Genomic DNA, 52,833 nt, shown 5'->3' with positions numbered 1-52,833 from the left:
CGGCGCGGTCGACCGGGGTCGTCGGCGCGGCCATGTCAGCCCGCGAACGCCTTGTTCAGGGCGGCGTTCGCGTCGGAGGTCGCCGCGTCGATGTCCTTCGCGCCGGTCAGGTAGGCGGTCAGCATGTCCTTGAGCGGGTTCTGGCCCGCCTCGATGGCCGCCCAGCCCGGGGTGGCCGGGACGGACCGGCCGTTCTTGGACGCCTTGGCCATCGCCGCGTTCACCGGGTCGGCGTCGAGGGCGGAGGTGTCGGAGGAGGTGCCGGGGATCATGCCCGCCTTGGCGAAGTCGGCCTGGTACTTCGCGCTCGCCATGAGCTTGAGGTAGTCCTTGGCCAGGTCCTGGTTCGCGCTCTTGGCCGGGATCGCCAGGTTGGAGCCGCCCTGGAACACCGGGGCGGTCTTGCCCGCGTCCTTCGACGGGATGGGGAACGCCGAGGTCTTCGCGGTCAGGGTGGGGTCGGACTTGGCCGCGGTGGCCACCTCCCACGGCAGGCCGACGAACATGGCGACCTTGCCCCCGCCGTAGATGCCCGCCTGCTCCGGGGTCTGCTCGTCGGCGTCCTTCGGGGCCTTGGTGCCCGAAGCCTCGGTGAGCTGCTTGTAGAACTCCAGGCCCGCCTTGGCCTGCGGGGAGTCCAGGGAGGCGGTGAACTTCGTGCCGTCCTGCTTCGCGATGTCGCCGCCCTCGTCGTAGATGAACGACAGCAGGCTGTACCAGTTCTGGCCGGGCAGGTAGAGGGCCTGGAAGTCGGGGTCGGAGCCGAACGTGGCGCGCAGCTTGGCGATGGCGTCGAGCCACTCCTGCCGCGAGGTCGGGGCAGCGGTGATGCCCGCCTGCTCGAACATGTCCTTGCGGTAGAGCACCTCGCGGTTGGCCGCGTAGAACGGGATCGCGTACTGCTTGCCGTCCCAGGAGCCGGAGGCCTTGAGGCTGGCCAGCCACTGGTCACCGCTGAGCGCGCCCGCGTCGGCGGTCAGGTCGGTCAGCACCTCCGCGGCGGCGAACTTCGGCGCCTGGGTGTTGCCGATCTCGATCACGTCCGGCGCGTCGTTGCCCGACAGGGCGGTGGTCAGCTTGTCCTGGATGCCGTTCCACTGCTGGATCTCGTACTTGACGGTCACCTCGGGGTGCGCCGCCTCGAACTCCTTGTGCAGCGCGTCGGTCAGCGTGGTCGGCGCCGAGCCGTTCATCAGCCACACCGTCACCGTCCGGGGCCCGGACTGCGCGGCCTCCCCGCTCCCGCCGGAGGAACCGGCGCAGCCCGCCAGCGCCAGCGCCACCGTCGCCGCCAAGGCGACCCCACCCACCGCAGATCTCGACCGAACCCTCACGAGCGGCACCCTTCCCGAACAACCACCGAGTGGTTTAGACCATTGCGCCCCAGAGTGGTGGGTGGTTCTCGGGATTGTCAAGACACTTCCGGAAACGTGATGCCCTTGGGCCCCCGGTTCGCGTTCCGGGCGGCGCCTTCCCAGTTAAGGCCGCGATTCACGGTCCGGCGCCCTTGCCCGGCAAGGATTGACGGTCAGCCCAGGAAGGCGACCACCGACGCACCGCGCACGCGCGTCTCGCCCACCGGCTCCGACAGCAGCCCGGTCGCCGGGTCCCACGGCAGCCGGGTGACCGAGTGCGACCGCTGGTTGGCGACGTACAGGTGCGTTCCGTCCAGGGCGCAGTGGCGGGGCCAGTCGCCGCCCACGGGGACGGCCTGCACGACCTCCCGGTGCTCCAGGTCGACGACCGCGACGGTGTTGTCCCCGCGCAGCGTGGCGTAGGCGAAGCGGCCGTCGGGGGACAGGACGATCTCGGCGGGCTGGTTGCCCGCGGGCAGCGGCAGCGCCCAGGCGGGGGTGAAGGTGCCGGTGGCCGCGTCCCAGTCGGCGGCGACCAGCTCGGGGCGCAGCTCGCCGAGGATGTGGGCGCGGTCGCCGTGGAAGGCCAGGTGGCGGGGGCCGAGGCCGGGCGGCAGGTCCAAGCGGGCGTGCGCGGTGAGGGCGCCGTCGACGATCCGGTGGGTGTGCACCGCGTCCGAACCGAGGTCGACGGAGATCAGCCACCGGCCCGACGGGTCGGGCAGGACCTGGTGGGCGTGCGGCTCGGCGCCATCGTGGCGCAACCGGGTGCTGCTCTCGCCGGGGGTGCCGTCGGCGGCCAGCGGGTGCGCGCCGACCGTGCCGTCGAGGTAGTGGGCGACGACCAGGTGCCCGGCGTGGGTGGTGAGGTGGGTGGGCTGGGCACCGAGGGTGGGGCGGGTCCGGCGGACGGTGAGGTCGGTCGGGTCGAGGGCGGTCACGGTGCCCTCGGGCAGCTCGTTCACCGCGTACAGGGTGCCGCCCGCCAGGTGCAGGAAGGACGGCTCCCGGACCTCGGGCAGCGCGCGGGTGACGGCGAGCGCGCCGTCGTCCAGGACGTCGGCCACGACCAGGCCGTCGCCGTCGATCGTGCCGATCACAGCCGTGCGCATCCGGGCCTCCCGGGTCTGGTGGGGGTGCGCATGAGAACTACCACGCCCCCGCTGCCCGCGCTCACGGACGACCGAGGCGACCGCCCCCGGTGGGGACGGCCGCCTCGGTCGGGGTCCGGCGGGTCAGTCCGATCCGCGGGCCGGGGTGCTGGCGGTCAGCTCACCGGCGATCCCGGCCAGCTCCTCGCCCACGGTCTCGTGGTGCCCAGCGGGCTCGGCCCGCCGCTTCTCCACGGCGAACCACGAGGCCACCGCGCCGATCAGGCACGCGACGATGGCGAACACGAACGCCACGGTCAGGCCGTCGGAGAACGGGCCGCTGATCAGGTTCGGGAAGAAGCTGCGGCCGGTGAGGAACGCGCTCTGGTCCGCGGGCAGCGTCGACAGCGTCGGCCCGAGGAGTTGCTCGATCGGGTTGTAGCCCAGGAAGGCCGCGAACAGCACCGCCACCGCGGGCAGGGCCGCGACCTGGGCGGCCTGCTCGGCCGGGACGCCGTGCGCGGTGAGCCCGGTGGCCATGGCCGAGGGCAGGTTCGTCGACAGCCCGGCGATGATCAGCCCGAAGAACACCCCGATCGACAGGACCATCGCCGAGTTCTGGAACGTGGCCGTCATCCCGGCGCCCACCCCGCGCGCGTCCCCGGGCAGGCTGTTCATCACCGCGGCCCGGTTCGGCGAGGAGAACAGGCCCATGCCCAGGCCGTTCACCAGCAGCAGGGTGGCGAACACCGGGTAGGAGAAGTCGACCGGCAGCATCGTCAGCGCCAGGAACGTGCCCGCGGTGACCACCAGGCCGACCGTGGCGAACACCCGGGCGCCGTACCTGTCCGACAGCACCCCGGAGATCGGCGCCGAGACCAGGAAGCCGACGGTCATCGGCAGCATGTAGATGCCCGCCCACAGCGGCGTCGACTCGAAGCTGTACCCGTGCTGCGGCAACCAGATCCCCTGCAACCAGATGATCAGGATGAACTGGAGCCCGCCGCGGCCGAGCGAGGCCATCAGGTTGGCCAGGTTGCCGAAGGAGAACGCGCGGAGCTTGAACAGCGACAGGTCGAACAGCGGGTTGTCGATCCGCGTCTCGATCACCGCGAACGCCACCAGCACCAGCGCCCCGCCGATCAGGCCCGCCAGCACCCACGGGTTGCCCCAGCCCATGGCGCTGTCGCCGTGGGGCTGGATGCCGTAGGTGATGGCCACCAGCACCGCGATCAGCCCGACGGCGAAGGTGGTGTTGCCCCACCAGTCCATCCGCGCGTGCTTCGGTTCGCCGGTGTCGTGCAGCTTCAGGTACGCCCAGATCGTGCCCAGGACCCCGAACGGCACCGACACCAGGAACACCCAGTGCCAGTTGACCGGCGCCAGCACGCCGCCAATGACCAGGCCCAGGAACGACCCGGTGATCGCCGCGACCCCGTTGATGCCCAGCGCCATGCCGCGCTGGTGGGCGGGGAAGGCGTCGGTGAGGATGGCGCTGGAGTTGGCCATCAGGAAGGCCCCGCCGACGCCCTGCACGATCCGCCACGAGATCAGCCACCAGGCGGCGGCGTCGCCGTGCATCCAGGTCACGGCCAGCAGGATCGACGACAGGGTGAAGATGGCGAAGCCGGTGTTGTACATCCGCGCCCGGCCGTACATGTCGCCCAGCCTGCCGAAGCTCACCACCAGCACGGCGGTGACCACCAGGAACCCCATCATCAGCCACAGCAGGTACCCGGTGTTGCTCGGGTCCAGCGGGTTGATGCCGATCCCCTTGAAGATGTCGGGCAGCGCGATCAGCACGATCGAGGAGTTGATCGTGGCGATGAGCAGCCCGAGCGTCGTGTTCGACAGCGCGACCCACTTGTACCGAGGCCCCAGCTCGGCGAGTGTCCGCGTGCGTCCCTTGGGCACCCCTGTACCTCCAGCCTGAGGAAGACTTTTAGGTTAGCTACGCTAACGGATTTCGTTGCCCATGCCAACCATCCCCACCTTGTCGCCCGTCACACCCCACCGGGCGCGGAGTAGGTTGGGCCGGTGGCCCACAGCGACGAATTCCTCGCCTTCTGGGGTGAGCGGCACCTGTGCACGCTCACCACCCTCCGCCCCGACGGCACCCCGCACGTCGTCCCGGTCGGCGTCACCTACGACCCGGAGACGGCCACCGCCCGCGTCATCACCCACGGCGCCTCCCGCAAGGCCCGCAACCTCCGCGACGGCGGGGTGGCGGTGGTGTGCCAGGTGGACGGTGCCCGCTGGTCCACTTTGGAGGGAGTGGCGGCGGTCCGGGGGGACGCGACCGCGGTGGCCGACGCGGAGCGGCGGTACGCGCTGCGCTACCGCGAACCGCGGCCGAATCCCGAGCGCGTGGTCATCGAGATCCAGGTGACCCGGTTCCTGGGGACCTTGCGCTAGAGCACGCACTGTCGGGCGCCGGGCTTTGAGGGGGCGAGTGCGCTTCGTCGTGACCGCGCGACCAGGGCTCGGGATTTATCGGTGTTGCCCGTCTGGGGGAATCTGCTTGACCACCGGGGCGACCCCTACGGCGATCATGCGATCCAGAGTGTCAGGTGGGCTGAAAGATGCCCCACCGCCCAGGTGGGCCGCTACCAAGTGGGTCGCCAATCGCGCCGAGGATGCTGAATCCCGCGTCATGTTCGACGGGGGTCCGTTGGTGCGCCAGCACAGCGCTGCTCATTCAAACTGCGACAGCAGCGAAGCCGCTTCTTTCCACTGCACGCAGGTCGGGCGTTCCCCGGTCGTCAGGAACTCGGCCACAGCGGCATAGACGGTGTCGACCGGGACTTCGGCGTAGGGCGGGATGTTGGTCTCATCCATTCCGGCGAGGTAGTAGCCCGACCATTCGTCATTGGTGCCGATGGTGGGTACGTAAGCTGCGGCGCTCAGTCCCCATTCCAATACCCCGACCGTGTTGTTGACACCGAACGTCAACACCCCCTGTTCCCTGTTGCGGAGGTCGATCCGCTCACGCGACAGCGACCAGGCCCACGGAATCTCCACGCCGGCGTCGTTGAGTTCCCGGACTTGGGCGACCAGGTCGACGCCTGGCGGGATCATGGCGAAGAACAGGAACGGGTTGTGGGTCAGTGGTGTCGTCACAGCGGCGCTTTCCCCCGGTAGATTCGCTTGAATGGATTTCCTTGGGCGTCGGAACCCAGAACGGTCAACGTCCGACCTTCCGGCAGGAAGCTCTCCAGATAGTCGTGACACCCTTGCGAAGGGTCGCCCGATCCGCACGGAGCATGATTTATTATCACTTTTCCGTGGTGGGCGTGGTTGTTCACCATCACCATGACCACTTTCATCTCGACGTGGTTCGCAACGCGGACGGCCTGTCTCATGTCCAAGGTCTGCAAGCGTTGCCCCACTTCCTGAGTCCACCCATCCGACCGGTGCGCGGTGAGTGTGCCGAAGTCGCGTCCGTCGATCAACGCGTGCCCCACGATGACAACGTTGCCCGTGCCCCGGCGCACCCGTGGCGGGAGATCATCGCAGTAGGGCACCGCTTCTACCGGATAACGGTCGCCGTGCTTTTCTCCACCCCGGGTGAGGCGGGAGATGGAGCCAGTCGTGGCCGTGCCGGGGTTGGATTCGGCCCCACCTGCGACGGAACCTGTGGTGCACCTGATGACGGCGTACCGTTCCCGGGGTGTTCCGCTGAGGCGAGGTGGGCCTCGATGAGCTGTTCGGTCTCGGCGACGCTCCGCCATACCACGCGCAGCTCCTCCAGCACGGCCGCGCAGGAGGTCGGCATGTAGCCGATGATGCTCACGGCCTGCTCGATCACGGTCGCCGCGACGACGAGGCACTCCCGTACCGCCGTCAGCTTCGCCAGCACCGCGTGCAGCGCTACGGCTGGCTCCCCCGCCGACATCAGGCCATCCCGTGCCTCGGCGAGGAAGGTTGACGTTCCATATCACTTATTGTTGCTCAATATCGCTCTCGGTGACCACTTTGATGCCGGTGTCCTACGCCTGGGGTGCCCCCGTTGCCGCACTCGTACAGACCGCGGCGGCGCCCGCTGACGCAAGTTGCACAACGTGTGCACTTCGCTGTATTGCTCCGCTGCCCGACACATTCACCCACCCGGGCTTCTCCGTGGCCGGGTCGCCGGTGTGGTGGACGGTCGACTGGCTGCGCTTGTGGGTCCGAGGTCCGCTCAACCCCGGGCCGCCAGTGCGGCCAGGCCCGCGTAGTCGCCCGCGCCCAGGGTGCGGCGGCTGGTTTCGCACGGGGGTGAGGCGGGCGTCATGACCTGGTCGGGGTTCGCCGTCTGGTCCACGTGGGCCAGTCCCGCCGTGTGCAGGCGTTCGTGGGTCAGCGTGGTTTCCAGGTCGTAGGCGTTCGCGCAGTTCTGGGGGCGGGTGGTGAACCAGGTGTGGGCGCGGTTGTCGAGCAGGGTGTCGGAGGTGAGGACGATGCCCTGTTGGGTGGCGTAGGTGCAGGTGTAGGCCAGCACCCCCGGGGGCAGTGCGCCCCAACTGGTGACCGACTTGCCGTCGTTGCCGGTGCAGCGGCCGTTCGCGCTGATCTGCGCGGTGGCGCCGACTTCGCCGCCGTAGGCGTGGACCGTGGTGAAGGTGGCGGGTTCGCCGCAGCGGTTGATGCCCGTGGCGACGGTGTCGGAGGCGCTGGTGAGGGCGGGCAGCGCGGTGTCGGCGACGGCGGGGGCGGCGGCCGTGCCGTTGTAGTACCAGGTCAGGGTTCCGCTGATCCGCCACCTGTTGAGGGCGTAGGAGTGGTCGGTGCACGCGGTGTCGGTGGTCGGGCGCGGCGCGGCTGCCGGTCCGCCCGCCCGGATGGCGCTCGCGATGACGCGGGTGCCATCGGCGGTGACCGCGCCCCGCGCCGGGGCCCCGGGGGCCACGGTCGCACCCGGGGTGTCCAGCGTGGCCGCCACCGCCGCGGCGAGGACGAGGGCGGCGGCGGTGGTGGCGCCGTGGCTGCTGCTGCGCATGGTGTTCCTCCCCGGGGGCGTGGTCGCCTGCGACGACCCTGCCGGGGCTCGGGTGCGCGACGGTTGCCCGCTCGGTTGCGGGTCGGTTGCGCCCGCCGCCGGGGTGGCCACCCGGTCGGGTGACGTGTCCCGTGCGGACGGTCGGGTGCGGTCGTACTTTGGTCCGGCACGGGCCGGGCGGACGCGGGCCGCCGAGGGAATGGGGTGGCCGGGTGGCCCGGATACTGGCCGTCGACGGCGAGCCGGGTGTCGAGCGGGTGCTGCGGGGGTTGTTCGGCGGCAGCGGGCACGAGTTCGTGTCCACCTCGGACGGGCGGTCCGCGCTGCGGCTGCTCTACCGGGTGCGCCCCGACCTGGTCCTGCTGGGCGTGGAATTGCCCGGGGTGGACGGCTGGTCGGTGCTGGAGCGGGTGCGCGACCTCGCCGACCTGCCGGTGCTGCTGCTCGGCGCGCACGACACCGTCTCGGCCAAGGTGCGCGGCCTGCGCGCGGGCGCCGACGACTACCTGGCCAAGCCGTTCTCCTGCTCGGAGCTGCTGGCCAGGGTGGAGGCGCTGCTGCGCCGCTGCGCCGGTGCCGGGGCGGGCGGGGCCGCCGGGGTCTTCGACGACGGCCTGGTGCGCGTCGACCACCGGACCCGGGTGGTGACCGCCGCCGGGCGGGAGGTGGAGCTGACCGCCATCGAGTTCCGGCTGCTCACCACCCTGGTGCGGCACGCGGGGGCGGTCCTGTCGCTCGGCCAGCTCCTCGCGGCGGTCTGGGACGACCCGGCGGGGGTCGGGCCGGACCGGGTGAAGTTCGCGGTGCTGCGGCTGCGCCGCAAGCTCGGGTGGGGCGGGCGGGACTCGCCCATCCTCGCCGTGCGCGGCGTCGGGTACCGCTACCGGGCCGCCCCGGGCCGGGTGCGGGCCCACGGGGTTTCCGGAGTGGTTCCAGAAATGTCCTGAATAGATTCCCTGGGTACCCGACACGCCCGGGTGCGCGGCGCTCGTCGCCCAGGGTGTGCCGCGTTTCCGCCAGGCGGGTGAGCGGCCACCCGGGTGTCTCAGGGGTCGGACCGGGTGCTTTCACGGAAGAGTGAACCGGTAGGCTTTGTCCTCGCGCACCGCAGGTGAACACTGGCTCTGAGTAAGATGGATCATGGTTCAGTCCAGCGTTTCACTCGTGAGGGCGATTACCTCATTGGGGGGCGCGCGTACGAATACAGGTGAGAGTCGAGACGCACACCAGATGTGCCGATGCGAGGTGTTGTCCGTGCGACGCGTGCCGCTGACCAGCGTGCCGCCTGCGGGCGCGCGCCCTCGGCGCCACCGCGGCTCACCCCGCCACCGGGCGGACCCGGGCCCACAAGGCACACCGCGGTCCGCCCCACCCCCGTGGACCACCCCCACCCGTCCCCGCACGAACCCCTGATCGGGGCGCGGACACGCGCGCAGCCGCGTGCCGCGGCCAGGAACCGTGGAGAGCCGTGAAGCTGAAGAACGGTGCGCCCGCCAAGTCGCCGACGACGATCCGGTCCCGGCTGACCGGTGTCGTCGTCGTGCCCAGCGTCATCCTGCTGGTGATGTGGGCGGTCTTCTCGTCCTACACCGTCTTCGACGGCATCTACCTCAAGGCCGTGACCAGCGGCGTCAAGGACGCCTCGATCCCGGCGATCAACACCTTCGCCGCGCTGCAGCGCGAGCGGCAGTTGACCATGACCGCGCTGAGCGCCCCCGGCACCAACGACGGCCCCCTCGCCGCGCAGCAGCAGACCACCGACAAGGCGATCCAGGACCTGGACACCGCCCTCACCGCCCTCGCCACCAGCGCCCCCGCCGAGGTCAACGAGAAGGTCACCGCCCTCAACCAGGCACTCGACCCGCTGCAGCAGCGCCGCGCGCAGGTCGAGACGGGCCGGGCCACCCAGGTGGAGATCTACGACTACTACAACAGCGTCCTCGACGCGGGCGCCGACCTGTTCGACACCCAGGCGCGCATCGTCCCCGACGCCGTCGTCGTGCAGGCCGGTCTGACCGCGACCGACTTCTTCCGCTCCGCGGACCGCATGTCCCGGGCCTCCTCGCTGGCCTCCGCCGCCATCGCCGCCCGCGGCTTCACCGCCGACCGGCACGTCGACTTCGCCACCCTGGTCGGCTCCTACCGGGCCACCATGGCAACCGCGGCGACCAACGGGACCGACAGCGTCCGGGACGCCTACCGCAAGCTCACCGGCTCCGACGCCTGGACCCGGCTGACCGCGGCCGAAGACGCCATGATCGGCCTGGTCCCCACCGACCGGGTCTCCGGCCGCGACGCCGACGAGGCGGTGCCGCCGATCTCCGCCGGGGACTGGGAGGCGCTGAGCAACGACACCTCCGAGCAGATCCTCAACCTGGCCAGGCAGCAGGCCACCGGCGGCGTCGACCTGGGCCTGCAACGCGCCGACGACAAGTTCTTCGAGGTCATCGTCGGCTCGCTGATCGCCTTGCTCGCGGTGGTCACCGGCATCGTGCTCGCCGTCCGCATCTCCCGCCGACTGGTCAACAAGGCCCTGGTCACCCGGCTCGACGAACTCAAGAACGACTCCCTGAAGCTGGCCCACGAGCGGCTGCCCGGGATCGTCGACCGGCTGCGGCAGGGCGAGCGGGTCGACGTCGGCGCCGAGGTCCCCCCGCTCGACTACGGCACCGACGAGATCGGGCAGGTGGCCGACGCGTTCAACGCCGCGCAGTACACCGCCATCGCCGCCGCGGTGAAGGAGAGCCAGGCCCGCGAGGGCGTCAACCGCGTTTTCCTCGGCATCGCCCACCGCCACCAGGGCCTGGTCCACCGCCAGCTCAAGATCCTCGACAAGATGGAGCGCGAGGAGGAGAACCCCGAGCACCTCGACGCGCTGTTCCAGCTCGACCACCTCGCCACCCGCGCCCGCCGCAACGCCGAGAACCTGATCATCCTCGCCGGCGAGCAGCCCGGCCGCCAGTGGCGCAAGCCGGTGCGCCTGCTCGACATCCTGCGCGCCGCCGTCGCCGAGACCGAGCAGTACGTCCGCGTCCGCGTCCGCCAGGTGCCCGACGTCGCCCTGCAGGGCGTCGCCGTCGCCGACACCATCCACCTGGTCGCCGAGCTGGTCGACAACGCCGCGTCGTTCTCCCCGCCCCGCTCGCAGGTCGAGGTCTACACCTCCCAGGTCTCCGGCGGCGTCGTCGTCGAGATCGAGGACCACGGCCTCGGCATGACCGCCGAGGACCGCGAGCAGGCCAACCAGATGCTCGCCCACCCGCCCGAGTTCGACGCCATGGCGCTGCGCGGGGAATCCCGCCTGGGCCTGTTCGTCGTCGCCCGGCTGGCCGCGCGCCGGGCCATCCGCGTCGAGTTGCGCGAGTCGCCCTACGGCGGCACCGTCGCACTGGTGTTCATCCCGTCGGAGATCGTCGCCGAGAACGTCGATTTCGTGCCCGAATCCGACACCCCCAGCCCCCGGCCGCGCAAGCAGCTCGACCGCGCACCGGAGGAGGGCGGCGGCACCGCCGTCGCGCTGGACACCGCCGTGGAGACCGTGGACTCGCCCTACCGGGGCGGGATCGACAAGTTCTGGTCCGACGCCCTGGGCGAGGACGGGGGATCGATCACCACCGCGGACCCCGACGCCGCCCAGTGGCCCCTCACCGACGAGGAAGCGCCGGAGACCCCGCACGCGGACGCGCTCCCGGTCGAGAACGGAGTTGGGCAGTCGCACACGCAGAACGGGCACTCGCGGTCGGAGGGCGAACGCCCCCTGCTGCCGCGGCGCAAACGACAGCAGAACCTCGCCCCCCAGCTCCGCGACGAACCGCTGGTCCCGGACTGGGAGGCCGACCCGCTGCCGCAGGCCGGGGAGCACACCGCCGAACGGGTGCGCAACACGATGTCGGCCTTCCAGCGCGGAACCCGGGACGCCCGGCGCGCCGAGGACACCGACGAGGACCGGACCGGGCAGTGACGCACCGGTGCCGTGGGTGACCACGGGATAGTGATGATCATGTCGAAGTGTTGTGTGACAACGGGGAAGGACAGCACACGGTGAACGACAAGATCGGCCAGGACCAGCAGCTGAACTGGCTTTTGGACGACCTCGTCCGCAGGGTGGTGGGCATCCGCCACTCGGTCGTGCTCTCCGCGGACGGACTGCTGCTCGGGCGCTCCGCAGAGCTGTCCAAGGACGACTCGGAGCACCTCTCGGCCATGGCCTCGGCCTTCCAGAGCCTGGCCAGGGGCACCGGCAGGCAGTTCAACGGCGGCCAGGTGCGCCAGACCATCGTCGAGATGGACCACGCGTTCCTGTTCGTCACCGCCGCGGGCCGCGGCGCCTGCCTCGCCGTCCTCGGCGAGGAGGACGCCGACGTCGGCATGATCGCCTACGAGATGAACATGCTGGTCAAGCGGGTCGGCGCCCACCTGGCCTCGGCACCGCGCGGCGGGGCCGCCGCCCCGGTCGCGGTCCCCGGCAGGCGCCCGTCATGACGGCGGCCGCCCCGGCGGTGGCGCCGTGGTGACCGGGGACCAGGACTGGTGGTTCGACGAGGCGGCGGGCCCACTGGTGCGCCCGTACGCGATGACCAGGGGCCGCACCCGCCCCAACGCCCCGAACCTCAACCTGGTGACCCAGATCAGGGCCTCCCGCTCCCCGTCGGACACCTCCGCGCTGAGCCCGGAACACCTGCAGATCATCGAGGTCTGCACGGTGCCGCTGTCGGTGGCCGAGGTCGCCGCCTACCTCAACGTGCCGCTGGTGGTGGTGAAGGTCCTCATCAGCGACCTGATCGAACGCGGTGACGTCCTCGCGGGGGCGATGTTCCAGACCACGGAGATCACCGACACGAAGCTCCTGCAGGCGGTACTCGATGGCATTCGGAGGATCTGACAGGTGAGCGACACGCTGGTGATCCCCACCTCGGTCAAGATCGTGGTGGCGGGCGGCTTCGGCGTCGGCAAGACCACGATGGTGAACTCGGTGAGCGAGATCCCGCCCCTGCGGACCGAGGAGGTCCTGACCGAGGCCAGTGTCGGCGTCGACGACATGCGCCTCATCGAGGGCAAGGAGACCACCACGGTCGCCCTCGACTTCGGCCGCATCACCATCAACCCGCAGGTGGTCCTGTACCTCTTCGGCACCCCCGGGCAGAACCGCTTCTGGTTCATGTGGGACGAACTCGCCCACGGCGCCCTCGGCGCCATCGTCCTGGTCGACACCCGCAGGCTCGACTCGAGCTTCCCCTCGATCGACTTCTTCGAGCGCAGGCACATCCCCTTCATCGTCGCCGTCAACGGCTTCGAGGGCTCCTGGGACCACACGGTCGAAGAGGTCCGCCAGGCCCTCGACATCGACCCCTCGGTCCCGGTCGTCCGCTGCGACGCCCGCGAACGCGAGTCGAGCAAGGAGGTCCTGGTGCGGCTCGTGCAGTACACGATGGACCAGCTCGCACGCGCGTCGGCCTGACCCGGTCGGGGGTCCTCGGTATCCTGGGGTCGCGGAGGGGTTTCTGTCCCAGGTGCCCGGGATGGTGGCAGGCGCTCGCCGGTCCGATCTGAGTTGTCCACAGGCACTCGGTCGGAGGGCCTGGATTGTCGGTGGTCGCGGGTAAGCTTGAGTCGGAATGGCGCGCGGGGGCGAGGACGGTCACGGGGGTGGTGGTGATGGCGGCTCGCAGACGTTGCTGTGCACCACGCCCAGGCCGCCCTGCCCAGTCACGGCCACACCACCGAAGGCGAGCCGCCCACCGCTGACCCCCGCCGGGCCTCACTGCTGCGCCCGGCGGTGAACGCTGCGGTCCCGTGTTGCGGGTGCACCCACGCGGCCGTGCCTGGTGGCGAAAGCTGCGGTCCCGTGTTGCGGGCGCACCCGTGTTGCCGCGCCTGGCGGTGAAGGCTGCTGTCCCGCGCTGCGGGCCACACCCGGAGGGCACGCCTGGCATTGAGCGCCGTGTTCCCGCATTGCCGCCACGTCCGGCCGGGAGCGCTGCGATCGCACCTGGAGGTCACGGCTGGCGGTGAGCGCCGTGCGGTCCCGCTGTGGCCATGTCCGGAGTCGTGCCTGGCGTGGGCGCTGCGGCGATGTGCTGCGGTGTGGAAGCCGGGCGGTTGCAGCGCAGCCTCAGGGCACCACCGGCCGGGGGCGCTGGCAGGTGCTCTCGGCGCGCTCTCGGTGCGATCGGCCGGGTGGCGGGGCAGGTGCTCCTCGGCAAGCCGCTGGAGGCTGGGCAGCCGGGGTGATCTCGCCACCGAGCGCGCTTGGTGCTCACCTCTCCGTCCGGTGCGCGGCGGTGCTCCGGTGTGCGTACTGGAGGGGCGGGCTCTCGCCCGCCCCTCGGAGGCAGCCGCACGGGACCCAACTCACGTAGGTCAGCCGCATGGAACCCGCCCCTGGAGTCAGCCGCGCGGAACCCACCTCTCGGAGGTCAGCCCTACGGGACCCAAGCCGTTGGGGCCAGCCGCGCGGAACCCGCTCATAGGGTCAGCCGTACGGGGCCAATCCCTCGGAGGTCAGCCCTACGGGATCAGTCCCGTACCGGCTCGACCCGGCAGTTGAAGTGCCGCAGCAGCGGCGGGGACTCCACCACCCGGTAGCCCGGCACCGAGGTCGGGTCCTTGGCGATCTCGCCCAGGATTTCCGCCACGTACTCGAGGTGGCTCTGGGTGTAGACCCGGCGGGGGATGGCCAGGCGGACGAGTTCGTACGGGGCCGCCTTGACCAGGTTGCCTTCGGCGTCTTCCTCGCCGAGGTAGAGGGAGCCCAGTTCGGCGCAGCGGATGCCGCCCGCGAGGTAGAGTTCGGTGGCCAGGGCGTGGCCGGGGAAGCGGTGCGGGGGGAGGTGGGGCAGGAGCCGTCCGGCGTTGAGGTAGAGGGCGTGGATGCCCGCGGGTTCGACGATGGAGACGCCGACCGTGTTGATGAGTTCGCCGAGGTAGCGGGTGGCGTCTTCGCGGGAGCGCAGGTAGTCGGGGTCGACTACCTCCTCCATTCCCGTGGCCAGCATTTCCAGGTCCCGGCCTGCCAGGCCGCCGTAGGTGCGGAAGCCCTCGGTGGCGGTGAGGACCAGTTCGCACTGCTTGGCGAGGGCCTCGTCGCGGATGGCGAGGAAGGCGCCCATGTGGGCGATGGCGTCCTTCTTGAGGCTGGCGACCGCGCCGTCGGCCAGGTCGAACGCGGCTCGGGCGACCTCGTGCGGGGTCTTGTCGGACCAGCCTTCCTCGCGCTGGATGACCAGCCAGGCGTTCTCGGCGAAGCGGGCGGCGTCGAGGAAGCAGGGGACGCCGTGGGCGCGGCAGAGTTCGGTGGCGGCGGCGAGGTTGGCCATGGAGACCGGTTGGCCGCCGCCGCCGTTGTTGGTGACCGTCATGATGACCTGGCCGACCGGGTCGGGGCCTGCGAGCGCGGCTTCGAGGGCGGCGAGGTCGATGTTGCCCTTGAACGGGTCGCGGCTGTCGAGGTTCCCGGCCTCCGCGCACGGCAGGTCGACGGCGGTGCCGCCGGAGAGCTGGACGTTGGCCCGGGTGGTGTCGAAGTGGGTGTTGCTGATCGACAGGTCACCCGGCTTGAGGACGGCGCCGAAGAGGATGCGCTCCGCGGCCCGGCCCTGGTGCACCGGCATGATGTGCGGGTAGCCGGTCAGGTCCTCCACCACCTTGCGGAAGCGGAAGAACGACCGCGCCCCGGCGTAGGTCTCGTCGCCGAGCATCCCGGCTGCCTGCTGCGCCGAGGAAAGGGCGTTGGTGCCCGAGTCGCTGAGCAGGTCGATGGTGATTTCGTCGGCCCGCAGATTGAACGGGTTGTAGCCCGCCCGGGCCATTGCCGCCTCGCGCTCGGCCCGGGTGAGAATGGGGATGGGCTCGACGACCTTGATGCGGTACGGCTCCATCAGCGGCATCGGCGGTTACTTCCTTTTCGTTTGTCGCGTGGGTTCGTGACCCATTTCGGTGCGGTGTACGCAACCACACCGGAGTTATGCCGCGCCCGCCCTGGCCCGGGACGGGCGGTTCACCTCGTAGGCCTCGGCCGACAGGTACACCGTGACGCCCGGCCGCGGCGGGCCCATCCGCAGCGACACGTGCGCCAGCAGCCCGACGCCCTCGGCCAGCGGTCGGTCGGTGACCGCGCGCACCGCCCGCTCCAGCGCCGCGGTGTCCACCCCGAAGCTGCGCAGCGCCCGCCGCGTCCGGTCCAGCGCCACCGCGTCGTCGCGCACGTAGTCGCGCACCGGCACGTACAGCGAGTACCCCTTCGGTCGGGCGGAGTCGCTGGCCAGGAAGGTGTGGCTGGACACCAGCGGCCTGCGCAGGAACGGGCCCGGCCCGCCGACCAGCGCGGTGAACTCGGCGACCCGCGCGGTGTCGGCGGCGTCGGCGGCGCCCGCGGCCGACTGCGCCTCGGCGGCGGTCGCGGCGAAGTGCGACTGGTAGAGCTTCACCCTGGCCGAGGCGGTGTCCTCCAGGTCGAGGGCGAAGAACGAGAACCGGTCCAGGGTGGACCCCGGCCGGGGCTGGTGGGCGAGAATCCAGTCGAAGCTGCCGGTGAAGCCCAGCCTGCTCAGCGCGGTGCGGACCAGGCTGTCGGCCTTCGCCTGGCCGCGCACCTCCGGGTTGAGGTAGACCTTGACCATGGGCGGGCCCTCGGACCGGACCACGAAGGAGAACCACAGGGTGAACACGCCCTGCGGGTCCTCGGGCAGGAACAGGTCGCGCACCTCGTCGAACTTGTCCGTGGCCAGCGGGTAGCGCTCGGCCAGCCGGTCCAGCGCGGCCAGTGCGGCGGCCATGTTCTGCCGCGGCCCCGGCGCGGCCGCCACGCACTCGATGAGCATCCGCAGCGTGTGCGAGCCATCCTCCTCGAAGGCCACCGAGTACTCCACGGGGGAGTGGTCGTCGGCGACGTCGGAGCGCCACAGCGGCGGCTCGGCCAGACCCCGGGTGCCCGCCGGGCCCAGCAGGTCCGCCACCACCTCGACCACCTCGTCGGCGCGGTGCTCCAATCCGATGGCCAAGCACAACCGCCGCAATTGGGCGCCCGTGTATTCATTGACCGACACAGCCCGCATCACGACTCCGAGATTCTTCACCGGTGATATCGATGTCCGAGCAACGTACGGGTCCTGTGGAACCAGTTCGTACCGCCAAGCTGGTGATCCACATCCGTCGTGGCCTCACCGAGCGTAAATGAAGGTATTGCCGAAAAGTCGTGGTTGATCACACCGGGGCTTCGTGCTAAGGACGTCAATTCGACCACGGAGGGTGTCATACCACCGGCAAATAAAAGGTGTGAACAAATTCACTGTAATGCTTTCACTCGGATGGGTGACACGCCTTGACAACCCGGGTGATCAGCTCGGATGTCCGAACTCCGCCACCGCGCGGCGTCGGTCCAATCCGCTCCGGCGTCTGCACGTGCAGATCGGCTGATGTCACTCCCGGTAGCCGGGGTGCGGCTCGGCGCGATCTTCGTCACTCCTCCCGCGAGGTGGGCCGAACGGGTTCAACCCGGCGCGTCCCCGATGGTCACGATTTGGTCTGTACCGGTGGGTAACAAACCGTCCTCGATGGACGGTCAGGTACCCGCACGCCGTCCGACCAGCCCGGTTTGCCCGTGTTAGCGTGAGTGGCATGACTTCGCCAGATGGCTGCAGTACGCGGCCGGGCCCGGCCCGGCCGCTCCGTGAGTCCCAGGTGATCACCCCGTGCTGATGCTGCTCGGACTCGCTTCCGTCCTGCTCCTCACCGCCGCCACCGGCTACTTCGTCGCGCAGGAGTTCGCCTACGTCGCGGTCGACCGCAACCGCCTGCGCCAGCTCGCCGAAGAGGGCGACAAGGCCGCGGAACGCGCCTTCGCCGTCACCCAGAAGCTGTCGTTCATGCTGTCCGGCGCGCAGTTCGGCATCACCGTCACCGCGCTGCTCGTCGGCTACGTCTCCGAGCCCTACCTCGGCGGCGGCATCGCCGAACTGCTCGGCCTGACCGGCCTGCCCGCGGGCGCCACGACGGCGATCTCGGTCGTCTTCGCGCTGCTGTTCTCCACCGCGGTGCAGATGGTCTTCGGCGAACTCGCGCCGAAGAACCTGGCCATCGCCAAGCCGGAGGCGCTCGCCAAGGCGCTGAGCCGGTCCACTTTGATCTACCTGACCGTCGGCGGGCCGCTGATCCGGTTGTTCGACAACGCCTCCAACCGGTTGCTGCGAGCCCTGGGCATCGAACCCATCGAGGAGCTGCCGCAGGGCGCCACCGCGGAGGACCTGCGCGGCATCATCGACGAGTCGCGCGAGGAGGGTCAGCTCGACGCGGGCACCTCCCGGCTGCTGGAGGGCGGGCTCGACTTCCGCACCCTCACCGCGGGCCAGGTCATGACCCCGAGGGTGGACGTGCACACCCTGCGCGCCGAGGACCCCGCCTCCCGCCTGGTCGAACTGCTCGACACCGGCCGCTCCCGCTTCCCGGTCATCGGGTCCGACGTGGACGACGTCGTCGGCGTGGTGGGCATCGCCGAGCTGCTGACCGTGCCCGCCGCCGAGCGGGCCACCACGCCGATCGCCGAGGTCGCCACCGTCCCGCTGTTCCTCCCGGAGAGCCTGGCGCTGCCGGAGGTGCTGGAGCGGCTGCGGCTCGAGCACCGGCAGCTCGCCTGCGTGGTCGACGAGTTCGGCGGCTTCGCCGGGGTGGTGTCCTTCGAGGACGTCGCCGAGGAGGTCGTCGGGGAGATCCTGGACGAGGACGACCACATGGAGGAGCGCGCCGTGGCCAACGGCGACGGGTCCTGGTCGGTGCCCGCGCGCTGGCGGGTCGACGAGGTCGCCGAGGTGACCGGGATCGAGCTGCCCGCGGGCGCCGAGTACGACACGGTCAGCGGGCTGGTCCTGCAGCGGCTCGGCCGCGTGCCGCGCCCGGGGGACCGGGTCACCGTCGAGGTCGACGGGGGCGGGGCGGTGGTCGTGGAGGTCGCCGAGATCACCCGGCACGTCCCGAGCACCGTCACCGTCCGCCCGGCCGACGCGGAGGTGACGGCGTGAGCGTCGGACCCGCCCTGGGGATCTCACTGGTCCTGCTGGTGCTCAACGCGTTCTTCGTGGCCGCCGAGTTCGCGCTGGTGGCCTCCAAGCGGCATCGGCTGGAGGAGGCCGCCGCGCACGGCAGCCGCGCGGCGCGGGCGGCGATCGAGGGCTCCAAGGAGCTGTCGATGATGCTCGCGGGCGCCCAGCTCGGCATCACCCTGTGCACGCTGGGGCTCGGCGCGCTGGCCAAGCCCGCGGTGGCGGAGCTGCTGTCGCCGGTGTTCACGTTCCTCGGGCTGTCGCGGGCGTGGGCGTACCCGATCGCCTTCGTGCTGGCCGTGGTGCTGGTGGTGTTCCTGCACATGGTCGTCGGCGAGATGATGCCGAAGTCCTGGGCGATCTCGCACCCGGAGCGCTCCGCGCTGCTGCTGGCGCTGCCGTTCCGCGCGTTCACCCGCGCCACCCGCGCGGTGCTGCGCGCGCTCAACGGGGTGGCCAACGCGACCCTGCGCCTGGTCCGCGTCGACCCGCAGGACACCGTCGCCTCCGCGCACGGGCCCGACGACCTGCGGCTGCTGCTGCGCGAGTCCCGCGAGCACGGTCTGCTGCCCGAGTCGCAGCACCGGCTGCTCACCGGGGTCCTGTCGGTGCAGACCTCCACCGTCGCGCAGGTGATGGCCGCCAGGGACGAGATGGTCACCACCACCCCCACCTCGACGGCCGCCGAGGTCGAGGAGCGCAGCCGCGAGACCGGGCGCTCCCGGCTGGTGGTCGTGTCCCCGGGCGGGGACCCGGTCGGCATCGTGCACGTCCGCGAGGCCGTCCGCGCCACCATGGCGGGCCTGGACACCACGGTGGCGGAGCTGATGACCGACCCGCTGGTGCTGCCGAGGGACCTGCCCGCCGCCGAGGCGGTCACCCGGATGCGGGCCGAGCGCTCGCAGTTGGCCCTGGTCTCCGGCCCGGGGGGCGAGGTCGTCGGCCTGGCCGCCCTGGAGGACCTGCTGGAGGAGATCCTGGGCGAGTTCGACGACGAGACCGACACCGCCTGACCCGCGGCCCCGCCAAAGGAAGCGCCCGAGAAGCTGACAGCGACGCCCGTCGCTGTCAGCTTCTCAGCTTTTCATCATGTCCCGCGCCTAACCTCGCACCCGGACAAAGCGGACCCGCAGAGGAGAGCGCCCATGACGGTGGTCGACCACGACCCGGCCGAGGTGGCCACCGGGACGACGAGGGAGCGGGTCGCGGCCCTGGCGCCCCTGGCCGGGCTGCTGGCCATCGTCGCCGGGGTCGTCACGCTGCTGGTGCTGCACGTCGTGCCGCCGACGAACGCGCTCGACCCGGTGCGCCGCACGCTGAGCGAGTACGCCCTCGGCGAGGCCAAGTGGGCCTTCGACGGCTCGCTGGTGCTCATCGCGGCCGGCTCCGCGCTGGTGTTCGCCACCGCCGTGCGGCGCCGGGCGCCCACGGTGGCGCTGCTGTTCGGTGCGGTGTGGACGGTGAGCCTGCTGGTGATCGTGGCGTTCACCAAGACGAATTGGGCGGTGGGGCCGAGCATCGGCGGCACCATCCACCGCTACGCCAGCGTCGCCGCGTTCGTCTCGCTGCCGGTCGCCGTCCTGGTCGCGGTGCGGCGGGTCTTCCCCGACCGGCCCGGCTGGCGGTGGGCGGCGCGCGGCTGCGCGGTCGTGTCGCTGCTGTGGTTCGGCACCATCGTCGTCGGGGCGGTGAACATGGCCCTCGGCGGGCCGCCGTGGTGGCGGTTCGTGCCGCTGGGGCTGGTGGAGCGCATGGTCGCCTTCGCCGCCGTCGCCGGGCTGGCGGTGCTCGCCCTGGGGATGGTGCGTACTGGCGGTATGGGGCATACTCGCGGTACGGGCGAGGACGCCCGCGGGTAGAGGAGGCGCCGGATGCGTGGTCGGTATGCGAACCTGCGGCGGATCGAGTCGCTGGACCCGGTCGTCGACCACCACGAGATCTACCGCATCTCCTCGGGGCTGGAATTTCCCTGGGACTACCAGCGGTCGCTGGAGTTCGCCCTGTTCCGCACCTACTGCGTGCCCAGCATCTCGGCGCTGCTCGACGCCACCGGCGAGTTCGCCCGCCGCCCCCAGCGCCGCTACGACGACACCGCCCTGCTGATGGCGGAGCTGGCCGAGCACGGCTACGACTCCCCGCGCGGGCGGGCGTCGCTGCGGGTGGTCAACCGGATGCACGCGCGCTACCGCATCGACAACGCCGACATGCTCTACGTGCTGACCACCTTCATCTACGACCCGATCGACTGGATCACCGCGTACGGCTGGCGCCCGCTGTCGGACCACGAGCGGCTGGCGGCCTTCCACTTCTACCGCGCCGTCGGCACCCGCATGGGCATCACCGACATCCCCGAGGACTACGACGAGTTCCGCGCCTTCAAGGCGGACTACGAGCGCACGCACTTCGTCTACAGCGACACCAACCACCGCGTGGGCGTGCACACCAGGGAGCTGCTGTGCTCCTGGTACCCGCGCCCGTTCGCACCCCTGGTGCGCCTGGCCGTCCACGGCCTGATCACCCCGCAGATGCGCGCCGCGTTCGGCTTCCCCGCCGCCCCGGCGTGGCTGACCAGGCTGGAGCACGGCGCCCTGCGCGCCCGCTCGGCGGTGGTCCGGCTGCTGCCCCCGCGCCGGGTGTCGCGCCTGGCCAACGACGCGAAGAACCGCACCTACCCCGGCTACCCGGAGGGCTACGAGCCCGGCGACCTCGGCGCCCCGGAACCCCGGGACCTCGACCCGGGGTGGCTGCGCCCGTCGCGGTGATGCTCACCGGGCACCGTCTCCCCTGGCACCCGGCGACAAGTTCCCGCCCGGGGCGTGACGCGCCCTCGGGGCCTGTGCCACGGTGGCGCGGTCAGCGCCGACCGGCCGGGAAAGGGAGCACGATGCCCGACTTCACCACCGCCGCCCTCGGGGAGTGGACCGAGCCGGAGACCTTCGAGGTCACCGCCGAGCGGATCGCCGCCTACGCCGAGGCCACCAACGACCCGATCCCCGCGCACCGGGCCGGGGAGGTGGCGCCCCCGGTGTTCGGGATCGTGCCCGTGTTCCGGGCCCTCGGGCCCGCCGCGTTCGCCGTGGCGCCGCTGGAACTGGTGCCGTTCCTGGTGCACGGCGAGCACGACTTCACCTTCCACCGCCCCATCCGCCCCGGTGACGTGCTCACCAGCCGCGCCCGCCCGATCGGGGTGGTGTCCAGGGAGCGCGGCACCGCGGTCGTGGTCCACACCGAGACCCGCGCGGCCGACGGGGAACCGGTCAACGAGCAGTGGATGACGTCCTACTTCCGCGGCGTCGACGGCGGGGTCACCGAGGGGGAGCGCGCCCCCGGCCACGCCTTCGACGAGTCGCTGCGCGCTGCGGAGCCCACCGCCACCGTCGCCGCCCACCTCGACGACGACCAGACCCACCGCTACAGCCCCGCCGCGGGCGACCCCATGCCCATCCACCTCGACCCGGAGATGGCCAGGAGCGTCGGCCTGCCCGGCATCATCGTCCACGGCATGTGCACCATGGCCATGACCTCGTGGGCCGCGCTCACCGCCTTCGCCGACGGCGACACCGCGCGCCTGCGGCGACTCGCCGTCCGCTTCGCCAAGCCGGTCCTGCCCGGCCAGGACATCAGCACGGCCTTCCACGCCACCGGCACCGGCCACATCTTCGAGACCACCGTCGGCGACACGGTCGTGATCAAGGACGGCCTGGCGGTCCTCGGCTGAGTTGTTTGCCCGCGCCCTCCCCGGGAATGTCCCACCCGGACACGGGGAGGTGCGCGTGCGTCTGCGCCGCAGCAAGTGCGACGGTCCCGGCGTGCGGCGGGTCCGCCGCGGCCGGGGCTTCGCCTACGTCGACGAGTCCGGCGACCGGGTGGACGACCCCGCCGTCCTCGACCGCGTCCGCGAACTCGTCATCCCGCCCGCCTGGCAGGACGTGTGGATCTGCCCGCACCCCAACGGCCACATCCAGGCCGTGGGCACCGACGACGCGGGCAGGCGCCAGTACCTCTACCACGAGCGGTGGCGCTCGCAGCGCGACGAGCAGAAGCACGAGCGCGTCCTGGCCCTGGCCCGCAGGCTGCCGAAGATCCGCACCCGCATCCACGACGACCTGGTCCAGCCGGGCCTGAGCCGCGAACGGGTGATCGCGGGCGCCCTGCGCATCCTCGACCGCGGGGTGTTCCGGGTGGGCGGGGAGGAGTACGCCGAGGACTCGCGCGGGGTGGCGACCCTGCTGCGCTCGCACGTGCGGGTGCGCCGCGACGAACTGGCCTTCCACTTCCCGGCCAAGGGCGGGGTCGACCGGGAGGCGGTGATCCGCGACGCCGAACTGGCCGATCTCGTGCGGGCCCTGCGCCGGGGCAAGGCCGACGGGGACCGGCTCTTCGCCCACGGCGGGCACGTGATCCGGGCCGAGGAGGTGAACGAGCGGTTCAAGCGGTTCGCGGGGGAGCGGTTCACGGTGAAGGACATGCGCACCTGGACGGCCACGGTCCTGGCCGCGGCCGAGTACGCCGCGCGGGAGCAGCCGTCCTCGAAGACGGCGGCTCGGCGGTTGGACGCGGAGGTGATGCGGGCGGTGGCCGAGCAGTTGGGGAACACCCCGACCGTGGCCCGGCAGTCCTACGTGGACCCGAGGGTGGTCGAGGCGTTCCACTCCGGCCGGTCGATCGAGGCCACCCTGCGCCGCATCCGGGGCAAGCCGGAGGAGGAGATCCGCGAACCGCTGGAGCGGGCCGTGATCCGCCTGCTCAAATCCTCCTGACCGGCTGCCCTGATCCGCCCCGGTACGGGGAACGCTACGAGGATTCACCTGCGCGGCGGGCGCCTCGGCGGGGCTCGCGGCCGTGGGGCTGCTGCGGGGTGGGGTTGTCCGGGGCGGGTGGGATGCCCAGGGTGACGGGGGAGGGACCGATCTCGACCGGTTCGCCGTGGTGGGTGGTGGTGATCGGATCGCCGGAGACCAGGTGGTAGGTGGCGTTGTCGTGGGTGACCTCGACGCGCAGGCGGGTGCCCCGGAAGGACATGCGGAAGGACACCCGGGACAGCCCGCGCGGGAGGCGGGGGGCGAAGGTCAGTTCGCCGCCGTGGTCGCGCATGCCGCCCAGGCCCGCGACGACCGCCTGCCAGGCGCCCGCCAGGGAGGCCATGTGCAGGCCGTTCTTGACGTTGCCGTGCAGGTCGTCGAGGTCGGTCAGGGCGGCTTCGGCGAGGTAGTCGTAGGCGAGGTCCAGGTGCCCGCACTCGGCGGCCATGACCGCCTGGGTGCCCGCCGAGAGCGACGAGTCGCGGACGGTGCGGGCCTCGTAGTAGGCGAAGTCGCGGGCCTTCTCCTCGGGGGTGAAGGCGTCGCCGCGCAGGTGCAGGGCCAGGACCAGGTCGGCCTGCTTGACGACCTGCTTGCGGTACAGCTCGAAGTACGGGTAGTTCAGCAGCAGCGGGTAGCCGTCCTCCGGGGTGTTCTCGAAGTCCCACTCCTCGTGCTGGGTGAACGCCTCCGCCTGCGGGTGCACGCCCAGCAGTTCGTCGTAGGGCACGTGCATCCGCTCGGCGGCGTCGGCCCAGACCGACTTCTCCGCGTCGGTGACCCCCAGGGCCTCGGCGACCCCGGGGTTGCGCTCGCACGCGGCCAGCGCCTCGCGCAGGTTCTTCTGCGCCATCAGGTTGGTGTAGACGTTGTTGTCCACCACCGCGGTGTACTCGTCCGGGCCGGTGACCCCGTCGATGCGGAAGCCGTCGTGCGGGTCGTGGTGGCCCAGCGACGCCCACAGGCGGGCCGTCTCCACCAGCAGCTCCGTGGCGTACTCCCGGTCGAAGTCCTCGTCGCCGGTGGCGGCCAGGTAGCGGGCGGTGGCGTCGGCGATGTCGGCGGAGACGTGGAAGGCGGCGGTCCCGGCGGGCCAGTACGCCGAGCACTCCGCGCCGTTGATCGACCGCCACGGGAACGCCGCGCCGCTCTTGCCCAGCACCTCGGCGCGGTCCCTGGCGGCCTCGAGGGTGCTGTGCCGCCAGCGCAGCGCGTCGCGGGCGGCGTCGGGCATGGTGTAGGTCAGGACCGGGAGGACGAAGGTCTCGGTGTCCCAGAACGCGTGCCCGTCGTAGCCGGGGCCGGTGAGGCCCTTGCCCGGGATGGCCCGGCTCTCCCCGCGCGCCCCCGCCTGCGCGATGTGGAACAGCGCCAGCCGCAGGGCCTGTTGCAGGGCCGGGTCGCCGTCGATCTCGACGTCGGCGGCCTCCCAGAAGTCGTCGAGGAACGCCTCCTGCTCGGCCAGCAGCCCCTCCCAGCCGGTCTGCCGCGCGCCCGCGAGCGCCGCCTCCGCCTGCGCGCGCAGCGCGGGGGCCGAGCGCTGCGCGGACCAGCCGTAGGCCAGGTACTTCGTCACCGACAGCGTCTCACCGGCCGCGATGTCGGCGGCGATGGTCAGCCGGGCCAGGTCGTCCTCGCAACTGATCTCGGTGCGCAGGCCGTCGTTGGCGTCGATCTCGTGGTCCATCGCCGCGGCCATCCGCAGCCCGGACTCCTTGGTGCGGTGCACCAGCACCGCGCGGTACCCCTCCGACCAGTGGAACTCCCCGGCCAGCGGCGACTTCAGCGCCAGCGCCACCCGGGGGTCGCGCGACTCGGACACGATCGGCTCGTTGGCCAGCAGGTCCGACTGGACCACCAACTGCGTGGTGTCCTCCAGCGGGGTCACCTCGTAGCGGATCGCCGCCACCGCCCGCTGGGTGAACGACACCAGCCGCCGGGTCTTCACCAGCACCCGCCGCCCGGTCGGCGACTCCCACTCGGTCTCCCTGGTGAGCACGCCGGTGCGGAAGTCCAGGGTGCGGTGGTGGGTGTGCGCCTTGCCGTAGCGCATGTCCAGCGGCTCGTCCTCGACCAGCAGCCGCATGATCTTGCCGTCGGTCACGTTCACGACCGTCTGCCCGGCCTCGGGGTAGCCGTAGCCCGCCTCGGCGTAGGGCAGCGAGTGCTCCTCGTAGAACCCGTTGAGGTAGGTGCCCGGCAGCCCGACCGGTTCGCCCTCGTCCAGCGAGCCGCGCATCCCCAGGTGGCCGTTGGCCAGCGCGAAGGCCGACTCGGTGCGGTGCAGCTGGTCGACGTCGATGGTCTCCCAGCGCAGCCGCCACGGCTCGACGACGAAGCCGCTCACTTGCCCTCCAGCAGCTCGTCGAGCTCGTCGACGACGACGTCGGCGCCCTCGGCGCGCAGCTCGTCGGCCTGGTCGGCGCGGTTGACCCCGACCACGTAGGCGAACTCCCCGGCCCGGCCCGCCCGCACGCCGGAGAGGGCGTCCTCGAACACCGCCGCCTGCGCGGGGGTGACCCCGAGCCGCTTGGCGCCCTCCAGGAAGGAGTCCGGGGCGGGCTTGCCGCGCAGGTTCTCCTCGGCGATGGTGATCCCGTCCACCCGGGCCAGCACGAACGGGGTCAGGCCCGCCACGTCGAGCACGTGCTCGCCGTTCGCCGAGGAGGTCACCACGGCGATCTTGAGCCCGGCGTCGCGCGCGGCCTGCAGGTAGCGCACGGACGCGGGGTAGGGCTGCACGCCGCGCTCGTCGATGATCCGCATCAGGTCGGCGTTCTTGCGGTTGCCGACGCCGTTGACGGTGTCGGCGTCCGGCGGGTCGTCCGGGGTTCCCTCGTCCAGGTGAATGCCGCGCGACTCCAGGAAGGTGCGCACCCCGTCGGCGCGGGGCCTGCCGTCGACGTGGGCGGCGTAGTCGCGGGGGGTGAACGGCGAGCGGTCGCCGTCGGCGCGGGTGGCCAGGAACGCGTCGAACGTCGTGCGCCACGCCTCCTGGTGCAGGGCGGCGGTGCTGGTCAGCACCCCGTCGAGGTCGAAGAGGCAGGCGGTGACCCCGTCGGGCAGTCCGATCATGGGGGCGACGGTACCGCCTGCCGGGGAGGCGGGCAGAGCGGCCTTTGTCCGTTGTCGCGGAGAGTGAGCAGGACCACGGCCGATCGGGAACGCGGGAGGGGGGTCGAGCGTTGAGATGGATGTCGCCCCCCGACCGGGCAGCGCGGACCCACCCCGTACGGAGTTCCCCCCAACTCCAGGGGAAGCGCGTCCCCTCCGGTCGGTGGGGCGACCTGAGCCGCCGACCGGACCGACCCCCACCCCGGGTCCGGTCGGCGGCGCTCCGCTGTTCACGGAAAGTGAGTTTCCCGGGCCGGTGTCCCCGTGGCGGGGGAGTGCGGACCCGGATGGCGCAGTGCGACCGGCGGGTGAACCCCCGCGGAACTCAGAAGATCTTGACGATGCCCAGCAGTGACACGATGGTGAAGCCGATGACGCACAGCACCGCCACCGCCACGAACACCAGGGTCACGATCGGGACGGTCCGGCTGGGGTAGCGCTGCGGCTCGGACAGGCCCTCGGTGGTGCTGCCCGAATCGGGCGGGGTCTCGCCGGGCTGGAGGTCCGCGGAGACGCCGGGGGTGCGGTCGGGGTCGGGGTCGGGAGGAGTGGCGGTCATGCGACCGGATTACCCCGCGCACCGGGGTTCACACCGAACCCGCCCGGTGGTATGAAAACGCCGATCCGGGGTACGCCAGGGGCATGAACGAGCCGAACCGCACATTGGACGCGCGCGAGCTGTCCACCGGGGAGCTGGTCAGCAGACTCAGCGAACAGGTGTCCCGGCTCGTGCGCGATGAACTGTCACTGGCCAAGGTCGAACTCAAGGACAAGGGCAAGCAGGCCGGGGTCGGCGCCGCGCTCGGCGGCTCCGCCGGGGTGCTCGCCTGGTTCGGGGTGGCCGCCCTGATGATCACGGCCATCGCCGCGCTCGCACTGGTCCTGCCCACCTGGGCCGCCGCGCTCATCGTGGCGGGCGTGCTGTTCGCGGTCGCCGCCGTGCTCGGGATGGTCGCGGTGAAGAAGGTCAAGCACGCCACGCCGCCGATCCCGGAGCAGGCCATCGACAGCACCCGCCGCGACGTCGAAGCCGTGAAGGAGAGTGCCCACCGATGAGCGTGGACCCCGACGACAAGAAGGCCCTCGCCGCCGACATCGAGCAGGCCAGGGAGGAACTCGCCGAGACGGTGGACGCCCTGGTCGCCAAGACGGACGTGAAGCGCCGGGTGGGTGAGAAGGCCGAGGAGGTCAAGGCGGAGGTCAAGGCGACCGTCGCGGCCAAGGCGCAGGAGGCCAAGGAGAAGGTCGGCCACGCCAAGGACACCGTGGTCGCCAAGGCCGCCGAGGCCAAGGAGAAAGTCGCGGAGAAGGCCGCCGACGCCAAGGACGCGGCGGTGGAGGCCAAGGAGGCCGCCGCTGCGAAGGTCCGCGGCACGGGCACCCAGGCCACGGCGGGCACGCTCGCCGACGAGGGCCAGGACCCCACCGCGCAGACCAAGGACCTGTTGGCCGGGCAGGCGCTGACCGCCAAGGCCAAGGCCGACCAGGTCGTCGTCACCGCCAAGCGCAACCCGGTGCCGTTCGCGGTCCTCGCCGCCGCGCTGGCCGCGGTGATCGCGCTGATCCTGCGCAACCGGGGGAGGTGACCGGGTGAAGCTGCTCTTCCGCCCGCTCAGCATGCTCATCAGCGTGCTCGGCGGTGTCCTGGCCGGTGCGCTGTTCAAGCGCCTCTGGCGCGGCGCGACCGGTGACGACGAGGCCCCCGAGGCCACCTCGCCGGACCACTCCACCAAGGAGGTGCTGGTCGCCGCGCTGCTGCACGGCGCCATCTTCGGGGTGGTCAAGGCGGCGGTCGACCGCGCCGGTGCCAAGAGCTTCCGCAGGATGACCGGCAAGAACCTCGACAACTGATCCTCCCCGCAATGCCGGAAGCGGCCCCTCCCGCAGGAGGGGCCGCTTCCGGCATTGCGACTGCGGGGGATCAGTCCGGCGGCTCGGTCCCATCGCGCTGCGAGGCTTCCTCGTCGGTGTCCTCGGCGCGGGCCGTCCGGCCCACCACGGGCGTGGGCTCCCGGGTGGAGGACTCGGCGTACTCGTCCAACTCGGCCGTGCTGCGGTCGAGCAGGTCCGGCTCCTCGTCCTTCCCCGGCTCTGCGTTCTTCTGGTCGGAATCCTTGTCGGACACGGGAACCCCTCGATTCAGGCGGACGCTTCGCGCAGGGCGGGCAGCAGTTCGGCCTCCGCGAACGGGAAGAAGCCGTCCTGGTGCTCCCCGCCGATCTGCACGAGCGCCACGTCGGTGAAACCGGCCTCCCAGAACGCCGAGACCGCCTTGACGATCGGCTCGACGTCCGGGCCGCACGGGATGCTCTCGGCAACGTCGGACTCGCGGACGAACTGCGTCGCCCCGGCGAACCCGGCCGGGCCGGGCAGCTCGGCGTTGACCTTCCACCCGCCAGCGAACCAGCGGAACTGCTCGTGCGCGCGGGTCACGGCGGCGTCGCGGTCGGGGTCCCAGCAGATCGGGATCTGCCCGATCTTGCGCACCTCCGCCGCGGGCCGCCCGGAGGCGGCGTCCCACATGGAGCACAGCTCGGCGTCCGGCTCGACGGCGATCAGGTGGTCGGCCATCGGGGCGAACCGCGAAACCGACTGCGCCCCGGACACCGCGACCGCCAGCGGCACCCGGTGCTCGGGCAGGTCCCACAGCTTCGCCGAGTCGACCCGGAAGTGCCTGCCGACGGTGTTGACGTAGTCCCCGGAGAACAGCGCCGAGATGATGTCGACCGCCTCGGTGAGCATCTCGTGCCGCTCGTTGGCGGGCGGCCAGCCCCGGCCCACGACGTGCTCGTTGAGGTTCTCACCCGCCCCCAGGCCGAGGGTGAACCTGTTGTCGGACAACAGGCCCAGCGTCGCCGCCTGCTGCGCCACCACGGTCGGGTGGTAGCGCATGGTCGGGCAGGTCACGTAGGTCATCAGCTCGACCGCCTCGGTGACCTGGCTGACCGCCCCCAGCGTCACCCACGCGTTCGGGGCGTGCCCCTGGGCGGTCAGCCACGGGGAGAAGTGGTCGCTGGAGACCTCGAAGTCGAACCCGGCGGCCTCCGCCGCCGCCGCGTGCCGGACCAGGTCGCGCGGTCCGGCCTGCTCGGTCATCAGGGTGTAGCCGAAGCGGGTCACCGCAGTTCTCCGCGCACCGCCGCGTCCGGGCTGCGGTCCCCGTCGTCGTAGGGGACGGCCGACTCCTCGCGCAGCGAAGCCGCGACCGAGCCGCCCGCCTCGTCGTCGAGTTGGCCTCGGCTCGACGCCCTGGCCAGCACCGGGTCGGCGACCTCGGGCGGGGGCAGCTCGTCGTCGCCGATGATGCGGTCGACGCCCTCCAGGCCCTCGCCGTCGTAGGCGCGCTCGTCGATGCGGTCGTCCAGGCGCGACAGCGGGGTGTCCGCGCCGGGGCGGGTGGCGGAGGCGGACACGTCCGGCTCCTCGGCGGCGAGCCGGTGGTCGAGGTCCTCGCCCTCGCGCTGCTCGCGCGCCGTGGTGCCGAACCGGTTGGCCTCCGCCCAGCGCTCGGGCGGCTCGATGCCCTCCTCCAGCGGGTCGAGCCGCAGGTTGTCCTCGTCGAGGCTCTCCTGCTGGCTGAGGGATTCGGGGCGTTCACCATCGGTACTCATGCGACCGACCTACCCGGCGGCGGCCCCGGACAAACTCGAGGCCGGTGTCAGCGGGGCCGCGAGCGCGTCGGTCCCACCGCGCCCGTCCCCGGGCTCCCTCCTGCTCCGTTCAGGTGTACGGAGGGCGGGGTTTCCAACCGCGGGTCTTGTTCGTGGGTGAACCACCCGTTTGTCGGTCATCGCCCGAGGCTCGTTGCGGGCGGTGACCCAGAGTGGTCGTCAAGAAGGGCGACTCATTTCAAAACTGGTAACAGTAACAGGCGTTCACCGTGTAACGTTTCTGGCGTAGGGAGTACGAGCTGTGGCGTTCGGCCGTCTCCGTCCGAATGCGACGTGAACGCGTGGCCCGTTGCGGGATCACCCGAATGCCATGTTTGTGCCTCCCGGAAACGACATCGGTGATCCACCCGGCGTGATCATGGGATGTCTTGGGCTCGTGGGCTCGAACCGGTGCCTTGCCAATGGAAAAGGGATCGGCTTACATATGTCGAGCCACCCCCGAGTAGGTGGCGGAAAAACTCCCCAAAACCCAAGAATACGAGGTTCTCGTGCGCAACAAGCTGGCATCGATGGCGGCAATGGTCGGCGTGGCGGCATCCCTGCTCATCGGCGGGGCCACCGCCGCGCAGGCCACCACGACCGTTCCCGACGCCTCCTGTGTCAACTCCGACCCGTTGGGCCTGGTCAACGTCGTGACCTGCACCATCAACACCACCGTCCAGGTCCCGATCGACATCCCGATCGACTCGGTGATCACCTTCGGGGACATCCTCAGCAACAACCACGTGCTCTCCGGCAACGAGCTGGACCTGCTGGAGGTCACCCTGGAGGACTTCCTCAACAACAACACCATCAGCGACAACCTCGTCTTCAAGAACAACCTCGTCGACGTCATCGACGACATCAACGTCATCGACGACATCGACGTGAGCAAGATCTTCATCGACCTGCTCTGATTCACCGGGCGGACCGGTGGCACCTTTCCGTGGAAAGGTGCCACCGGTTCTCCTTTGTCTCGGGTTCGAGTTGTCGTGGTTCGGATTGGTGTTCTTTCGATCAATTGTCAGGAATTTCGGTTGAACCACGCGCCACCTGGGTTGTGGTCGCGCACTGTGCCCAACGCGGTGAAGACGCGTCGCGACGGCTGCCACCTCGCCCATGGCGTCGACTGCGGCGGGGCGGAGGCGGTGGGCGCGTGGCCGATCACGAACCCGGCCGTGGGTGTGACGCCGGGCGCTGAGCGGGTACTCCTCATCCCAGCAGTTGAAAACGAGGAGGACAGCGAGTGACGATCGACTCGACCACGTTGACCGTGGGCGTGGAAGAAGAATTCTTCCTCGTCGACCCGGCGGGCAGGCTCGTGGACCAGGGGCCGGAGACCGCCGAGCGCGGTGCCGCGGCCGTCGAGGGCGACCCCGACCTGAAGCCGGAGCTGCTGCGGGCCATGGTGGAGTCGGCCACCGGCATCTGCCACAGCGCGCAGCAGGTCGCCGAGGAGCTGACCGAGCTGCGGGTGGCGCTGGCGGGCGCGGCGCGCGAGCAGGGCGCGCTGCTGGTCGCCACCGGCACGGTGCCGCACCAGCAGCCCGACTTCGCCACGGTCGGCCCCGGTGCCCGCTACCGGCGGATCACCTCGCACGTCGGCGAGTTCATGTTCTCCGGGATGACCTGCGGCTGCCACGTCCACGTGGGGGTGGAGGACACCGCGACGGCGCTGCGCGCGGCCAACCACCTGCGGCTGTGGTTGCCCGCGCTGATCACCGTGTGCGCCAACTCGCCGTTCCAGGACGGGCGCGACACCGGCTACGCCAGCACCCGGCACCTGCTGTGGGAGCGCTGGCCGTCCGCGGGCCCGCCGCCCTACCTGGACTCCGTGGAGCAGTACGAGGAGCTGGTGGAGGACATGCTGGCCACCGGGGCGATCCTCGACCGCAAGATGGTCTACTTCGACGTCCGCCCGTCGGACGACCACCCGACCGTGGAGACCCGGATCAGCGACGTCGCGCCCACCCCGCGCGAGGCCGCGCTGCTGGCCGTGCTGGTGCGCACCATCGTGGCCGAGGCGCTCGACAGCGACCGCGACTTCCCCCGCGTGCCCACCCAGGTCGTGCGCGCGGCGCAGTGGCGGGCGGCCAAGGACGGGTGGGGCGCGGTCGTGCCCGACCCGTGGGCCGACGGGCACCGGCCCGCGCCGGAGATCTTCGCCGACCTGATCGCCAGGCACGCACCCGCGCTGCGCCGCTCCGACGAGCTGGAGTTCGTGCGGTCGACGTTGTCCTCCCTGGAGGAGACGGGCGACGGCGCGACCCGCCAGCGGGCCGCCGGGATCGACGGCGTGGTGGCGATGCTCGCCGCGCAGACGGCGGACACGAGCATGTCGGGGTCGGGCTCGGTGGGTGCTTCGCGGTGAACACCGCGGGCGTCGGATCGCGGTAGCCGGAGCCGGTGGGTCAGCGGGCGCGCGGTCCATCGGCCCGACAGGGGGCGGGACAACCCGGGAAACCGGGTTGTCCCGCCCCCTGCGTTCTATCGATCCAGCACCGGTGCCCGCAGCGCGCAGGGGCACGCGGAAGGCGCCGGTACTGACCATCGTGGACGGTCGGTGCCGGGCAGGCCGGGCCGCTCCTCACTCGACAGGGGTGTGAACCCCGGAGATCCCCGCCCCGGCGCAGGCGCACGCGATGTCCGAATCAGTGTCATAGTGGAGGGATGGGAGCCAAGGTGGTCCGTGAGACCGAGCGCAAATTCGAGGCCGACGCCGACTTCCGCCTCCCCGAACTGGTCGGGGTGGGCGGGGTGACCGCCGTGCGCGGTCCCGAGCGCAGCGACCTCGACGCCAGTTACTTCGACACCCAGGACCTCCGCCTGGCCCGGGCGGGCATCACGCTGCGCAGGCGCACCGGCGGCGCCGACGCGGGCTGGCACGCCAAGCTGCCGGTCGGTCCGGACACCCGCGACGAGGTCCGCTTCCCGCTGGGGCGGGCCAAGAAGACCGTGCCCGCCGCGCTGACCGCCCTGGTCCGCGCGCACACCCTCGACGAGCCGCTGGTGCCGGTGGCCCGGATCGTCACCCGCCGCGACGAGTGGACCCTGCTCGACGCCGACGGCGAGCAGGTCGCGCTGCTGGCCGACGACCACGTCACCGCCGTGCCCACCGACGGCAAGGCCACCACCTGGCGCGAGCTGGAGGTGGAGGCCGCCGACGCCGCCGCCCTCGACCCGATCGGCGAGGCGCTCGGCGCCCGGCCGTCGTCGTCGACCTCCAAACTGGTCCGCACCCTGGGCAAGAAGGCCCGCCGCCAACAGCCCCCGGAGCTGCCCAAGCACCCCACCGCCGGTGATGCGGCCCTGCGGTACGTCCGCGCGCGGTTCGACGACCTGCGCGCGCACGACACCGGGGTCCGCCTCGACGCCGAGGACTCCATCCACCAGTTCCGGGTCACCTGTCGGCGGATGCGCAGCGCGTTGCAGGCGTTCCGGCCGCTGTTCGACGCCGACCGGGTGGCCGCCCTGCGCGAGGAGTTCCGCTGGCTCGGCGCGGAGCTGGCCCCCGCCCGCGACGCCGAGGTCCTGGAGGAGCACCTGCGCGCGGAGGTCGACCGGCTGCCCACCGAGGTCGTCCTCGGCGGGGTGTCCGCCCGGCTGAGCGCCGAGTTCGCCAGGGTCGGCGCGGACGCGCGCGGCTCGGCGCTGGCGGTCCTCGACGGCGACCGGTACAAGGCCGTGCTGGTCGACCTGGCCGCGCTGCTCGCCGACCCGCCGTTCACCGCCAAGGCCGCCCGGCCCGCCGCGGGCGAGCTGCGCAAGGCCGTGCGCAAGTCCGCCGACCGGCTCACCGCCTCGGTGGAGGCCGCCGACACCGCCGCGTCCCCCGCCGACCGCGACACCGCGCTGCACCAGGCCCGCAAGGACGCCAAGAAGGCCCGCTACACCGTCGAGGCGGTCGACCCGGTCCTCGGCCGCGAGCTGCGCAAGTGGGGCAAGCGGGTGAAGGGCGTGCAGACCGCGCTCGGGGTGCACCAGGACGCCGTGGTGGCCCGCGAAGCCCTGCGGGACCTGGGGGTCCGCGTGCACCTGGAGGGCGACAACGCCTTCACCTACGGCCTGCTGTGGGCCAGGGAGGACACCCGCGCCCACACCGCGGAGGCCGAGTTCGTCGCGGCCTGGGCCAGGCTGTGCGGGTCGAAGAGGCCCCACCTGCCGGGGTGAACCCGGTTTCGTCGTGGGCCACCCCGGGTAATCCCCTTTCGGCAGGGACTCCACCGAAAGGGGCTGGGACGTGGACGACAGCGCGTACATCTTGTTCTTGATAGTGGGCATCGCCCTGGTGCTGGTCGACGGCCAGGTGATCTACCGCAGCGGTCTGCGCTACCTGACCGACACCGAGGGCAGCGAGCAGCAGTCGGCGAAGTCCATGGCGCGGATGGTCTCGGTCCTGTTCCACATCGCCGTCATCGGTCTGCTCCTGCTGATCTCCACGCTGGACGTCGGCGGCGACAGCGTGATGGAGGTCGTCGTCCTCAAGCTGGGCATCGTGCTGATCCTGCTGGCGCTGGCCCACTTCGTCACCCTCAAGATGCTCAACCGGATGCGCGACCGGCTGGACGCGGAGAACCTCACCAAGAAGCGCTACGGCGCCCGCGGTGAAGAGCGCCCGGTCTCGCCCAACCCGGACGTCCCGGTGCGGCATGAGCCGGTGATCACCAACGACCCCACCACCCCCGCGCGGTTCAAGGCCGTGCAGCCGGGTGATCCGGAGATCCCCACCACGGTCCAGGAGCGGCGCGGCCCCATCGAACGCCCCATCCTGCCGGAAACGCGCTGAACGCCGGCAGGCTCCAGGAATCGCGGTCCATGCTCTCCCGGGCCGCGATTCCGCTGTGGGCGGCGGTCGCGCTCACGGTCCCCGGTGTCTTCCTCGGCGCCACCGGCACCCACATCGCCCCGCCGGTGGACGCGGTCCTGTTCGGGATCGCGGTCGTCGGCGCGGCGTTCGTGCTGTCCTGGGTCGCCGAGGCGGTCCAGCTCGACATCTCCCCGGGCCTGGCGATCACCCTGCTGGCGCTGATCGCCGTGCTGCCGGAGTACGCGGTCGACTTCGTCTTCACCGCCGAGGGCGGCAGCGCCTTCGCCGAGCACGGACCCACCTGCCTCCCGCCCGACGCCGCCGAGGGCACCGAGTCGCCCTGCGGGCTGGCGCTGGCGAACATGACCGGCGCCAACCGCATCCTGGTCGGCATCGGCTGGGCAGCGGTCGTGCTCATCGCCACCTGGCGCATCCACCGCAACCGGGTCGCCGGGGAAACCCCCGGGGACCCGGAGCGCAAGGCGCGTTCACCCAAGCAGGCCACGGTTTCCCTGGAGCGCACCGACTCCGTGCCGCTGGCGTTCCTCGCCCTGGCCACCCTCTACTCGCTGACGCTGCCGCTGCGGCACACCATCACGCTCGTCGACGCGGTCGTGCTGGTCGGCATCTTCGTGCTCTACGCCGTGCGCGTCGCCAGGGCGCCCGCGGGTGACCCGGAACTCGACGGCGTCGCCGCGGTGGTCGGCGGGCAATCCAAGACCGCCCGCCGCGTGTGGTGCCTGGCGATGTTCACCTTCGCCGCGGCGGTGATCCTGCTGGTGGCGGAGAACTTCGCGCACTCGCTGGTGGAGACCGGCACCGAGTTGGGCGTCAGCCAGTTCCTGCTCGTGCAGTGGGTGGCGCCGCTGGCCTCGGAGGCACCGGAACTGCTGGTCGCGGGCCTGTACGCCTGGCGGCTCAAGACCACCGACGCGCTGGCCACGCTGGTGTCGTCGAAGGTCAACCAGTGGACGCTGCTGGTCGGCACGCTGCCCATCGTGTTCGCCATCGCCGCGGGCGGGCTCAACGGGCTGCCGCTCGACGGGCCGCAGCGCGAGGAACTGCTGCTCACCGCCGCGCAGTCGCTGTTCGCGGTGACGCTCCTGCTGGGGCTGACCATCACCGTGCGCGGCGCGCTGACGCTGCTCGGGCTGTTCCTCGCCCAGTTCGTGCTCGCCGCCGTGCTGCCCGCGTCGGTCAAGGGGATCGAGTTGATCGCGCTGTCCGGCGTCTACCTGGTGCTGGCCCTGATCACCGCCGTGCGTCAGCGCCACCACGTCCGGCGGCTGCTGCGCGACGGGTACCGCACGCCCTACCGGGAGCTGGCGGACGCGTAGCGGGCCAAGGCGCTGCCGAGGTCCGGGTGGACCCGGAACCTCGGGCACAGGCCGGTGATCTCCATCGGGCGCAGCACCGAGCGCCGGTCGGCCACCACGTGGAACTCCACCGCCCTGGCCTCGGCCCGGTCGCGCACGCGCACCAGCGCGGACAGCCCGGCCGCCGCCAGGAAGTCCACTTCGGACATGTCGACCACCAGGGCCAGCGGGTCGCCGGTGTCCAGGGCCCGCTCCAGCAGCTCGCGCAGCCGCGCGGCGGTGCCCAGGTCGACCTCGCCGGAGACCGTCACCAGCACCGCCCACCGGCCCTCGGCCGAGACCCGGACCGCCAGCGCGGGGCGCCCGCCCCGACGCGGACGGGGCAGCCCGCCCCCGGGTGCGGCAGCAGCCATGACGTCCTCGGTTCCTCGGGTGATCGGGCGAGAGGGGGCACCGGCAGCATAGGCCACGTTTGCCCCAGGGCAAGCAACTGCGTGCGCGGGTTGACCCGAAGGTCGCAGGTTCGCCACCGATCGGCCGTGGTACCCACGCAGCGTGGTCACCTCACTGCTCTCCGCGCGCGGCTACCGGCTGGCCTGGGCGGGCGTGGCCGGGATGACCGGCTTCGCGGGCCTGCTGCTCGGTGTGGTCCTCACCGGGACCTGGTCGCTGGTGATGATCCTGGCCACAGCGACCTGCCTGGCCGTGGCCTGCCGCGCCGCCGCCGAGGACCTCGCCGACCGGACGGTGCGCCTGCCGCCCCTGGTGGCGCTGCTGGCCGCGGTGCTCGTCGCCGGGACCGGGCTCGTGCTCGCCCTCGGCGGTGCCGCCGTCGCGCTGCTGGTGTGCCTGGCGGCCACCGGCCTGCCGCTGCTGGGACCGCGCCACCGCTTCCTCGACACCGCTGAGCTGCGCGGGCGCTGGGAGGCGGGCGCGCGGGCACTGGCCGGGGCGAGCACCCCGGCGGAAGCCGCCGCCGTGGTCCGCGACCGCGCGCGGTGCCTCGACGAACTGGAGCGCCGCGACCCCGAGGGGGTCCGGCGCTGGCTGTCCTCCCCGGACCCGTTCGCCCGCTTCGGCACCGCCGACCCCGCCTGATCACGCCCGGCGAACGGGCGCGCCCGCTGCGATAGTTGGTCCGGTGAGCACATGTCTGGTCATCGGCGCGGGCGGCTACATCGGCAAGCCCCTCGTCGCCGCGCTGCGCGCCGCGGGGCACGAGGTCCGCGCGATGGCCCGGTCCCTCGACCCGGCGCACCTGCCGCTCGACGTCATCCCGATCCGCGCCGACGCCCGCGACCCGATGGCGCTGTCGGCGGCCATGGCGGGCGTCGACGTCGTCTACCACCTCGTGCACTCCATGGACAGCGCCGACTTCGCCGACACCGACACGGTGATCGCCGACACCGTCGCCGAGGCCGCCGCCGCGGTCGGCATCCGGCAGTTGGTCTACCTCGGCGGCCCCCGCCCGACCGGCCCGGAGGTCTCCCCGCACCTGGGTTCCCGCGCCGACGTCGGCGACGCGTTCCTCGCCGCCCCGACCCCCGCGCTGGTCCTGCAGGCGTCGATGGTCATCGGGGCGGGCTCGGCCAGCCTGGACCTGCTCAGCCACGCCGCGCGCTTCGCCCCGGTGGTGCTGCGCCCGCCGTGGATGGGCAACCGCAGCCGCCCCATCGCCCTGGCCGACGTGCTGTTCCACCTGGTGGACGCGGCGGACCGGGAACCGGTGAACCTGGTGGTCGACCTCGCGGGCCCGGAGACGCTGACCTACCTGGAGCTGATCCAGCGCTACGCCCGCGTCGCGGGCCTGCCGTGGCGGCTGCCGGTGCCGGTGCTCGTCGTGCCCACCGGCCCGGCCGCCGCGGCCGCCGCCGCGCTCAGCGACCTGCCCCGCCCGCTGGTGCGCGCCCTGCTGGAGTCGCTGCGCCACGACCTCGTGCCGGACCCGGCGAACGTCGCCCCCGCCCCGCCCGGCGGCGCCACCGGCCTCGACCGGGCGCTGCGCGACGCCCTCGGCCTGCCGGTGCCGGTCGGCCCGCCCACGAACGCCCCCGGCACCCGCGTCGACCGCCGCGAACTGCGCGTCCACGCCACCGAACCCGCGCTCTGGCGGGTGATCACCGACCTCGGCGGCCGCGGCGGCTGGCACACCGTGCCCGGCGCCTGGGCCCTGCGCGGCGCCCTCGACCACCTCCTCGGCGGCATCGGCCTGCACCGCGGCCGCCCGGCCGAACTCGCCCCGGGCGACGCGGTGGACAGTTGGACCGTCGTCAGCCGCGACGACGCCGACCGGTCGCTGCTGCTGCGCGCGGACATGCGCCTGCCCGGCCGGGCGTGGCTGCGGTTGCGCGCCATCGCCGGGACGGCGCCGGGGGAGTGCGTGTTCGAGCAGACCGTGACCTTCGTGCCCGACGGCCTGCCCGGCACCCTGTACTGGCTGGCCCAGAAGCCCGCGCACGACGTGGTGTTCGGCATGATGGCCCGCGGCATCGCCAACGCCGCCGAGCGGGCCCCGGGCCCGGTCGCTGCCCGCTGATCTCCGAAAGGGTCCACAGTGGACGAATCCCTGGCCGCCCTCGCCGCCGCGCACGGCGTCGCGGTCTCCTACGAGAACGGTGACCGCGAACAGGTCGAGGTCGACCCGGACGTGGTCGTCGCCGTCCTCGCCCAGCTCGGCGTCGACCCCGGCGACCCGCCGGTCGCGCCGGGCGCGGGCGTGCCGACCGTGGTGCGCCAAGGCGTGCGGGTGGACGTCGGCACCGGCGTCGTGCTGCTGGAGGACGGCGGCGAGGTGCCCGTGTCCGGGGTGCTGCCCGCGGACCTGCCGCTGGGCTGGCACCGGCTGCGGGTGGGGGAGCGGGAGACGTCGTTGGCGGTCACCCCCGCCGCGCTGCCGCCCGCACCGCGCACCTGGGGGTGGATGACCCAGCTCTACGCCCTGCACACCCCCGACTCGTGGGGCGTCGGCGACTACGCCGACCTGCGCTCGTTCGTCGCCGCGGCGGCCGCGGGCGACGCCGGGGCGGTGCTGGTCAGCCCGGTCGCCGCGCCGAGCCTGGTCCACCCGGTGCAGCGGTCGCCGTACTCGCCGTCGAGCAGGCGCTTCCTCAACCCGATCCACCTGTCGGTGACCGAGACCGACGCGTTCCGGGCCGCGTCGGCCGACGTGCGGGAGCAGGTCCGCGCCCTGCGCCCGGACAACCCGGAACTGGTCGACCACGACGCGGTCTGGCGGGCGAAGTCGGCGGCGCTGGAACTGCTGTTCGCCCCCGCCGACCCGGTCGAGGCCGACCCCGGCCTGCTCGACTACGCCACCTTCGCCGCCCTGGCCGAGGAGCACGGCGAGGACTGGCGCGAGTGGCCGGAACCGCTGCGCGAGCCGGGCTCCGCCGAGGTCGCCGCCGAGCGCGCCCGCCTGTCCGCCAGGGTGGCCTTCCACGTGTGGGTGCAGGGCCTGTGCTCGCGGCAACTGGAGCAGGTGCACGCCGCCGCGTCGGGGATGGCGGTGGGCGTGGTGCACGACCTCCCGGTGGGCGTCACCCCCAGCGGCGCGGACGCCTGGTCGCTGCGCGACGTCCTCGCCACCTCGGTCACCGTGGGCGCCCCGCCGGACGCGTTCAGCCCGCTCGGCCAGGACTGGGTCCTGCCGCCGTTCCGCCCGGACCGCCTCGCCGAAGCGGGCTACCTCCCCTTCCGCGACATGATCCGGGCCGTCCTCCGGCACGGCGACGGCATCCGGGTCGACCACGTGGCGGGCCTCTGGCGGCTCTGGTGGATTCCGCCGGGCGAAACCGCCGACCGGGGCACCTACGTGCACTACGACGCGGAGGCGATGCTGGGCGTCCTGCTGCTGGAGGCCCACCGGGCGGGCGCGGTGGTCATCGGCGAGGACCTGGGCACGGTCCCCGACGAGGTCACCGACACCCTCCGCGCCCGCGGCGTGTTGAGCTGCTCGGTGGCCTGGTTCGAGCGGGACGTCGACGGCAGGCCCCGGCCGCCCGCCGACTGGCCCGCCCAGGCCGCGGCGAGCGTGTCCACCCACGACCTGCCCACGGCCCTGGGCTTCCTCACCGGCGACCACGTGCGGGTGCGGGCCGACCTGGGCCTGCTGTCCGACCCGGCGGCCGAGGAGCTGCGGGCGGCCGACGAGCGGGCCGAGATCGTGGGGCTGCTGGAATCGGAGGGGCTGGTGGCACCGGGCGCGTCCGCCGAGGAGGTGGTGGACGCCCTGCACGTCCTGCTCGCCAGGACCCCGTGCGCGCTGGTGTTCGCCGCGCCCGCCGACCTGATCGGCGAGGCCCGGCAGCCGAACCTGCCGGGCACGGTGGACCAGTACCCGAACTGGCGCATCCCGCTGCCGCTGCCGGTGGCGGACATCTTCACGCACCCGACGGTCCGCCGAGCGGTGGCGGAGTTCAAGAAGCGGTAACCGGCGATCCGCTATTTCGTATCTTGATAGCGGGATTGGTCGGTGTGGTGTGGGGAGAGGGGCGGCCTGGCCGGTGGGGGCTGGGCCGCCGGGTTGAGCTGCGCCACCCATGGAGTTGCCTCGCCCGTAGGACTGGGTCCGCCTGTAGGGGCTGCGCCGCTTGTGGGGGCTGCGCCGCCGGGTGAGGCTGCGCCGCCCGTAACCCTGCGCCGCCGGTAACCCTGCGCCGCCGGTAACCCTGCGCTGCCGGTAAGGCTGGGCCGCTTGTGGGGCTGGGCGGCTCGGTCGACAGGGTGGGCCGCCTGGTCGGCCGAGGCCGGTCGGCGGAGCGGGGATCGCCGAAGGCCCGCTGGTGCCCTGGTGGCCTGGCGGGTGGGGGAATGGGCGGTGGGGCCGGGGTGGGGATCGCCCCGGGTTACTTCTTGGTGGGTTTGATCTTCTCCGCTGGCGGGTCCTGCTGCTCGGGGACCGGGCTCACACCCTGCTCACGGCTGAGTTCGGTGTAGATCGGGTTCGGGTCGGTCTCCAGCACAGTCGCCTCCTCGGCTTGGTCGTGACGAGCGCGGGTAACCGTTCCGGTCCGGGTTCACACCTGATCGGCCCAGAAAGTTTCGCTCAGTTGGCGGTTGCGCTGGTCACAGCGAGCAGGTCCAGGTAGCCGGTGCTCGCCTGCCACAGGGCGTCGGCCACCGGTTCGATCTTGCCGGGGCGCCAGCGGCGGTCCGCGTACTCCGCGGTGCGGGTGGTGAGGGCCTGGTGGCTGATCGCCAGGTCGGCGGCCAGGCGGGCCGGGAGGTCCGCGGGCGCTTCCATGCGGATGTCGGCACCCCGGCCGTCGCGGAGGGCGTCGAGGACGTGCTGGTCGGTGCCGTCCTCGGCGGACCAGACGCGGGCGGGGCGGTCGATCAGGTGGTTCCAGACGGGGGCGTGCGCGGAGCGCCAGCAGACGCGGAAGGGCAGTTGGGGGAGGCGGACCGCGTTGCCCCAGTGGCGCGAGCCCGCGGGTTCGGTCAGCCAGGGCACCTCCGGCACCGGCAGGTCGACGGTGAGGGCGACCAGGATGGTCTCCAGGTCGCGGGCGGGGCCGAGGACGCCCCCGGCCACCCACAGGCCGGTCACCCTGAGCGGGAAGATCGAGTCGGGTTTGGCGGCCATGTCGGCGCAGGTGGTCGCCAGGGCTTCGACGTGGTGCACGGCGCGGTTCCACTTCACCCGGACATCCTGCCCCGGTCCGCCCGTGTGGTTCCCTGGCGCCCCACCGCCGCGCGCCCACCGCCGCGACGCCGCCGAACGAACGGGGACGAGATGACCGAGGGCGACCGGACCCGCAGGCGCGACGCGGCGGCGACCAGGCAGGCCCTGCTCGCCGCCGCGGCCGAGCTGTTCACCGCCCGAGGCTTCGACCGCACCTCGGTGCGCGACATCGCCGCGCTCGCCGAGGTCAACCAGGCGCTGGTGTTCCGCTACTTCGGCTCCAAGGAGGAACTGCTCGGCGCCGTCCTCACCGCCCCGGGGCGCGAGATCGTCGCCACCACCCCGCCGGAGGAGCTGCTCACCCGCCTGGTCGGGGAGATCTTCGCCGGGGAACCGGGCGGCCCGGGGGCCAACCTCCTGCTGATGGCCCTCAGCGGCCCCCAGGACGGGGGTGCGGCGGAGGCGCTGGACCGCGAGGTGGCCGCGCCCCTGCGCGCCGCCCTGCGCAGCCTCACCGACGACCCGTCCGCCGACCTGCGCGCGGAACTGGTCTGCGCCTGGCTCCTGGGGATCGCCCTGGTGCGCCAGATCCGCCTGGACGGGCCGGTGGCCAAGACCGACCCCGCCGAGGTCACCCCGGTGGTCCTGGACGCGGTCACCCGCCTGCTCACCGACGGCTGACCGCCCGCACCCGCCGACCCGGCACCTCCCGGGGCGATCCGACCGGTTCGCCCCCCGCCGTCCGGATCGCCCCCGGAAGTGCCCGCTGACCTCCTCTGTGGACCGGGGGGCGCATCGCCCCAGCTCACCCGCCCCGGCAGGGCACGCCCGGCGGCATCACTGTCCGCGCTCGCGCGTTGACGGTGCGCTCCGGCGGACGTACGTTGTCAGCGGGTGCTTACGCCATACCCGTCATCGTCGAGGGGACCCCGAATTGACCACCGCGGACGAACGCGTCGAGACCTACCCGTTCAACAAGCCCGAGGGGCTGGAGCTGTCCCCGCGCTACCGCGAGGCGCGCGAGGCGCCCGGCATGATCAAGGTGCGGCTGCCCTTCGGCGAGCCCGCCTGGCTGGCCACCCGGTACGAGGACGTCCGGCTGGTGCTCGGTGACCGGCGGTTCAGCCGGGCCGCGGCGGCCGCGCACGACGAGCCGCGCAGCCAGCCCTACCGGCGGCCCGGGGGCATCCTGGCCATGGACCCGCCCGACCACACCCGGCTGCGGGTGCTGGTGGCCAGCGCCTTCACCGTGCGGCGGGTCGAGAAGCTGCGGCCCTGGGTGCGGGAGATCGCGGGCAGGCTCGTCGACGACATGGTCGCCGCGGGTGGACCGGTGGACCTGGTCGACTCGTTCGCGCTGCCGCTGCCGGTCCAGGTCATCTGCGAGCTGCTCGGGGTGCCCGCGGAGGACCGAGACCGGTTCCGGGTGTGGAGCGACGCGCTGCTGTCGACCTCCTCGCTGACCGAGCAGGAGTTCGGTCAGAACCACGCGGAGCTGCGCGCCTACATGGGCGAGCTGGTGGAGCAGCGCCGGGCCGAGCCGCGCGACGACCTGATGTCGGCGCTGATCGCCGCCCGCGCCGACAACGTGGACCGGCTGACCGAGCTGGAGCTGGTCGACCTGTGCGTCGGGGTGCTCGTCGCCGGGCACGAGACGACCGCGACGCAGATCCCGAACTTCGTCCACGTCCTGCTGTCGCACCCGGAGCGGTTCGCCGAACTGGTGGCCGAGCCCGCCAGGGCGCCGGAGGTCGTCGAGGAGCTGCTGCGCTTCGTCCCGCTCGGGGCCGGTGCGGCCTTCTCCCGCTACGCCACCGAGGACGTCGAGGTCGGCGGGGTGCTGGTGCGGGCGGGGGAGCCGGTCCTGGTGTCGGTGGGTTCGGCCAACCACGACGGCGACAGGTTCCCCGACCCCGACGAGCTGAAGTTCGACCGGACCGAGACCTCGCACCTGGGCTTCGGGCACGGCGTGCACCACTGCCTCGGCGCACCGCTGGCCCGCCTGGAGCTGCAGGAGGCGCTGCTGGTGCTGGCCGTCCGGCTGCCCGGGCTGCGCGAGGCGGCGGAGCCGGAGTGGAAGACGCAGATGCTGGTGCGCGGCCCGCGCCGGATGATGGTGGACTGGTGAGCATGAGCTGGACGATCGCGGTCGACGGCAAGGCCTGCCTCGGCTCGGGCATGTGCGCGGGTGCCCGCCCGGACGTGTTCGCCCTCGACGGCGCGCACGCCAGGGTGCTGGCGGACCCGGTGGAGCCGGACGAGGGGCTGCTCGACGTGGCGGACTCCTGCCCGGCGGCGGCCATCGTGGTGACCGGCGCCGACGGCACCGAACTGGCCCCGCGCGACTGACCCGGCGCGCGAGCAGCGCCGACGGCCCGTCGCGGCGGGCCGTCGGCGCTGGTCAGCCCCCCGAGCGGCGACAGCGGGGCGCGGGGGCGGCAGGATGTGACCCATGGACGACGACACGGGCCAGGGGGACGACGTGGGCAAGGCGACCAGCGCCGCGGGTTCCGTGGAGCTGATCACCACCGACGGGCCGACCGTGCTGCGGGTGACCGGCGCGCTCGACCTGGCGCTGGCGCCGAAGCTGCAGCAGCTCGTGGAGCGGGCGGTGCGCCACGGCGACCGGGTGCTGGTGGTCGACCTCACCGAGGTCGACTTCCTCGCCTCCGCGGGCATGTCGGTGCTGGTGCGCACGCACCGGGAGCAGCCGGGGATGCGCGTGGTGGCCGAGGGCCGGGTGGTGCTGCGGCCGTTGCAGATCACCCGGCTGACCGACGAACTCGACATCTACCCCACCCTCGACGCCGCCGTGGCGGGCCGGTGATGACCTCGACCGGTCCGGGGTTCGCCGAGCTGGTCGCCGCCGTGCGGGCCGGGTTCGCCGGGCCCGACGGCGCGCCGGTGCCGGTCCGGGAACGCGCGCTGGACCCGGCGCTGGTGCTCGAGGACGCCACCGCCGGACCGCTGGTGCGGGTGCCGGGGGAGGCGGCGCTGGCGCGGCTGACCGGCGGTGAGCCGGTGACCGGCGCGGTCCTGGTCGCCGACGGGGACCACGCCGTCCTGCTGTCCACCGTGGACCCGGTCGGTGAGCAGCACCGGTTCGTGGCCGCCGCCGTCGCCGCCGCGACCGCCGACCTGGTCGAGGTGGTGCGCGCGCTGCGGGCGGAGGCGGCGGTGCTCGACGCGCTGCACTCGGTGGGGCGGCGGCTGACCGCGCAGCTCGACATCGACGTGCTGGTGCAGGACGCCACCGACGCCGCGACCACCGCCACCGGGGCCGCGTTCGGCGCGTTCTTCTACAACCTGATCAACGAGTTCGGCGAGTCCTACACCCTCTACACGCTCTCCGGCGTGCCCAGGGAGGCGTTCTCCCGCTTCCCCATGCCGCGCAACACCCAGGTCTTCGGGCCCACGTTCGACGGCATGGGCACGGTCCGCAGCGACGACATCACCGCCGACCCGCGCTTCGGCCACAACGAGCCCTACCGGGGGATGCCCGCCGGGCACCTGCCGGTGCGCAGCTACCTGGCGGTGTCGGCGATCAGCCCGACCACCGGGAAGGTCCTCGGCGGGTTCTTCTTCGCCCACCCCGAGACCGGCCGGTTCACCGAGCGGCACGCCTACGTGGCCGAGGGCATCGCCGGGTACGCCGCGATCGCCCTGGACAACGCCCGGCTCTACGACCGGGAGGCCAACCTGGCCCGGGAGCTGTCGCGGCGGATGCTGCCCGCGGCCGCGGAGGTCCCCGGCCTGGACGTGGTGACCCGGTACCTGCCCGCGGCCACCGGGGACAAGGTCGGCGGCGACTGGTTCGACGTGCTGCCGCTGCCCTCGGGCGCCACCGCCTTCGTCATCGGCGACGTGGTGGGCCACGGGGTCACCGCGGCCACGGTCATGGGGCAGGTGCGGACCGCGGTGCGCTCGTACGCGCTGCTGGAGCTGCCGCCCGCCGAGCTGCTGCGCAACGTCTCCCAGCTCGTCGAACCCAGCTTCATCACCTGCTTCTACGCCGTGCACGACCCGGTGACCGACGACCTCGTCCACGCCAACGCGGGCCACCTGCCCGCCGTGCTGGTGCACCCGGACGGGCGGCTGGAGCAGATCGGCGAGGCGATGGCCCAGCCGCTGGGTGTGGGCCGCGAGTTCACCGCCCGCACCACCGCCTTCCCGCCCGGCGCCGACCTGTTCCTCTACACCGACGGGCTGGTCGAGACCCGCGGCTCCCGCGACCTGGTCTCCGGGATGGAGTCGCTGCTGGCCCGGCTGCCGGGCGTGCGCGCCGCCGCGGACACCGCCGAGGCCTGCGACCGGCTCATCGCCGACCTCACCGGCGGCACCCACGACGACGACATCGCCCTCATCCACGTGCACCACGCCGATCCGCTGGCCCGGCTGCACCGCAGCGTCGCCGCCCGGGCCCACACCCTCGTCCCGCTGCGCGGCGAGCTGGCCGCGTGGGCGACCGAGCGGGGCGCGCCGCCGGTGCTGACCGAGGACATCGTGCTGGCAGGCTACGAGGCCATGGCCAACTCGGTGGAGCACGGCTACCGCGACACCGCCGACGGCGTCCTCGACGTGCTCGCCGAGCACCGGCCGGGCCGGTTGGTGCTCACCGTCACCGACCACGGGACCTGGAAGCCGCCGGACCCCACCGACACGACCCGCGGGCGGGGGATGCCGCTGATCTCGCAGCTCGCGCACCGCTGGGTCACCACCCACCGCGCCGACGGCACGACCGTCACGATGGCCTGGGACCTGCCAGTGCGCTGACCTCCGCCAGGGCCGAGGCCCAGGCGGCGGACCCGGGGTCGATCGGGGTGAAGTGGTCGCCCGCCACGGTCACCAGCCGGTCGCCGGTGGCGTCGGTGAAGGCGGCGCTCTGCGCGAACGGGACGCGCTGGTCGGCCGGGGCGTGCAGGCAGGTCACCGGCACGCCGACCGGGGTCAGCGCCATCGGCGAGGCGGCGGCGTAGACCTCGGGCACCTCGTCCGGGAGGCCGCCGAGGAACGCCGCCGCCGCGCCTTCGCCGAGGCCGTCCCGCGCGGCGGCCACCACGTCGAGCACCCCGGCCAGCGACACCACCGCGCGCACCCCGCCGCGCCGAGCCAGGCAGACCGCCAGCTGCGCCCCCGCCGAGTGGCCGACGGCGATCACGTCGGTGCCCAGCGCCGCGCGGGCGGCCACCACGTCGTCGGCGGTGGCGGGCCAGCCGCCGCCCGCGCCCACCCGCCGGTACTCGGCGTTGGCCACGGTGAAGCCCGCCGCGAGCAGCGACGGCACCAGCGGGCGCATCAGCTCCAGCCCGTGCCGAGCGCGCCAGAAACCACCGTGCAGCAGCAGGACGGTGCCGCGCGACGGCCCGACCGGGGTGCTCAGCTCCAGGAACTGGCTCGGGTGCGGGCCGTATCGGGGCATCAGATGCGGCTGGACTCCAGCGGGGTCACCAGGATCGCCCGCGCCCCGACCTCCCACAGCTCGTCCATGACGAACGGCGCGCGGTCGCGCCGCACCAGCGAGCGGACCGCCACCCAGCCCTCGCGGGCCAGCGGGGAGACCGTCGGCGCCTCGATGCCCGGGGTCAGCGCGCATGCCGCCGCCTGGGCCTCGACCGGGCAGTCGTAGTCGACCATGACGTACTGGCGGGCGATCAGCACGCCCTTGAGCCTGCGCCGCAGCCGCTCGAAGGAGGCCAGCGCGTCCTCCTCCAGTTCGGGGCGCTGGATCAGCACCGCCTCGGACTCCAGGATCGGGTCGCCGAACACGACCAGGCCGGAGTTGCGCAGGCTGGTGCCGGTCTCCACCACGTCGGCCACCGCGTCGGCGATGCCGAGCTGCACGGAGGTCTCCACCGCGCCGTCCAACTTGACCAGCCGCACCGAGATCCCGTGCTCGGCCAGGTACTTCTCCACCAGCGTCGGGTAGCTGGTGGCCACCCGCCTGCCGTCGAGGTCGGCGAGCGCGGTCAGGGTGCCGGGGCGGGCGGCGAAGCGGAAGGTGGAGGCGGAGTAGCCCAGCGGCATGATCTCCAGCGCGCCGGTGTCGGCGTCGATGAGCAGGTCGCGCCCGCTGATGCCCGCGTCCAGCGTCCCGGAGCCGACGTAGACGGCGATGTCGCGCGGGCGCAGGAAGAAGAACTGCACGTCGTTGCGGGTGTCGTCGATCATCAGCTCGCGGTTGGACCGATGCACCCGGTAGCCGGCGGCGGTGAGGAGCTGTTCCGAGGGGACGCTGAGCGATCCCTTGTTGGGCACGGCGATCCGAAGCGTGGTCACGCGGTCTGATCCTGCCACAACCCGGCGGCCCGCGAGCGACCCGGTCCTGAACAGCCGGTGTGCATCAGTGCTGGTCACGGCTATTGACAAAATCTTTTTGAACGTACAAAATCATTTTTGCGATGAGAGACATCCTGTACCTCGACCAGCTCGAGCAGGCGGAGACCCTGCTCAAACCGGCGCGCGTGGACGTGCTCCGGCAGCTCGCCGAACCCCGGTCGTGCACCGAGGTGGCCGCCGCCCTCGGGCAGACGCCGCAGCGGGTCCACTACCACGTGAAGAAGCTGGTCGAGGCCGGGGTCGTGACCCAGGTCTCCGACCGGCGGGTGCGCGGGGTCACCGAGGGCGTCTTCCAGGCGACGGCGCGGTCCTACTGGCTCTCGCCCGCCCTGGTGGGGCGCATCGGCACCCGCCGCGAGCGCGACGAGCTGAACCTGGGGCACCTGCTCGACCTGGTCGAGCAGGTCCAGGTCGACATCGCCGCCCTCGACCGGTCCCGCCCGGAGCTGCCCTCGGTCGGCGTCGCGGGCGAGATCCGCGTCGCCCCGGAACACCGCGCGGAGTTCCTCGCCGACCTGCGCACCACCCTGCAAGAGCTGTTCACCCGCCACGGCGGGGCGGAGGGCGACGCCTTCTCCCTGGTCGTGGCCTGCTACCCGAAGGAAACCCCCGATGACTGAGACCCTGGCCTTCACCCTGCGCCTGCCCGCCCCGGTCGAGCGGGTGCACACCGCGCTGACCGACCCGGCCGAGCTGCGCACCTGGTTCGCCGAGCACGCCGAGGTCGCCCTCCCCGACACCTACGCGTTCTGGGGCAGGCACACCGTCGCGGGCGCCGAACCCGCCCAGCGCCCGCTGACCGTGGACGCCACCACCGTCCGCTTCGCCTGGACCATCGAGGGCACCGAGACCACCGTGGAGCTGGCCCTCAAGCCCGAGGGCGACGAGACCCTGCTGTCGCTGACCCAGACCGAGTTCCCCGGCTGGGGCGCCGTCGCGGGCGGCGACGGCGGCACGATCGGGCTCACCGGCACCTTCTGGGCGCTGGCCCTGGCCAACCTCGCCGACCACCTGGCAGGCCGCGAGCTGGGCCCGCTGCCCGACTTCACCGCCACCGACCTGCGCGCGGAGTACCTGATCGACGCCGCCCCGGAGAAGGTCTACCGGGCGCTGATGGACCCGGCGGAGTTCGTGGAGTGGTTCAACGCCCCGATGGAGCTGGAACCGCGCGTCGGCGGCCGGTGGGCCATGGGCGGCTTCGAGCACAACCCGAACCCGGCGACGATCACCGAGCTGGAGCCGGACCGCAGGATCACCGTGGACTTCGGCGCCGGGCTCGGGCAGTCCACCTGGGAGCTGGCGGAGTCCGGCGGCAAGACCCGGCTGACGTTCTCCCAGAGCGGGTTCGACCCCCAGGACATGCCCTGGGCGGGCTGGATGGGCTGGATCAGCGGCTTCGCCGAGCTGCGCCGCTACGTCGAGCTGGACCCGTGGACCCCGCTGTGGGCCGACGCGGGGGTCTGACCGGCCGGAGCACCCGGCCGGGCCGGACACGCAGGGCGTGGGCGCGTGTCCGGCCCTGAACCGGGACCACCCACGGGGGCGGGTCCGGCGCCCGGAGCCCTCGGCGGCTGCCGGGGAACTCCGTCGAGTGGTGCAGGGTCCTCAGAGCATCCCCGATCGCACCGGCCCGCACCCATCCCAACGGGTCATAGCGCCGGGTTATGGACACCGGTTCCGCGCCCGGGGTTTGCCGGGGCCGGATACGGGTAGCCCGGTCCCACGCGGTGCGGAAAGCACCGGGACCAGTGCGTGAGAGGACCCCAACCGGTGACGAGCCCGCTGTTGACCGTGCACCGCGAGCAGATCGGCCCGACGGTGGTCGTGCACGCCGTGGGCGACGTCGACCTGGCCACCGTGGCGCAACTGTCCGAAGCGCTGACCGAGGCCACGAAGGCCCCCGCCGCCGAGGGCGTGGTCGCCAACCTCAGCGGGGTGGGCTTCCTCGGCTCGGCGGGGCTCTCGGCGCTGGTCGTGGCCCGCAACGAGGCCGAGGAGGCCGCGCTCCCGTTCACCGTGGTCGCCACCGGCCCGGCCCGCCGTGCACTCGCGCTGACGATGCTCGACTCCACCCTCACCGTCGCCGACGCCCTCGAGGACGTCCTCGGCACGACCGCCTAGGTCCGCTGCCAGGTCTCGCCGTCGGCCATCGGGCGGACGGTGCGCAGCGCCATCGGGTCGGTGGGGGACAGGGCGGTCTGCAACTGGTGCAGCATGATCCCCTCGCGCAGCGCCCACGGGCAGATGTCCACGGTGCTCACGCCCAGCGCGGTCATGGTCGTCCTGGCGACCACGGCCCCGGCCACGACCTGCCCGGCCCGCGCGGGCGACACCCCGCGCAGCGCGGCCCGCTGCGCGGTGGTCATCGCGGCCAGCTCCGGCAGCCAGTGGTCGAGGTCGGCGACGCCCAGCGCGCGCTTGGCGAACGGCCCGGCGCTCTGCGGCGGCGCCCCGGCCAGCCGCGCGAGCTGCTTGAACGTCTTGGAGGTGGCGATCGCCCGGTCGAACGCGCCCTCCCAGCGCAGCCGCTCCACCGCCTCGCGCAGGCCCTCGCGGACGTGCCGGGTCAGCTTGCGGAGCTGCCGCTCGGTGGGCGGGTCCTCGGTCAGGAACCGGCGGGTCATCCGACCCGCCCCCAGCGGCAGCGACATGGCCAGCTCCGGCTCGGCGTCGCGGCCCAGGACGATCTCCATCGAGCCGCCGCCGATGTCGAGCAGCAGCAGCCTGCCCGCCGACCAGCCGTACCAGCGGTGCGCGGCGTGGTAGGTCAACCGGGCCTCGTCCTCACCGGAGAGGAACTGCGGCCGCAACCCGGTCGCGGTCTCCACGGCCCGCACGATCACGTCCCGGTTGGCCGCGTCGCGCACCGCCGAGGTGGCGAAGACGTACAGCTCGGCGACGTCGAGCGACCGCGCCCTGGCGACCACCGCGGTGGTCGCCCGCACCACCCGGCGCACGCCCTCGGTCGACATCGTGCCGTCCCGGCCGATCTCCGTGCCGAGCACCGTGGGCCGCTTGAACGCGTACGACGCCAGCGGCGCCGAACCCGGCCGCGCGTCCACCACGAGCAACTGGGCGGCGTTGGAGCCGACATCGATGACACCGAGCCTCATGTCGTCCTTATACCCGCTGCGCCCGTGCGCACCACCTCGGTACCCGCCGCGTCCGGTGCTCGGTGCCGGTCCGGGTGGGGCTTCGCCGGTCTGGCCGCCGGTGGCCTGCCTCAGTGGTCCGAGTGGGTGGCGTAGGCGCTGAGGCGCTCCTCGAAGTCGTCGCGCTCGCCGCGGTCGCGCATCGCGGGCGGGAACGGCGACCCGGGGTCGCCCCCGGCGAGCAGGTCCTTGAGGAACCAGGCGACCACCCTGGGCGTGGGGAGCGCGTCCACCCCGAGGTAGGACACCGGAAGCTGGTCGACGCCGTCCGCACCCGCGAGCTGGGCGGCCCACCCGTGCTCCTCGTCCCAGCCCAGCGCCAGCGCCCGCTCGGGGAACCAGCTCAGCCGGTGCGGCAGCGGGAGCAGCGCGGCGGCCACCGAGCCGACGTCTGTGGTGCCCGCGCGGTGGTCGGCCCCGACGAGGTCGGCGACGAGTTGCAGGTATCCGCGCAACCCGGCGGTGAGGTCGTCGTGCGAGGGGCGACGATCCCGGTGGTCGGAAGTCATGCCCGTCAAGTACCCCCGATCGTGGGAACTCACGCGCCCCCGTCCCGCGCGTCCCCCGCGCCCCCCCGGGGTGACGTGAAAGCGATTTCGCGGTGTGGGGCGTGACACCCGCCCACCACCGGGGTACTCAGGCTGCGAGCGCACGTGCGGATGCCGGGCGCGGATGGAGGTGGCACGGTGGTGGACGGCCCGGACGAGCCAGGGGCCGACGGGGGACCGGCGATGGCGGAGGTCGTCCTGGGGGTGGAGGCACCCGGAGTGCCCCCGGCCTCGGACCTGCGGCGCGAGTTGACCCGGCGGTTGGCGGACCTCGGCCCCGATCGGCTCGACGTACTGCACCTGGTGTGCGGCGAATTCCTCGCCAACGCCCGAGAACACGGCGGCGGTGTCCGGGGTGTCCGGGTCGGCCGCACAGCCCAACCGGACGTCCTGCGGGTGGAGGTCGACGACCACAGCCCGGTGCTCCCGGTGGTCATGCCCAAGGACATCGAGGCGGTGACCGGCCGGGGCATGTTCCTGGTGGAAAGCCTCTCCCTGGCCTGGGGTGCGACCCCCGCCCACGAGGGCAAGACCGTCTGGGCGGCCGTCCCCTGCGACCCCATCCCACCCCGCCCGGTCCCCACCGACGCCCAGTCGGGCGCCCAATCCGCAGGCTGACCCGGGCACCCGACCCCGGCCGCCGGTCGGCACCGGCGAACCGCCCACCACCCCGCACCCCCGAGGGCGCCCCGCCCGGAGATCGACCCGGCCACCAGCCACCCGACCGGCGCAGCGAGCAACCACCCCGCCCACCGCCCCCTCGGCGCCCCACCACACCGAACCCCACCACGCGCAGCCGCCGAGCACCCCCACAACCGCCGCTTGGCGGCCCGCTCACCCAAACGCTCAGCGGCGCAGCCGCCGACCACCCCCGCGACCGCCGCCCGGCGGCCGGCTCACCGAACGCTCAGCGGCGCAGCCGCCGAGCACCCCTGCAGCCGCCGCCCGGCGGCCGGCTCACCGAACGCTCAGCGGCGCAGCCGCCGACCACCCCCACGACCGCCGCCCGGCGGCCAGCCACCTGGAAC

At 72.7% G+C, this 52,833-nt stretch carries 53 protein-coding genes; 32 read left to right on the top strand and 21 right to left on the bottom strand.

Annotated features, from left to right (window positions below; genetic code table 11):
* Positions 1–35: 35 nt before the first annotated feature.
* From UO65_RS03820 to UO65_RS03810, 3 genes are all read right to left on the bottom strand, one after another.
* A complete protein-coding gene (locus UO65_RS03820; protein ID WP_233427430.1) occupies positions 36–1,334 on the bottom strand; it encodes a sugar ABC transporter substrate-binding protein in 1,299 nt (432 codons plus the stop codon).
* Positions 1,335–1,528: 194 nt separating this feature from the next.
* On the bottom strand, positions 1,529–2,467 hold the full coding sequence (locus UO65_RS03815; protein WP_035278749.1) for a lactonase family protein: 939 nt from the start codon (positions 2,465–2,467) through the stop codon (positions 1,529–1,531).
* Between the two features lie 123 nt (positions 2,468–2,590).
* The gene (locus UO65_RS03810; RefSeq protein ID WP_035278748.1) at positions 2,591–4,360 is read right to left on the bottom strand and encodes an MFS transporter; all 1,770 of its coding nucleotides are present in this window, start codon (positions 4,358–4,360) and stop codon (positions 2,591–2,593) included.
* A gap of 123 nt (positions 4,361–4,483) precedes the next feature.
* On the opposite strand from UO65_RS03810, the gene UO65_RS03805 reads away from it, so the two are divergent.
* Complete coding sequence (locus UO65_RS03805; protein ID WP_035278746.1) at positions 4,484–4,861, top strand: PPOX class F420-dependent oxidoreductase; 378 nt, start codon at positions 4,484–4,486, stop codon at positions 4,859–4,861.
* Positions 4,862–5,140: 279 nt separating this feature from the next.
* On the opposite strand, the gene UO65_RS03800 is transcribed toward UO65_RS03805, so the two are convergent.
* The 4 genes from UO65_RS03800 to UO65_RS03785 all read right to left on the bottom strand — a co-directional run bounded on the left by UO65_RS03800 (position 5,141) and on the right by UO65_RS03785 (position 7,424).
* The gene (locus UO65_RS03800; protein ID WP_035278745.1) at positions 5,141–5,566 is read right to left on the bottom strand and encodes an Imm1 family immunity protein; all 426 of its coding nucleotides are present in this window, start codon (positions 5,564–5,566) and stop codon (positions 5,141–5,143) included.
* Positions 5,563–5,910, bottom strand: a complete 348-nt coding sequence (locus UO65_RS36550; RefSeq protein ID WP_161784424.1) for a DddA-like double-stranded DNA deaminase toxin — start codon at positions 5,908–5,910, stop codon at positions 5,563–5,565. The genes UO65_RS03800 and UO65_RS36550 overlap by 4 nt, the downstream gene beginning before the upstream one ends.
* Before the next feature lie 65 nt (positions 5,911–5,975).
* Positions 5,976–6,341: a hypothetical protein gene (locus UO65_RS36545; RefSeq protein WP_035278742.1), complete on the bottom strand. Its 366-nt coding sequence runs from the start codon at positions 6,339–6,341 to the stop codon at positions 5,976–5,978.
* A gap of 285 nt (positions 6,342–6,626) precedes the next feature.
* Entirely contained in the window at positions 6,627–7,424 is a 798-nt protein-coding gene (locus UO65_RS03785) for a M10 family metallopeptidase domain-containing protein (protein WP_035278740.1), read from the bottom strand.
* Positions 7,425–7,636: 212 nt separating this feature from the next.
* On the opposite strand from UO65_RS03785, the gene UO65_RS03780 reads away from it, so the two are divergent.
* From UO65_RS03780 to UO65_RS03760, 5 genes are all read left to right on the top strand, one after another.
* Complete coding sequence (locus UO65_RS03780; RefSeq protein ID WP_052020636.1) at positions 7,637–8,371, top strand: response regulator transcription factor; 735 nt, start codon at positions 7,637–7,639, stop codon at positions 8,369–8,371.
* Positions 8,372–8,892: 521 nt separating this feature from the next.
* Positions 8,893–11,385 (top strand): nitrate- and nitrite sensing domain-containing protein, encoded by a 2,493-nt coding sequence (locus UO65_RS03775; protein ID WP_035278739.1) that lies wholly within the window; start codon positions 8,893–8,895, stop codon positions 11,383–11,385.
* An 80-nt stretch (positions 11,386–11,465) separates the two neighbouring features.
* Positions 11,466–11,906, top strand: a complete 441-nt coding sequence (locus UO65_RS03770; protein ID WP_035278738.1) for a roadblock/LC7 domain-containing protein — start codon at positions 11,466–11,468, stop codon at positions 11,904–11,906.
* Positions 11,907–11,934: 28 nt separating this feature from the next.
* Positions 11,935–12,306, top strand: a complete 372-nt coding sequence (locus UO65_RS03765; RefSeq protein ID WP_308075389.1) for a DUF742 domain-containing protein — start codon at positions 11,935–11,937, stop codon at positions 12,304–12,306.
* A gap of 3 nt (positions 12,307–12,309) precedes the next feature.
* Positions 12,310–12,882, top strand: coding sequence for a GTP-binding protein (locus UO65_RS03760; protein ID WP_035278733.1), 573 nt, complete (start codon positions 12,310–12,312; stop codon positions 12,880–12,882).
* Positions 12,883–13,939: 1,057 nt separating this feature from the next.
* On the opposite strand, the gene UO65_RS03755 is transcribed toward UO65_RS03760, so the two are convergent.
* Both UO65_RS03755 and UO65_RS03750 read right to left on the bottom strand, forming a co-directional pair.
* Complete coding sequence (locus UO65_RS03755) at positions 13,940–15,310, bottom strand: tryptophanase (protein WP_035278730.1); 1,371 nt, start codon at positions 15,308–15,310, stop codon at positions 13,940–13,942.
* 75 nt (positions 15,311–15,385) lie between these two features.
* Positions 15,386–16,423 (bottom strand): tryptophan dimethylallyltransferase family protein, encoded by a 1,038-nt coding sequence (locus UO65_RS03750; RefSeq protein ID WP_233427429.1) that lies wholly within the window; start codon positions 16,421–16,423, stop codon positions 15,386–15,388.
* Positions 16,424–17,119: 696 nt separating this feature from the next.
* Here UO65_RS03750 and UO65_RS03745 point away from each other — a divergent pair.
* The 6 genes from UO65_RS03745 to UO65_RS03720 all read left to right on the top strand — a co-directional run bounded on the left by UO65_RS03745 (position 17,120) and on the right by UO65_RS03720 (position 23,217).
* A complete protein-coding gene (locus UO65_RS03745; protein WP_233427428.1) occupies positions 17,120–18,436 on the top strand; it encodes a hemolysin family protein in 1,317 nt (438 codons plus the stop codon).
* Complete coding sequence (locus UO65_RS03740; protein WP_035278723.1) at positions 18,433–19,470, top strand: hemolysin family protein; 1,038 nt, start codon at positions 18,433–18,435, stop codon at positions 19,468–19,470. The genes UO65_RS03745 and UO65_RS03740 overlap by 4 nt, the downstream gene beginning before the upstream one ends.
* Positions 19,471–19,602: 132 nt before the next feature.
* Positions 19,603–20,316 (top strand): DUF998 domain-containing protein, encoded by a 714-nt coding sequence (locus UO65_RS03735; RefSeq protein WP_084175282.1) that lies wholly within the window; start codon positions 19,603–19,605, stop codon positions 20,314–20,316.
* Between the two features lie 12 nt (positions 20,317–20,328).
* On the top strand, positions 20,329–21,219 hold the full coding sequence (locus UO65_RS03730; protein ID WP_035278721.1) for an oxygenase MpaB family protein: 891 nt from the start codon (positions 20,329–20,331) through the stop codon (positions 21,217–21,219).
* 122 nt (positions 21,220–21,341) lie between these two features.
* Positions 21,342–22,175 carry a MaoC/PaaZ C-terminal domain-containing protein gene (locus UO65_RS03725; RefSeq protein WP_035278720.1) on the top strand — a complete coding sequence of 278 codons (834 nt, stop codon included), beginning with the start codon at positions 21,342–21,344 and terminating at the stop codon, positions 22,173–22,175.
* 55 nt (positions 22,176–22,230) lie between these two features.
* On the top strand, positions 22,231–23,217 hold the full coding sequence (locus UO65_RS03720; protein WP_035278717.1) for a DNA topoisomerase IB: 987 nt from the start codon (positions 22,231–22,233) through the stop codon (positions 23,215–23,217).
* A gap of 34 nt (positions 23,218–23,251) precedes the next feature.
* Here the strand turns inward: UO65_RS03720 and UO65_RS03715 are convergent, their stop codons facing one another.
* The 3 genes from UO65_RS03715 to UO65_RS03705 form a co-directional block, all read right to left on the bottom strand.
* Complete coding sequence (locus tag UO65_RS03715) at positions 23,252–25,606, bottom strand: glycoside hydrolase family 65 protein (RefSeq protein ID WP_035278716.1); 2,355 nt, start codon at positions 25,604–25,606, stop codon at positions 23,252–23,254.
* Positions 25,603–26,334: an HAD family hydrolase gene (locus UO65_RS03710; protein WP_035278715.1), complete on the bottom strand. Its 732-nt coding sequence runs from the start codon at positions 26,332–26,334 to the stop codon at positions 25,603–25,605. Before UO65_RS03710 ends, UO65_RS03715 begins: the two co-directional genes overlap by 4 nt.
* Positions 26,335–26,698: 364 nt before the next feature.
* Entirely contained in the window at positions 26,699–26,932 is a 234-nt protein-coding gene (locus UO65_RS03705; protein WP_035278714.1) for a DUF6480 family protein, read from the bottom strand.
* 83 nt (positions 26,933–27,015) lie between these two features.
* Here UO65_RS03705 and UO65_RS03700 point away from each other — a divergent pair, with 83 nt between their 5' ends.
* The 3 genes from UO65_RS03700 to UO65_RS03690 are packed head-to-tail and all read left to right on the top strand — an operon-like array spanning position 27,016 to position 28,224.
* Positions 27,016–27,429: a phage holin family protein gene (locus UO65_RS03700; RefSeq protein ID WP_035278713.1), complete on the top strand. Its 414-nt coding sequence runs from the start codon at positions 27,016–27,018 to the stop codon at positions 27,427–27,429.
* Positions 27,426–27,959 (top strand): DUF3618 domain-containing protein, encoded by a 534-nt coding sequence (locus tag UO65_RS03695; RefSeq protein WP_084175281.1) that lies wholly within the window; start codon positions 27,426–27,428, stop codon positions 27,957–27,959. Before UO65_RS03700 ends, UO65_RS03695 begins: the two co-directional genes overlap by 4 nt.
* 4 nt (positions 27,960–27,963) lie before the next feature.
* On the top strand, positions 27,964–28,224 hold the full coding sequence (locus UO65_RS03690; protein ID WP_110082582.1) for a DUF4235 domain-containing protein: 261 nt from the start codon (positions 27,964–27,966) through the stop codon (positions 28,222–28,224).
* 70 nt (positions 28,225–28,294) lie between these two features.
* Here the strand turns inward: UO65_RS03690 and UO65_RS03685 are convergent, their stop codons facing one another.
* Genes UO65_RS03685 through UO65_RS03675 form a run of 3 tightly spaced genes read right to left on the bottom strand, consistent with a single transcriptional unit; the run spans position 28,295 to position 29,984 of the window.
* On the bottom strand, positions 28,295–28,498 hold the full coding sequence (locus UO65_RS03685; protein ID WP_035278712.1) for a hypothetical protein: 204 nt from the start codon (positions 28,496–28,498) through the stop codon (positions 28,295–28,297).
* A gap of 14 nt (positions 28,499–28,512) precedes the next feature.
* Complete coding sequence (locus tag UO65_RS03680; RefSeq protein ID WP_084175280.1) at positions 28,513–29,493, bottom strand: TIGR03557 family F420-dependent LLM class oxidoreductase; 981 nt, start codon at positions 29,491–29,493, stop codon at positions 28,513–28,515.
* Complete coding sequence (locus UO65_RS03675) at positions 29,490–29,984, bottom strand: hypothetical protein (RefSeq protein WP_052020632.1); 495 nt, start codon at positions 29,982–29,984, stop codon at positions 29,490–29,492. The genes UO65_RS03680 and UO65_RS03675 overlap by 4 nt, the downstream gene beginning before the upstream one ends.
* A gap of 569 nt (positions 29,985–30,553) precedes the next feature.
* Between UO65_RS03675 and UO65_RS03670 the strand changes: the two genes are divergently transcribed.
* From UO65_RS03670 to UO65_RS03650, 5 genes are all read left to right on the top strand, one after another.
* On the top strand, positions 30,554–30,940 hold the full coding sequence (locus UO65_RS03670; RefSeq protein WP_161784423.1) for a hypothetical protein: 387 nt from the start codon (positions 30,554–30,556) through the stop codon (positions 30,938–30,940).
* Positions 30,941–31,269: 329 nt separating this feature from the next.
* Positions 31,270–32,394 carry a carboxylate-amine ligase gene (locus tag UO65_RS03665; RefSeq protein ID WP_052020631.1) on the top strand — a complete coding sequence of 375 codons (1,125 nt, stop codon included), beginning with the start codon at positions 31,270–31,272 and terminating at the stop codon, positions 32,392–32,394.
* A 299-nt stretch (positions 32,395–32,693) separates the two neighbouring features.
* A complete protein-coding gene (locus tag UO65_RS03660; RefSeq protein ID WP_052020629.1) occupies positions 32,694–34,193 on the top strand; it encodes a CYTH and CHAD domain-containing protein in 1,500 nt (499 codons plus the stop codon).
* A 70-nt stretch (positions 34,194–34,263) separates the two neighbouring features.
* A complete protein-coding gene (locus UO65_RS32990; RefSeq protein ID WP_146241422.1) occupies positions 34,264–34,809 on the top strand; it encodes a hypothetical protein in 546 nt (181 codons plus the stop codon).
* 29 nt (positions 34,810–34,838) lie between these two features.
* On the top strand, positions 34,839–36,167 hold the full coding sequence (locus tag UO65_RS03650; protein WP_035278710.1) for a sodium:proton exchanger: 1,329 nt from the start codon (positions 34,839–34,841) through the stop codon (positions 36,165–36,167).
* Here the strand turns inward: UO65_RS03650 and UO65_RS03645 are convergent.
* The gene (locus UO65_RS03645) at positions 36,143–36,559 is read right to left on the bottom strand and encodes an STAS domain-containing protein (RefSeq protein ID WP_084175279.1); all 417 of its coding nucleotides are present in this window, start codon (positions 36,557–36,559) and stop codon (positions 36,143–36,145) included. The two genes, UO65_RS03650 and UO65_RS03645, sit on opposite strands and share 25 nt — an antisense overlap.
* A 142-nt stretch (positions 36,560–36,701) precedes the next feature.
* On the opposite strand from UO65_RS03645, the gene UO65_RS36540 reads away from it, so the two are divergent.
* Genes UO65_RS36540 through malQ form a run of 3 tightly spaced genes read left to right on the top strand, consistent with a single transcriptional unit; the run spans position 36,702 to position 40,575 of the window.
* Positions 36,702–37,244: a hypothetical protein gene (locus UO65_RS36540; protein ID WP_035278709.1), complete on the top strand. Its 543-nt coding sequence runs from the start codon at positions 36,702–36,704 to the stop codon at positions 37,242–37,244.
* Between the two features lie 43 nt (positions 37,245–37,287).
* The gene (locus UO65_RS03635) at positions 37,288–38,682 is read left to right on the top strand and encodes a DUF2867 domain-containing protein (RefSeq protein WP_161784422.1); all 1,395 of its coding nucleotides are present in this window, start codon (positions 37,288–37,290) and stop codon (positions 38,680–38,682) included.
* An 18-nt stretch (positions 38,683–38,700) separates the two neighbouring features.
* Positions 38,701–40,575, top strand: a complete 1,875-nt coding sequence (malQ, locus tag UO65_RS03630; RefSeq protein WP_035278707.1) for a 4-alpha-glucanotransferase — start codon at positions 38,701–38,703, stop codon at positions 40,573–40,575.
* A 615-nt stretch (positions 40,576–41,190) separates the two neighbouring features.
* Here the strand turns inward: malQ and UO65_RS03625 are convergent.
* A complete protein-coding gene (locus UO65_RS03625) occupies positions 41,191–41,787 on the bottom strand; it encodes a DUF7711 family protein (RefSeq protein ID WP_035278705.1) in 597 nt (198 codons plus the stop codon).
* A gap of 93 nt (positions 41,788–41,880) precedes the next feature.
* Between UO65_RS03625 and UO65_RS03620 the strand changes: the two genes are divergently transcribed.
* The 5 genes from UO65_RS03620 to UO65_RS03600 all read left to right on the top strand — a co-directional run bounded on the left by UO65_RS03620 (position 41,881) and on the right by UO65_RS03600 (position 46,542).
* On the top strand, positions 41,881–42,450 hold the full coding sequence (locus tag UO65_RS03620) for a TetR/AcrR family transcriptional regulator (RefSeq protein ID WP_035278703.1): 570 nt from the start codon (positions 41,881–41,883) through the stop codon (positions 42,448–42,450).
* A gap of 253 nt (positions 42,451–42,703) precedes the next feature.
* Positions 42,704–43,897: a cytochrome P450 gene (locus UO65_RS03615; protein WP_035278701.1), complete on the top strand. Its 1,194-nt coding sequence runs from the start codon at positions 42,704–42,706 to the stop codon at positions 43,895–43,897.
* Positions 43,898–43,899: 2 nt separating this feature from the next.
* Entirely contained in the window at positions 43,900–44,118 is a 219-nt protein-coding gene (locus UO65_RS03610) for a ferredoxin (RefSeq protein WP_200873296.1), read from the top strand.
* A gap of 103 nt (positions 44,119–44,221) precedes the next feature.
* Positions 44,222–44,596 (top strand): STAS domain-containing protein, encoded by a 375-nt coding sequence (locus UO65_RS03605; RefSeq protein ID WP_035278699.1) that lies wholly within the window; start codon positions 44,222–44,224, stop codon positions 44,594–44,596.
* Positions 44,596–46,542, top strand: coding sequence for an ATP-binding SpoIIE family protein phosphatase (locus UO65_RS03600; protein WP_035278697.1), 1,947 nt, complete (start codon positions 44,596–44,598; stop codon positions 46,540–46,542). The genes UO65_RS03605 and UO65_RS03600 overlap by 1 nt, the downstream gene beginning before the upstream one ends.
* Here the strand turns inward: UO65_RS03600 and UO65_RS03595 are convergent.
* On the bottom strand, positions 46,511–47,188 hold the full coding sequence (locus tag UO65_RS03595) for an alpha/beta hydrolase family protein (protein WP_035278694.1): 678 nt from the start codon (positions 47,186–47,188) through the stop codon (positions 46,511–46,513). The two genes, UO65_RS03600 and UO65_RS03595, sit on opposite strands and share 32 nt — an antisense overlap.
* Positions 47,188–48,045, bottom strand: a complete 858-nt coding sequence (gene hisG / locus UO65_RS03590) for an ATP phosphoribosyltransferase (protein ID WP_035278693.1) — start codon at positions 48,043–48,045, stop codon at positions 47,188–47,190. The genes UO65_RS03595 and hisG overlap by 1 nt, the downstream gene beginning before the upstream one ends.
* A 122-nt stretch (positions 48,046–48,167) precedes the next feature.
* Here hisG and UO65_RS03585 point away from each other — a divergent pair, with 122 nt between their 5' ends.
* The 3 genes from UO65_RS03585 to UO65_RS03575 all read left to right on the top strand — a co-directional run bounded on the left by UO65_RS03585 (position 48,168) and on the right by UO65_RS03575 (position 50,226).
* Complete coding sequence (locus tag UO65_RS03585) at positions 48,168–48,725, top strand: ArsR/SmtB family transcription factor (protein WP_035278692.1); 558 nt, start codon at positions 48,168–48,170, stop codon at positions 48,723–48,725.
* Positions 48,718–49,569: an SRPBCC family protein gene (locus UO65_RS03580; protein ID WP_035278691.1), complete on the top strand. Its 852-nt coding sequence runs from the start codon at positions 48,718–48,720 to the stop codon at positions 49,567–49,569. Before UO65_RS03585 ends, UO65_RS03580 begins: the two co-directional genes overlap by 8 nt.
* Before the next feature lie 306 nt (positions 49,570–49,875).
* Positions 49,876–50,226: an STAS domain-containing protein gene (locus UO65_RS03575; RefSeq protein WP_052020622.1), complete on the top strand. Its 351-nt coding sequence runs from the start codon at positions 49,876–49,878 to the stop codon at positions 50,224–50,226.
* Here the strand turns inward: UO65_RS03575 and UO65_RS03570 are convergent.
* Together UO65_RS03570 and UO65_RS03565 are read right to left on the bottom strand one after the other, a co-directional pair.
* Positions 50,223–51,218 carry a Ppx/GppA phosphatase family protein gene (locus tag UO65_RS03570; RefSeq protein ID WP_035278690.1) on the bottom strand — a complete coding sequence of 332 codons (996 nt, stop codon included), beginning with the start codon at positions 51,216–51,218 and terminating at the stop codon, positions 50,223–50,225. The genes UO65_RS03575 and UO65_RS03570 overlap by 4 nt on opposite strands.
* A gap of 110 nt (positions 51,219–51,328) precedes the next feature.
* On the bottom strand, positions 51,329–51,766 hold the full coding sequence (locus UO65_RS03565; RefSeq protein WP_052020621.1) for a DUF6292 family protein: 438 nt from the start codon (positions 51,764–51,766) through the stop codon (positions 51,329–51,331).
* 222 nt (positions 51,767–51,988) lie between these two features.
* Between UO65_RS03565 and UO65_RS03560 the strand changes: the two genes are divergently transcribed.
* Positions 51,989–52,423 carry an ATP-binding protein gene (locus UO65_RS03560; RefSeq protein WP_063935876.1) on the top strand — a complete coding sequence of 145 codons (435 nt, stop codon included), beginning with the start codon at positions 51,989–51,991 and terminating at the stop codon, positions 52,421–52,423.
* The last annotated feature ends 410 nt before the right edge of the window (positions 52,424–52,833 follow it).

This window comes from Actinokineospora spheciospongiae, from assembly GCF_000564855.1.
In the GTDB taxonomy this organism is placed as follows: domain Bacteria; phylum Actinomycetota; class Actinomycetes; order Mycobacteriales; family Pseudonocardiaceae; genus Actinokineospora; species Actinokineospora spheciospongiae.
The sequence above is the reverse complement of the archived record's forward strand: the minus strand, read 5'-3'. Positions and strand labels throughout refer to the sequence as shown.

Bases quoted from the DNA above. Each gene is read 5' to 3' on its own strand.
- UO65_RS03815 (WP_035278749.1), bottom strand. From the start codon at position 2,467: ATGCGCACGGCTGTGATCGGCACGATCGACGGCGACGGCCTGGTCGTG.
- UO65_RS36545 (WP_035278742.1), bottom strand. From the start codon at position 6,341: ATGTCGGCGGGGGAGCCAGCCGTAGCGCTGCACGCGGTGCTGGCGAAG.
- UO65_RS03785 (WP_035278740.1), bottom strand. From the start codon at position 7,424: ATGCGCAGCAGCAGCCACGGCGCCACCACCGCCGCCGCCCTCGTCCTC.
- UO65_RS03755 (WP_035278730.1), bottom strand. From the start codon at position 15,310: ATGCCGCTGATGGAGCCGTACCGCATCAAGGTCGTCGAGCCCATCCCC.
- UO65_RS03745 (WP_233427428.1), top strand. From the start codon at position 17,120: ATGCTGCTCGGACTCGCTTCCGTCCTGCTCCTCACCGCCGCCACCGGC.
- UO65_RS03735 (WP_084175282.1), top strand. From the start codon at position 19,603: ATGACGGTGGTCGACCACGACCCGGCCGAGGTGGCCACCGGGACGACG.
- UO65_RS03730 (WP_035278721.1), top strand. From the start codon at position 20,329: ATGCGTGGTCGGTATGCGAACCTGCGGCGGATCGAGTCGCTGGACCCG.
- UO65_RS03725 (WP_035278720.1), top strand. From the start codon at position 21,342: ATGCCCGACTTCACCACCGCCGCCCTCGGGGAGTGGACCGAGCCGGAG.
- UO65_RS03710 (WP_035278715.1), bottom strand. From the start codon at position 26,334: ATGATCGGACTGCCCGACGGGGTCACCGCCTGCCTCTTCGACCTCGAC.
- UO65_RS03705 (WP_035278714.1), bottom strand. From the start codon at position 26,932: ATGACCGCCACTCCTCCCGACCCCGACCCCGACCGCACCCCCGGCGTC.
- UO65_RS03700 (WP_035278713.1), top strand. From the start codon at position 27,016: ATGAACGAGCCGAACCGCACATTGGACGCGCGCGAGCTGTCCACCGGG.
- UO65_RS03695 (WP_084175281.1), top strand. From the start codon at position 27,426: ATGAGCGTGGACCCCGACGACAAGAAGGCCCTCGCCGCCGACATCGAG.
- UO65_RS03675 (WP_052020632.1), bottom strand. From the start codon at position 29,984: ATGAGTACCGATGGTGAACGCCCCGAATCCCTCAGCCAGCAGGAGAGC.
- UO65_RS03670 (WP_161784423.1), top strand. From the start codon at position 30,554: ATGGCGGCAATGGTCGGCGTGGCGGCATCCCTGCTCATCGGCGGGGCC.
- UO65_RS03660 (WP_052020629.1), top strand. From the start codon at position 32,694: ATGGGAGCCAAGGTGGTCCGTGAGACCGAGCGCAAATTCGAGGCCGAC.
- UO65_RS03650 (WP_035278710.1), top strand. From the start codon at position 34,839: ATGCTCTCCCGGGCCGCGATTCCGCTGTGGGCGGCGGTCGCGCTCACG.
- UO65_RS03645 (WP_084175279.1), bottom strand. From the start codon at position 36,559: ATGGCTGCTGCCGCACCCGGGGGCGGGCTGCCCCGTCCGCGTCGGGGC.
- UO65_RS03620 (WP_035278703.1), top strand. From the start codon at position 41,881: ATGACCGAGGGCGACCGGACCCGCAGGCGCGACGCGGCGGCGACCAGG.
- UO65_RS03610 (WP_200873296.1), top strand. From the start codon at position 43,900: ATGAGCTGGACGATCGCGGTCGACGGCAAGGCCTGCCTCGGCTCGGGC.
- UO65_RS03605 (WP_035278699.1), top strand. From the start codon at position 44,222: ATGGACGACGACACGGGCCAGGGGGACGACGTGGGCAAGGCGACCAGC.
- UO65_RS03600 (WP_035278697.1), top strand. From the start codon at position 44,596: ATGACCTCGACCGGTCCGGGGTTCGCCGAGCTGGTCGCCGCCGTGCGG.
- UO65_RS03595 (WP_035278694.1), bottom strand. From the start codon at position 47,188: ATGCCCCGATACGGCCCGCACCCGAGCCAGTTCCTGGAGCTGAGCACC.
- UO65_RS03585 (WP_035278692.1), top strand. From the start codon at position 48,168: ATGAGAGACATCCTGTACCTCGACCAGCTCGAGCAGGCGGAGACCCTG.
- UO65_RS03580 (WP_035278691.1), top strand. From the start codon at position 48,718: ATGACTGAGACCCTGGCCTTCACCCTGCGCCTGCCCGCCCCGGTCGAG.
- UO65_RS03570 (WP_035278690.1), bottom strand. From the start codon at position 51,218: ATGAGGCTCGGTGTCATCGATGTCGGCTCCAACGCCGCCCAGTTGCTC.
- UO65_RS03565 (WP_052020621.1), bottom strand. From the start codon at position 51,766: ATGACTTCCGACCACCGGGATCGTCGCCCCTCGCACGACGACCTCACC.
- UO65_RS03560 (WP_063935876.1), top strand. From the start codon at position 51,989: ATGGCGGAGGTCGTCCTGGGGGTGGAGGCACCCGGAGTGCCCCCGGCC.